The following is a 57032-nucleotide window of genomic DNA, read 5'->3' as shown; positions in this document are numbered from 1 at the left end:
GGGTGCCAGCGGCTCATCGGCGATCTCCTTGACGGCGCGGCGAGCGCCTTGGCGTATTGCGTGGTGCGTGCAGGATTTCCCGGCGCCACTCGCCCGGGGCCAGCCCGTTCAAGCGCCAGGGACCGATGGCCACGCGCACCAGGCGCAGGGTAGGGTGGCCGACGTGGGCTGTCATGCGTCGCACCTGGCGGTTGCGGCCTTCGCTGATGGTCAGCTCGAGCCAGGTCGTCGACGGGTGTCGCTTGGGGTCCACCGGCGGAGTTCGCTCCGCCAGCGCGCTTTCAACCAGGCGACGTACTCTGGCCGGTCGGGTGCTCCCATCGTTGAGTTCGACGCCTTGGCGCAGGGCGGCCAGGGCCGCCTCGTCAGGCGTGCCTTCCACCTGCACGCGATACGTCTTGGGCTGCTTGTGACGCGGGTCGCTGATGCGCTGGATCAGCGCGCCGTCGTCGGTCAGCAGCAGCAGCCCTTCTGAATCGTAGTCCAGCCGTCCGGCCGCGTAGATGCCCGGCACGTCGATGACGTCCGCCAGGGTGGCGCGCGGCGTTTGGCCCGCTCCGCGACGGTCGGTGAACTGCGACAGCATGCGGTAGGGCTTGTGCAACAGGTAGATGGCACTCATCAGACGAAGGTCTTGCTACCATAGATTGTCGACAAATATGGAGGCAAGCCTACTCCGAGTGTCGGGGCGAATGCTATACTCCGCGCTCCACTGAACAGACCAGACAGGGGAGTTCTCAATGGGGTTCCAGAAAATTGTCGTCCCTGAAGGCGGCGAGAAGATCACCGTCAACGCCGACAACACCCTGAACGTGCCGAACAAGCCGATCATCCCGTTCATCGAGGGTGATGGTATCGGTGTCGATGTGACGCCGGCGATGAAGATCGCCATCGATGCCGCCGTGCAGAAAGCCTACAACGGCGAGCGCAAGATTCACTGGATGGAAGTCTACGCCGGTGAGAAGGCCACTCAGGTCTACGACCCCGATACCTGGCTGCCGGAAGAGACTCTCGAAGCCGTCAAGGATTACGTGGTTTCCATCAAGGGACCGCTGACCACCCCTGTGGGCGGCGGCATTCGTTCCCTGAACGTGGCCCTGCGTCAGAAACTCGACCTCTACACCTGCCTGCGCCCGGTGCGCTGGTTCGAGGGCGTGCCGAGCCCGGTCAAGAAGCCTGCCGACGTCGACATGGTGATCTTCCGCGAGAACTCCGAGGACATCTATGCCGGCATCGAATGGAAGGCCGGGACCGCGGAAGCCGACAAGGTGATCAAGTTCCTCCGCGAGGAGATGGGTGTGACCAACATCCGCTTCCCCGAGAACTGTGGTATCGGTGTCAAACCGGTTTCCGTAGAAGGCACCAAGCGCCTGGTGCGTCAGGCCCTGCAGTACGCCGTGGACAACGATCGCGAGTCGGTGACCCTGGTGCACAAGGGCAACATCATGAAGTTCACCGAAGGCTCCTTCAAGGACTGGGGCTACGAGCTGGCCAAGGAGGAGTTCGGTGCCGAGCTGCTCGACGGCGGCCCGTGGATGCAGTTCAAGAATCCCAAGTCCGGCAAGAACATCGTGGTCAAGGACGTCATCGCCGATGCCATGCTGCAGCAGATCCTGCTGCGTCCGGCCGAGTACGATGTCATCGCCACGCTGAATCTCAACGGTGACTACCTCTCCGACGCCCTGGCGGCGGAAGTGGGCGGCATCGGCATCGCGCCGGGCGCCAACCTGGCCGACGCCGTGGCCATGTTCGAAGCGACCCACGGCACCGCGCCGAAGTATGCCGGCCAGGACAAGGTCAACCCCGGCTCGCTGATTCTCTCCGCCGAGATGATGCTGCGTCACATGGGTTGGGTCGAAGCGGCCGATCTGGTCCTCAAGGGCATGGAGAAGGCGATTTCCAAGGGCGAGGTCACCTACGACTTCCATCGCCTGATGGACGATGCCAAGCTTCTGAAGTGCTCCGAGTTCGGTCAGGCCGTCGCGGACAACATGTAAGCGGCCCGCCGAACCCATCGGGGCCCCCGTTCGCCAGGCGGACGGGGGCCTTTTGCGTATCAACCGGAACCCTGCCGATCTTTCGTCGTCTATATCTGCGACGCCTGAAGGCCGGCTTGTCGAGATGGTGTGTGGCTTTTATGTTCAAGACAGAAGACCCGAGCGCGTGGGAGTCGGTCGGTGTCGTGGCAGGTATGACGCGGCCGCCGAATCCCGAAGAGGAGGATGACGGCGATCTCTCCGTCCAGTCGGCCGACCCCGAGGTGGCACGACCGCCGTTGTACAAGGTGGTGCTGCACAATGACGACTACACCCCCATGGAGTTCGTGGTGGAAGTACTGCAGAGTTTCTTCCACATGGACAGCGAGACCGCCGTGCAGGTCATGCTCACGGTGCATACCCAGGGGAAGGCCACCTGCGGCATCTTCACCCGTGACATTGCGGAAACCAAAAGCCATCAAGTCAATCAATATGCAAGAGAATGTCAGCACCCGCTGCTCAGCGATATCGAGGCGGCGGACTGACTCCCGGTCTGCTCGAGACGGGGTAGGAATGGCAGTCGTTGAGTGAAGAGACTTGCAACGGCGGCGTTTGTGCCCGATGTTGAAGATGCCGGACCACGAAAGATCCGATGCAAGCCCTAAGCGGCGAGAAGGGGACTGCCATGCTGAGCAAAGAACTTGAACTGACCCTGAACACGGCGTTTACCGTGGCCCGCTCCAAGCGCCACGAGTTCATGACCGTGGAGCACCTGCTGCTGGCGCTGCTCGACAATGCCTCAGCGGCAGACGTGCTGCGAGCCTGTGGGGCCAACCTCGACAAGTTGCGGTCCGACCTGCAGGATTTCATCAATTCCACCACGCCTCTGATCCCCGAGGACCAGAGCGATCGCGAGACCCAGCCGACGCTGGGCTTCCAACGCGTACTGCAGCGTGCCGTTTTCCACGTGCAGTCCTCCGGCAAGAGCGAAGTGACCGGGGCCAACGTGCTGGTCGCTATTTTCTCCGAGCAGGAGAGCCAGGCGGTCTACTTCCTCAAGCAGCAGAACGTGGCCCGGGTCGATGCGGTGAACTACATCGCCCATGGTATCTCGAAGGTGGCCGGCCACGGCCAGAACCCCTCTTCTTCGCCCAACGAGGCCGAGGAAGCCGAGGAGGGCGGCGGCGAGACCAGCGCCAACCCGTTGACCGGCTACGCTACAAACCTCAACGAGCAGGCGCGAATGGGCAAGATAGATCCGCTCATCGGGCGCGAGCACGAGCTCGAGCGGGTAATCCAGATATTGGCCCGCCGGCGCAAGAACAACCCGCTGCTGGTGGGCGAGGCCGGCGTGGGCAAGACCGCTATCGCCGAGGGGCTGGCCAAGCGCATCGTCGAGGAGGATGTTCCCGAGGTGATCGGGGACGCGGTGGTCTATGCCCTCGACATGGGCGCATTGCTGGCCGGTACCAAGTATCGCGGCGACTTCGAGAAGCGTCTCAAGAGCCTGCTGGCGGAGCTCAAGAAGCAGCCCAACTCGATTCTGTTCATCGATGAAATCCATACCGTGATTGGTGCCGGGGCGGCTTCCGGTGGCGTGATGGACGCGTCCAACCTGCTCAAGCCGCTGCTCTCCTCGGGAGAACTGCGCTGCATCGGTTCCACCACCTTCCAGGAATTCCGCGGCATCTTCGAGAAGGATCGGGCGCTGGCGCGCCGCTTCCAGAAGGTCGACGTCCTGGCGCCGTCCGTGGACGACACCATTCGCATTCTCAAGGGGCTGCGCTCGCGCTTCGAGGAGCATCATCGCCTCAAGTACACCGACGCGGCACTCGAGAGTGCGGCACGGCTGGCGGATCGCTACATCAACGACCGCCACCTGCCCGACAAGGCCATCGACGTGATCGACGAGGCCGGTGCCCACCAGCGGCTGCTGCCGCCGGAGGTGCGGGTCGATACCATCGACGTCGACCAGGTCGAGGCGGTCGTCGCCTCCATCGCGCGGATACCGCCGAAGAGCGTTTCCAGCTCCGACCGCAAGCTGCTGGAGAACCTCGACCGCGACCTGAAGATGCTGGTGTTCGGCCAGGACGAGGCGATCGACAGCCTCTCCGCTGCCATCAAGCTCTCGCGGGCCGGTCTCAAGTCGCCCGACAAGCCGGTGGGTAGCTTCCTCTTCTCCGGCCCCACCGGGGTGGGCAAGACCGAGGTGGCACGCCAGCTGGCGCGTATCATGGGCATCGAGCTGGTGCGCTTCGACATGTCCGAATACATGGAGCGCCATACCGTATCGCGGCTGATCGGTGCGCCCCCGGGCTACGTCGGCTACGACCAGGGCGGCTTGCTTACCGAGGCGATCACCAAGCAGCCGCACTGCGTGCTGCTGCTCGACGAGATCGAGAAGGCGCATCCCGAGGTGTTCAATCTGCTGCTGCAGGTCATGGACCATGGCCGCCTGACCGACAATAACGGCCGCGAGGCGGATTTCCGCCACGTGATCCTCGTCATGACCTCGAATGCCGGGGCGGAGCAGCAGGCACGACGTTCCATCGGCTTCCAGACCCAGGACCACTCGAGCGATGCCATGGAAGTGATCCGCAAGACCTTCTCGCCGGAGTTCCGCAACCGCCTGGACGGCATCATCCAGTTCCACTCCCTGCCCACCTCGGTGGTGCGCAGCGTGGTCGACAAGTTCCTGGTGGAGTTGCAGGCGCAGCTCGACGAGAAGCGGGTCCAACTGGATGTGGACATGGCCGCGCGCGACTGGCTGGCCGAGAAGGGCTACGACCCCAGCATGGGCGCAAGGCCCATGGCGAGGCTGATCCAGGACAAGCTCAAGAAGCCGCTGGCGGAGCAGATCCTGTTCGGAGAGCTATCCGAGCATGGCGGGGTGGTTCACGTCACGGTGGAGGATGGCGAGCTGCATCTGTCCACGGAGTCGGAAATGGCCGACGCACCCTGATCATTCAGGATTGCCTCGACCCCCGCACAGCGCCCTGTCTTCGGACGGGGCGTTGTTCTTTCGGGGCGATTGGCGTCGCCGCGAACCCTACCGCACGTCAGCGTGAGCGGTAGACGATGCGACCCTTGGTCAGGTCATAGGGAGTCAGCTCGACCTTGACCTTGTCGCCGGTGAGAATGCGGATGTAGTTCTTGCGCATCTTGCCCGAAATGTGGGCTGTGACGACGTGGCCGTTTTCCAGCTCGACGCGAAAGGTGGTGTTGGGAAGGGTATCGACGACGACGCCTTCCATTTCGATATGGTCTTCACGTGCCATATAGGCGGTTCCTCGCTGATGACGTTGGTCGTTTGAATCCTGCCCGTCAGGGCCGGCGCTGCCGCCGACATGGCAGGCAGTGCTGCGGGCACGACGATTATCGCGCCCGTCACAAGGATAGCGCGATATTGTGCCGTAAGCCGGGCGTCAAGGCAAAGCAGGGCGACTCAAGCCGGTGGCGCTATGGCAGCAGGCGCCGCCAATGCCTGCCCTCGAGCATTTCCAAGGGGCGATAGGCCTCCTTGTAAGACATCTTGCGGCAGTTTCGGATCCAGTAGCCCAGATAGACGTGTGGCAGCCCCTCGCGCTTGGCCTGGTCGACCAGGCTCAGCACCGCGTGGGTGCCCAGTGATCGACGCTCCCAATCAGGGTCGGGATCGAAGAAGGTGTAAATGGCAGAGAGTCCGTGCTCCAGGCGATCGAAGGCCGAAACGGCCAGCAGGCGCTCCCCGAGGCGAAATTCAAGCAGTCGCGAATAGGGTTCGTCCAGGGTCAGGAAGGTGCGGTACTGTTCGCGGCTTGGTGGGTACATGTCGCCATCGCAGTGGCGCACCCGGATGTAGCGTTCGTAGAGGGCGTAGTGCTCGGGGTCGAACAGGGCCTGGCGCTCGACCAGGCGCAGGTCCGCATTGCGCTTGACCACGCGACGCTGGCTGCGACCAGGCTCGAACTCCTCGACCGGTATGCGCACCGATACGCAGGCACTGCAGCCCTCGCAGTGCGGCCGGTAGAGGTGGCGGCCACTACGACGAAACCCCAGCAGGGCTAGCGAATCGTAAATCCCCTGGCCATGGGACTCCTGGGGATCGAGGAACAGCGTCGTCGCCTCGTGTCCCTCCAGGTAGCTGCAGGCATGCGGAACCGTCAGGAAAAAGCGAAGATCCCGTATCGGTTGACGAGGCGTATTGCTGCTCACGTGGGTCGCCTCCTAGCTGAGAGCGGTCAGGGTCTCGACGCGTGTTGGGTCATCGGGCAGCGCCCAGCCGGGTAGCGGATATTGGCCGTCCCCTTGCCCCGGCGTCGCCAGGCATGATTCAAGATAGTTGATGAACTCGCTGCGGGCGATGTCTCGCGCGCCCAGACGGGCCAGGTGCCGGGTGTGCATCTGGCAGTCGATCAGGCGACCACCGCCGCTGCGCATGGCCCGTACCAGGTGGACCAAGGCGATCTTGGAAGCGTCGCTTGCTCGCGAGAACATCGACTCACCGAAGAACACCGGACCCATGGCCACGCCGTAGAGGCCGCCGACCAGCAATCCCGCTTGCCATACCTCCACCGAGCGGGCGTAGCCGAGTCGATGCAGTGCAACGTAGGCGGTTAGCATCTCTTCGGTGATCCAGGTGCCTGGCTGGCCCTGGCGGGGGGCGGCACAAGCCTTGACCACGGCCTCGAACTCGCGATTGCAGGTAATCGCGAAACCGCCGTTGCGCAGCCGCTTGGCCAGGCTGCGGGTGATGCGCAACTCGTCGGGGAAAAGCACCATGCGCGGGTTGGGGCACCACCACAGGATAGGCTGATCTTCGCTGTACCACGGGAAGATACCACGCCGATAGGCGGCCAGCAGCCACTCCGGCGTCAGTGCGCCGCCGGCTGCCAGCAGGCCATCCGGATCGCGCAGGGCGTGCGACACGGAAGGAAAGCGCACAGGTTGCGCGGGAAGCCAGGGCAGCATGCAGGAGTGCTCCTCGTCAGCGTGGGTAGCACTAGTCTGACGCCGGAGCCGATTCGGCTCAAGCAACTGACGTGACCACTGTGCCGGGGCTGACAGTCCCGGTATGATGGCGGCTGAGTTCATTCTGCTTCATGCAAGTCAAGGAAAGGCACCGTAGCGCTACGGTGCGAGGGGGTTGGCGAGTTGAGTGCAAAGGAAAAGGGCGTGCCGCGGCACGCAACGGAAGAGAGCCCCCAGCAGTCGACCACGCGCTTGTCGATCCACCTGCATGGCGTGGCCCGGGAAGGTGCGATCATCATTCTGCTGGCCGCTTGCGTGTTCCTGCTGCTGGCCCTGTTCAGCTATCAGCCGTCGGATCCCGGCTGGTCCCAGCGCGGGCCGGAAACCCAGGTGAGCAACTGGATGGGGCCCTTCGGCGCCTGGCTGGCCGACGTGCTCTATTCGCTGTTCGGCGCCAGCGCCTTGTGGTGGCCGGGTATGCTGGGTTTTGCCGGCTGGTGGTTGATCCGGTCGCGCCGGGTGCAGATCGAATGGGACGCAACGGCCATTGCCGTGCGCCTGGGTGGCCTGGTACTGCTGCTGCTGGGAACCACCACGCTGGGCGCGTTGCATTTCTATAGCCCGGACAGCGTGCTGCCCTATGCCTCGGGAGGCATCCTGGGGGAGGGGCTGGTCGGCGCCCTGGTTCCTCTGGTCGATGCTGGCGGTACCGGCCTGCTGGCCGTGGCTGCCATGTTGTGCGGCTTTCCTCTTTTCACCGGGATTTCCTGGCTGACGGTCATGGACGAACTCGGCCATCGCTCCTTATGCCTGTGGCGCTGGGCCGCCACTCCGTTTGGGTTGGTGCGCAATCGCCACGAACCCGACTGGGAGGAGGAGGACGACAGCCTGGCGGACGAGGAGCCCGAGCCGACCGTACAACCCGAGACGCCGCGGCGTCGTTGGCGCTTCTGGCGGCGTCGCCACGGCGAGGCCGCTGCCGGCACGACAGCGCAGCGCGAGCCGGGGCTGGAGCCCTCTTTCGGCGACGATGGCGATACCGACATTCCCTGGGACGTACCCGAGCGCACGCCTTCCGCCAAGCGTCCCGAGGCCGCCTATAGTGCGCAGCGAAGCGAGCCGTCGCCACGAGCCGGCGTCACCTCGCCGCAGCCCGGGCTGGTCGGCACGCGAGCCGACGAACCGTTGGCCGCCGCTGCACTCAAGGCCAGTCGGCAAGATGATGCCGTACCGGCTTCCTCCATGCCGCTGCGGGCGACCGACGATCAGGAGAAGCCGGCGCCTTCCACCGAATCCACTTCGGGGTTCCAGCCCGACGAGCCTGCGACGCCGGAGCCGGAAGAGAAGGCGCATGCTGCAGCCGAATCGGCCGATTCGTTTGCACCAGGGCGCCGCGAGCCGGGGCTTGGCGACTTCACGCCGGATGAACCGGACGATACGCATGAGCCGCGGCTCAATTGGCATGATGTCGGTCGCAACATGTACGACGAAGAAGGTGAACAAGAGGTTCTGGAAGAAGGCCGCGAGTACCATGGTGACATCGCCGCCCCGGAGCCGGAGACGTCGCCCGAACCGCGAGAAGAACTCCCCTCGAGCGGCTACGCCGATCAGGCCGAGGGGCTGCGTAGCTGGCGTGAATCGGCCACCCAGGGCGATGGCCGCGACGAGGTGGCAGCCGGTGCGAATGCAGGGCGGATAGCCACTGCCGAACAGGCCCGTGAGGCGGCCGCGGAGCCGGAAGGCCCCACGCTGTGGACGGTAGAGCACCTGCAAAGCCAGCGACCCGTGCTGGATGACATGCCGGAGCCGGATGGGGAATTGCCTAGCCTGCGTCTGCTCACGCCGCCCGAACCGCACCAGCAGAACTACACCGAGCAGCAGTTGGCCGACATGGCTGAACTGCTCGAGACGCGGCTGCGCGAATACGGTGTCAAGGCCGAAGTGGTGCACACCTGGCCGGGCCCGGTAATCACCCGCTTCGAGATCAAGCCTGCCGCCGGCGTGAAAGTTTCCAAGATCAGCAATCTGGCCAAGGACCTGGCGCGCTCGCTGATGGTCAAGAGCGTGCGCGTGGTGGAAGTGATACCCGGCCGGCCCACCGTGGGCATTGAAATCCCCAATCCGCACCGGGCAATGATCCGCCTGCGCGAAGTGATCGACTCCGACCGCTACCAGCAGGAAGCCTCGGCGTTGACCCTGGCGCTTGGCCAGGACATCGGCGGCGGTCCGGTGGTGGCCAACCTGGGCAAGATGCCCCACCTGCTGGTGGCCGGCACCACCGGCTCGGGCAAGTCGGTGGGCGTCAATGCCATGCTCATCTCGATGCTGCTCAAGGCCACCCCCGAAGAGCTGCGCCTGATCATGGTCGACCCCAAGATGCTGGAGCTCTCGGTCTACGATGGCATCCCGCATCTGCTGGCGCCGGTAGTGACCGACATGAAGGAGGCTGCCAACGCCCTGCGCTGGTGCGTGGCCGAGATGGAACGCCGCTACAAGCTGATGGCCGCCATGGGCGTGCGCAACATCGCCGGGTTCAACGGCAAGCTCGACGAGGCCGAGCGCGCCGGGGCCCAGGTGGCCGACCCGCTATGGGAGCCGCAGCCGTGGGAGATGCACGAGTCGCCCCCGGTGCTCGAGAAGCTGCCCTACGTCGTGGTGGTGATCGACGAGTTCGCCGACATGTTCATGATCGTGGGCAAGAAGGTGGAGGAACTCATCGCTCGCCTGGCACAGAAAGCAAGGGCTGCGGGCATTCACCTGATTCTTGCCACCCAGCGGCCTTCGGTGGACGTGGTCACCGGCCTGATCAAGGCCAATATTCCCACCCGCATGGCCTTCCAGGTATCGTCCAAGGTCGATTCTCGCACCATTCTCGACCAGGGCGGCGCCGAGAACCTGCTGGGCCACGGCGACATGCTCTACCTGCCGGCCGGCGCCGGGTTGCCGTCTCGGGTACACGGCGCTTTCGTCGATGACGACGAAGTCCACCGGGTGGTGGAAGACTGGAAGCGTCGCGGCGAGCCGGAATATATCGACGAGATCCTCTCCGGGGGCGTCTCCGCCGAGGCCCTGGCCGGGCTCGAGGCCGATGGTGGCGAAGGGGGCGGCGATGCCGAGCAGGATGCGCTCTACGACGAAGCGGTGCAGTTCGTCACCGAGAGCCGCCGAGCCTCCATCTCGGCGGTGCAGCGTCGCTTCAAGATCGGCTACAACCGGGCCGCCCGCCTGGTGGAAGCCATGGAAGCGGCCGGTGTGGTCTCTTCCATGGGTTCCAATGGCGGTCGCGAAGTGTTGGCCCCACCGCCGGTAGGTAACTGATGGTCGTCGCCCCGGGGCGACAAGGATGCATCAATCATGAAAGCGTCGACGGGCATGCAACCCGTCGGCTCGAAGCGAGTCGGAGAGACAGGATCCATTCAGGACCTGCCGAGGGAGATATACGATGAGCATGAAGAAGACCCTAGCTGCACTGGCCCTGACCCTCGTCATGCCGGCAGTCGGCTTGGCCAGCGAAGGTGCCGATCGCCTGACCCGCATGCTGGAGCCGCTGGAAACCTTCGAAGCCCGCTTCGAGCAGCTGATCCTCGATGGCAGCGGTGAGCGCCTGCAGCAGGCCAACGGGCAGATGTGGCTGTCGCGCCCCGGCAAGTTCCGCTGGGAGGTCGATGCCCCCTACCAGCAGGAAGTGATTTCCGATGGCGATGAGGTCTACCTCTATGACCCCGACCTGGAGCAGGTCACCGTACAGGCGCTCGACCATCGCGTGACCCATACGCCGGCGCTACTGCTCTCCGGCAGCGCCCGCGAGTTGACCGAAAGCTATGAGGTGTCACGTCAGCAGCAGGGAGGCAGCGAGACCTTCCGCCTGGTGCCGAAGTCGCCCGACACCCTGTTCGAAGAGCTGCACATGACCTTCAACGACGAACGCCTGGCCGCCCTTCAGATGGTCGACAGCACCGGCCAGGAAACCGTTATTGAATTCAGCGATGTACGCACTAACCGGGATATCGACGATAGTCGCTTCACGTTTCAGGTTCCCGACGGGGCCGACGTGATCCGCGACACGCACTGATACTCGGCGCCGAGCCGATACCGCCAGCGCCGCCCTCGAGGCGGCGCTGGCGTCTCTATTCGCCTTCCACGCCGCTGTCGGCCTGGGCGTCCAGGTCGGCGCGCCAGGCCATCAGCTGCGCATAGCGCTTCTCCTGGCCATGCTCGCTGGGCTGGTAGAACGCCTCGCGGGGCAGGTCGTCGGGCCAGCAGTCGTGAACACTGCCTGCGGGGTAGCCCTGCGGTTCGTTGTGGGCATAGCGATAACCGTGGCCATGGCCGAGGGACTCCATCAGCTTGGTCGGTGCGTTGCGCAGGTAGGCAGGAACCTCCAGGCGCGGCTGGGCGGCGGCGTAGCTCTTGGCTCGCTTCCACGCCTGGTCGATGGCGTTGCTCTTGGGCGCAATGGAGAGGTGGATGGCCGCATGGGCGATGGCACGCTGTCCTTCATAGTCGCCCAGCCGCAGGTAGGCGTCCCAGGCCGCCATGACCAGCGGCAGGGCGCGCGGATCGGCATTGCCGACATCTTCCGAAGCGATCGCCGCCAGCCGCCGGACTACGTCGAGCGGGTCGCCACCGCCCTGGATGAAGCGGGCCATGTAGAGCAAGGCCGCATCCTGGCGCGATGAGCGCACCGACTTGTGAATCGCCGAGAGCAGGTCGTAGTAGTAGTCCCCCTGCTTGTCGAAGGCGCTGGCCTGGTGGCCGAGAGCGGCATCGAGCGCTTCACGCGGCAGTCTTTCGCCATCCCCTTCAGGCACGGTGAAGTCACAGGCGGTTTCCAGCATGCCCAAGGCGCGCCGCGCATCGCCGGCCGCGGCACGCGCCAGCATGCCCAGTACCTCATCGTCCACGACGATGAAACGATCGCCCAGCCCGCGTTCGGGGTCGCTCAGGGCTCGCCGCATCACGTCGATGAGTTCCTCGTCGTCGAGCGACGTGAGCACATACACGCGAGCACGGGAGAGTAGCGCCGAATTAACCTCGAAGGAGGGGTTCTCGGTGGTGGCGCCGATCAAAGTCAGCAGTCCCGATTCCACGTGCGGCAGCAGGGCGTCCTGCTGGCTCTTGTTGAGCCGATGGATTTCGTCGAGGAAAAGCAGGGTGGCACGCCCCTGGCCCTGCACGGCTCGGGCCCGATCCACGGCGGCGCGGATCTCCTTCACGCCCGCCATGACTGCCGAGAGCCGCTCCAGATGCGCGCCGGAGTGCTCGGCGAGGATCTCGGCCAGGGTGGTCTTGCCGGTGCCGGGCGGCCCCCACAGGATCATCGAACGCACACTGCCGGTTTCCGCCATGCGCCGCAGCGGCTTGCCCGGCCCGACCAGGGCCTGCTGGCCCACATAGTCATCGAAGTGGCGTGGGCGCATGCGATAAGCCAGCGGTGCGGAAGCGTCGGGCGCCTGGCCGAAAAGATCCATGAATATACTCCTTGCTTCTTGCAATACGACCTTGGGCGATGTGCGGGGTCGGGCCGCAGGGTCTAGGGTGGATACAGCATCCCTGTCTCTTCGTGCCGTTACCCGATTGCGACATGGCCGTGTCCTGATAGCGACAGGACTGAACCCGCTCCCGTCCCACGACTCCAACCACTATACCGCTCATCGTTAGAGGAGGCCTCGACATGCCCATGCTGACCCAACTGCGTCAGGATCATGCCAACATGGCGCGCATGTTGCACGTCCTTCAGCTCAAGCAGAAAGCACTGGCTGCCGGCGAACGACCCAACTTTCAGCTGGTTCGCGAAGTGGTCGATTACATTCTCGACTACATGGAGGGATTTACCGTTCCGCTGGAGCGTGTCTGCACGGAGCGCCTCAAGGCCTTGGCGCCCGGGTGCAGTGAGCTGACCGAGCGGTTGGCGAGCGACTACCAGGCCCTGCGTCAGCGCCTGATGCGCCTGTCCAACGATATCGACATGATCCTGATGGATGCCGTGGTGCCAATGGATCGCTTCGCCGAGGATCTCAAGGCCTACCTCGCTGCCCACCGTGCGTATTTGCGTGATGAGCGCGAGCTGCTCTTCCCGCTGATTCGCGAGCATTTCGACGATGCGGATTTCGAGCTTCTGGCCCAGGCGCTTCCCGAAGGGGCTGCGGCCAAGCTGGAGCGGCTTCAGGAGGCTTATCCGGAGCTCTACGCCGAGCTACGCGAAACTCCCGAGCCGGCGGCCTGAGCCGGCGGCGAAACGGGGGCTTCAGCTCGCTCGGCATGCTGCTAGAATGGTCACCTCTTAGTAGCAGCCGAGCGACCTACATGAACATCGTTTCGCCATGCCCGGCCCGATACTGATCTTCGATTCCGGCGTGGGCGGCCTGTCGGTCGTGGCATCGCTGCGGCGCCACCTGCCTGCGGCCGCGCTGGTATATGCCTGCGACAACGCCATGCTGCCCTACGGCACGCGTCCCGACGGCTGGCTGGTGGGGCGGATCGTTGCGGTCTGCGAGGCTGCCGTGGCAGCGAGCGGCTGCAGCGTGCTGGTGGTGGCCTGCAATACGGCCAGCACCCTGGCGCTCGATGCCCTGCGCGCCCGCCTGTCGATCCCGGTGGTGGGCACCGTGCCGGCGATCAAGCCTGCGGCCGCCATGAGCGCAAGCCGCCATATCGGCCTGTTGGCCACCAGCGCCACCGTCTCCCGGCCTTATATCGACCGCCTGATCGAGGCGTTTGCTGCCGATTGCCGCGTCACGCGGGTTGCTGCCGATCCCCTGGTCAGGGAGACCGAGCGCCTGCTAGCTGGCGGCGAGCCGGATCCGGCGATCATCGAAGCCGTGACGGCACCGCTGTGGGCGGCGGCCGACCTCGATACCGTCGTGCTCGGCTGCACCCATTTCCCGCTTCTCGGTGAGCGCATCGCGGCAGCCTGCCCACGGCCGGTGCAGCTGGTCGACTCCAGCGAGGCCATCGCCCGGCGCACGGCGCAGGTGGCGAGCGAGCCAGCGCCAGCAAGCGGGCGCGACCGGAGCCTGGCCACGGCGCCCGATGCCGGGCTTGGCCGGGCCATGGCGACCTTCGGTTTCAATGAGCCGCAGCTGCTCATCGTCGACTGACTTTCTTTTCTTCCTGCACGACTGGAGATGCCGTGTCCATTCCCGTTGTCGAACCCGCGCGCTACGACCAACAGCTCGAAGCCAAGCGTGAGCGTATCGCGCGCCAGTTCGAACGCTTTGCCCCGCCTGCACTGGAGGTCTTTCCTTCGCCGCCGAGCCACTATCGACAGCGCTGCGAGTTTCGTTTGTGGCATGAAGGGGATGACCTTTTCTATGCGATGTTCGAGGTCGATCCGGACGACCCGAAGAAGAAGCGCGTGATCCGTCTCGACGATTATCCCGTGGCCAGCCGGCGCATCAACGAGCTTATGCCGCAGCTGCGCGAGGCGCTGCTGGGAAGCGACATACTGCGCAGGCGTCTGTTCCAGGTCGAATTCTTGACCACGCTCTCGGGGGAGGCGCTGGTCACGCTGATCTATCACCGTCCGCTGGACGAGGCGTGGGAGGAGCAGGCACGGCAGCTTCAGCGGCGCCTCGACATTTCGGTCATCGGGCGCTCGCGCAAGCAGCGGCTGGTGCTCGAGCGCGATCATGTCTGGGAGCGCTTGGAAGTGGAGGGGCGCGCCTTCCTCTACCAGCAGGTGGAGAACAGCTTTACCCAGCCCAATGCGGAGATCAACCGCGCTATGCTGGCCTGGGGGCGGGATGTGACCCGTGGCAGCCAGGACGGTGACCTTGTCGAGCTTTACTGCGGCAATGGCAACTTTACGGTGGCGCTGGCCGAGAATTTTTGGCGTGTACTGGCCACCGAAATCTCGCGCACTTCGGTAGCCAGTGCCCAGCAGAACCTGGCGGCCAATGGCATTGAAAACGCCATGGTGGTGCGCATGTCGGCGGAAGAGTTCGCCGCCGCGCTCAGGGGCGAGAAGGGAGGCAGGCGCGTGGCCGAAATGGCGCTGGAAGAGTATGGCTTTTCCACCGTGCTGGTCGACCCGCCCCGTGCCGGCCTCGATGAGCGCAGTTGCCTCCAACTGAGCGAATATTCGCGAGTCGTCTATATTTCATGCAACCCAAATTCGTTGGAGCGCAACCTGGAGATGCTGAGCCGCACCCATCGAATGGCCCGTTTCGCGCTGTTCGACCAGTTCCCCTGGACCCATCACTGTGAGTGCGGGGTATTGCTGGAGAAAAAGTAGCAAAACGTATTTGTCAAGTAGCGAAACGTTCAATCTCGATGCACAAGCGACATGCTCCATGAGAAGGCTGGCAAGTCGATAGGGCACGGCTCAGGGCTGCAGTAAGCTTCCCGACACGTGGCCGCGAGTCACGCCGATTCTTTTCAGGGCCGAGCACGGCCCGAGGCAGCCGAGGTGAGGGATGCAATACGAGACGATCGAAGTTGGCCGGCAAGAAATTCTCAAGCAGCTGCGTGAACGCCTGGACAGCCGACTCGAGAAGGCGCGGGCCGACGAGGTAGAAGCCTTCGCTCGCCATTTCTATGCCACGGTTCCCCTGGAGGATCTGGCCGACCGCCGGCTGGACGACCTCTACGGGGCCACCCTGTCGGTTTGGCACTTCATCCAGAACTTCGATCACGCCGCGCCCAAGGTTCGTGTTTTCAACCCCGATTTCGAGGAACATGGCTGGCAGTCCTCGCATACCTTCGTGGCCGTCCTGCACGAGGACATGCCGTTTCTCGTCGACTCGGTACGCATCGAGCTGAACCGACGTGGTCTGACGGTGCATGCCATTCACAATGCGGTGCTGGCGGTGGAGCGCAACCGCGCGCACGATCTGCTGCGCGTCTGTTCGCCGCGCGACGAGAATGCCCCGGAGCAGCGCGAGTCGTTGATCGCCATTGAAGTCGACCGACACTCCAACCTGGATGTCCTGGCCGATATCGAGCAATCACTGCACGAGGTGCTGCGCGACGTGCGTATCGCCGTGGGCGACTACGTGGCGATGAGCGAGCGCGCCCACGAGGCTATTGCCGAACTCAAGACCGGCCGCCCCGAGCAGATCGAACCCGGCGATCACGAGGAGGCGATCGCCTTCCTCGAGTGGCTGGTGCGCGACAATTTCACCTTCCTCGGCTACGACGCCTATACCATCGAATCCGATGAAGAGGGTGACCGGCTGGTCAAGACGGAGGGGAGTGAACTCGGCGTGTTCCGTCTCGACCTGCCGCGCTACCAGGAACGTATCCGCACCGAGCTCGGTATCGAAAACAACCGCTTCGTGCTGGTCCCGCAGCTGCTCTCCTTCGCCAAGAGTTCGCACCATGCCCGGGTGCACCGCCCCACCTATCCGGACTACATCTCGGTCGATCGCTACGACGACCAGGGGCGGGTCATCGGCGAGCACCGCTTCCTCGGGCTATTCACTGCCAGCGTCTACAACGAGTCGCCGCGCAACATTCCACTGCTGCGGCGCAAGCTCAAGGCGGTGATGGAGATCGCCGGCTTCAACCCCAAGGGACATAACGGCAAGCAGCTACTCCAGATTCTGGAAGTCTACCCGCGCGACGACCTGTTCCAGATCGACACGCAGGAGCTGGCGCGTACCGCACTGGGCATTCTCGACATTCGCGAACGGCGGCGGGTGCGTCTGTTCATCCGTACCGACCGTTCCGGGCGCTTTCACTCCTGTCTGGTTTTCGTCCCGCGCGACGTGTTCTCCACCGATCTGCGCATGCGTATCCAGAATCTGCTGTGCGAGGAGCTCGACGCCACTTTCGGCGACTTCAACACCTACCTTTCCGAGTCGATCCTGGCACGCATCCAGTTCATCCTGCGCTTCCGTGGCGACACACCCCGTGACGTCAACCTCAAGCACCTGGAAGCCAAGGTGGCCCAGCTGGCTCGCAGCTGGCGTGACGAGCTGCACGAGGCGCTGGTGGAGGGCTACGGTGAGGAGCAGGCCAACCGGCTGATGGATCGCTTCCGCGACGCCTTCCCCGCCAGCTACCGGGACGACTTCGGCTCGCGCACCGCCGTGTTCGACCTGCAGCACCTGGCCGAGCTCGACGCGGGCTCACCGCTGGCGTTGACCCTCTACCGACTGGTGGAGGAAGAGGGCAGCGGGGTCAACCTCAAGCTGTTCCAGCGCGACCGCCCGATACCGCTTTCCGATGTGCTGCCGGTGATGGAGAACCTGGGGTTGCGCGTGATCGGCGAGCGGCCCTACGAGATTGAGACGCCGGATGTGCGCTACTGGCTGCACGACTTCGATCTCGAGCATCACACCACCACCGAAGTCAGCCTGCAGAAGATGCGCGAACCCTTCATCGAGGCGTTCAAGCGCATCTGGAATGGCCAGGCCGAGAATGACGGCTTCAATCGCCTGGTCATCGCCGCCAACCTGGACTGGCGTGAAGTGGCCATGCTGCGCGTCTATGCACGCTACCTGAAGCAGATTCGCTTCGGCATGTCACAGGACTACATTGCCTACGCGCTCACCAACTATCCGGAAATCACCCGGGAGCTGGTGACCCTGTTCCGGCTGCGCTTCGATCCTGCGCATCGTCCCGACGAGGATGAGATCGATGCCTGCGTGGAGCGCATCCACCGCCACCTCGACGGCGTGGCCAGCCTCAACGACGATCAGTTGCTGCGCCGTTTCATGGAGATGATCCAGGCCACGCTGCGCACCAACTACTACCAGCGCAGCGCCGACGGCGGTTTCAAGGACTACATCGCCTACAAGCTCGAGCCCAGGCAGATCACCGGGATGCCGAAACCGCGACCGGCCTACGAGATCTTCGTCTGCTCGCCGCGGGTCGAGGGGGTGCACCTGCGCGGCGGCAAGGTCGCCCGGGGTGGGCTTCGCTGGTCGGACCGGCACGAGGATTTCCGCACCGAGGTGCTTGGCCTGGTCAAGGCACAGCAGGTCAAGAACGCCGTCATCGTGCCGGTGGGGGCCAAGGGCGGCTTCGTCTGCAAGCGTATGCCCGAGGGCGGCGATCGCGATGCCATCCAGCAGGAGGGCATCGCCTGCTACAAGACCTTCATCCGGGCACTGCTCGATGTCACCGACAACCTGGTCAGCGGCGAGGTGGTACCGCCCAAGGATGTGGTACGCCATGACGATGACGACGTCTATCTGGTCGTGGCGGCCGACAAGGGCACCGCAACCTTCTCCGATATCGCCAACGAGATCTCTCTCGAGTACGGCCACTGGCTGGGGGATGCCTTTGCCTCCGGCGGCGCCAACGGCTACGACCACAAGAAGATGGGCATTACCGCTCGCGGCGCCTGGGAGTCGGTGAAGCGACATTTCCGCAATCTCGGCCTGAACACCCAGCAGGAGGAGTTCACCGTGCTGGGGATCGGCGACATGGCCGGTGACGTGTTCGGCAACGGCATGCTGTTGTCCGACAAGATCCGCCTGGTGGGCGCCTTCAACCACCTGCACATCTTCGTCGACCCCCATCCCGATGCGGCGGCAACCTTCGCCGAGCGCGAACGCATGTTCCACCTGGCGCGTTCGAGCTGGGAAGATTTCGACGCCTCGCTGATTTCCGAGGGTGGCGGGGTGTTCAAGCGCAGTGCCAAGTCGATTCCGATATCGCCGCAGATGCAGGAAGTCTTCGGCATCGAGGAGGATCGGCTGTCGCCCAACGACCTCATCCGCGCCATGCTCAAGTCGCACTACGACCTGCTGTGGAACGGCGGTATCGGCACCTACGTCAAGGCCAGCGACGAAACCGATGCCCAGGTGGGCGACAAGGCCAATGACGCACTGCGCATCAACGGCCGTGAACTCAACTGCCGCGTGGTCGGCGAGGGCGGCAACCTCGGCCTGACCCAGCGTGGCCGCATGGAAGCCGCCGCCAAGGGCGTGCTGGTCAATACCGATTTCATCGACAACGCTGGCGGAGTGAACTGCTCCGATCACGAGGTCAACATCAAGATCCTCATCGACGAAGTGGTCAAGCGCGGCGACATGACCGAGAAGCAGCGCAACCAGCTGCTGGCGGACATGACCGAGGAGGTGGCCGATCTGGTCATACTCGATAATTATCGCCAGACCCAGGCCCTCGATCTGTCGCTGCGCCTGTCGCGCTTCGGCATCGCCCCGTTCCGGCGCTTCATTGCCGAGCTGGAGGCTGCAGGCCAGCTCGATCGCGAGCTCGAGTTCCTGCCCGACGACGAAGAGCTGCAGGAGCGGGCCAACGCCGAACAGGGCATGACCCATCCGGAGCTCTCCGTTCTGATCTCCTATGCCAAGAGCGTACTCAAGGGAGACGTGCTGGCTTCCGACGTCCCCGACGATCCCTATATCCAGCAATATGTCGAGCGTATATTCCCTCGGGTCCTGGTCGAGCGTTTCCACGACGAGATGTACGAGCATCGCCTGAAGCGCGAAATCGTCACCACCCAGGTGGCCAACGATCTGGTCGATCACATGGGTATCGTGTTCGTGCAGCGGCTGGTGGATTCTACCGGGGCCGCCCCCGCCGACATCGCCCGCGCCTACATCGTCGCCCGCGACAGCTTCCAGCTTTCCTCGCTATGGGAGCGCATCGAGGCGTTGGACAACCAGGTGTCGAGCGAGGTGCAGTATTCGTTGATGCTCGATCTCATGCGCTTGATCCGGCGTACCACGCGCTGGTTCCTGCGCCAGCGCCTGGGGCTTTCCACCCGCGATGCCATCGAGTATTTTGCGCCCCGCGTCGCCCAGCTGCAGGAGGGCATCGGCGAGCTGCTGCGCGGCGAGGAGCGTGATCGCTGGGAGCGCAAGCGTGACGAGCTTCTCGGTGCCGGGGTGCCCGAAGAATTGGCGGCCACGGTGGCGGCCTCGGGCAGCCTTTACGGGGCGCTCGGTATCATTCAGGCGGCGCGCCAGTCCGACGAGAAGCCACAGCGCGTTGCCGAGGTCTTCTTCGAGATCGGCAACCGGCTCGAGCTGCCGTGGATGATTCAACAGGTTAGCGACTTGCACGTGCGCGACAGCTGGCAGGCCCAGGCTCGCGAGACCTTCCGCGACGACATCGATCGCCAGCAACTGGCGCTGACCGTCAGCGTGCTCAAGACCGAGGATGGTCGCGAAGCCGATGAGCGGGTCGACAACTGGCTGGCCAGGCACGCCTCGTTGCATGAGCGCTGGTGTCGTCTGCTCGGCGAGGTTCACAGCGGCGGTACCCAGGCGAGCTTCCCGCTCTTCGCGGTGGCGGTGCGCGAACTGGTCGATCTTGCCGAGAGCAACGGCGAAGCCTGATCGACGTAGCCGTCGCGTGTACGAACCCCGCTCCCAGCGGGGTTCGTCGTTTCCGATGGCGCTGTTATAATCCGCCCGCCTCGTTTCCGCCTATTGCCAGGAGCCGCCATGTATGCGCTTGCCCGTTCGATCCTGTTTCGCTTCGATGCCGAAACCGCCCACGGCCATGCGCTCTCGGCTCTTGACCTGGCGCACCGCCTCAAGCTGGCGAAACGGATGGGGGGCGTACGGGTCGACGATCCGGTGGAGCTGATGGGATTGCGTTTCCCCAACCGGGTGGGGCTGGCGGCGGGGCTGGACAAGAACGCCGATCACCTCGATGCGCTGGGAGCGCTCGGCTTCGGCTTCGTCGAAGTCGGGACCGTCACGCCCCGGGCGCAAGAAGGCAATCCGAAGCCGCGCCTGTTTCGACTGCCGGAACGCGGGGCGATCATCAATCGCATGGGCTTCAACAACGCCGGGGTCGATCATCTGGTGGCTCGCGTGCGCGCCGCCCGCTTCGATGGCGTGATCGGCATCAATATCGGCAAGAACCTCACCACGCCAGTAGAGCGCGCCGTGGACGATTACGTGGCCTGCCTGGAGAAAGTCCACGCCCATGCCGATTACGTGGCGGTCAACATCTCCTCGCCCAACACGCCGGGGTTACGCAATTTGCAGTTCGGCGAGCATCTCGACGCCTTGCTCGGGACGCTGCGAGAGGCAGGCAGCCGCCTGGATCAGCGCGCCGGTCGCCGGGTGCCGCTGGCGGTCAAGATCGCGCCGGACATGAGTGCCGAGGAGGTGGGGTTGGTGGCCGGGAGCATCGTCGGTAGCGGGATAGACGCGGTCATCGCCACCAATACCACGGTATCGCGGGAGGCCGTGGCCGGGCTGCCTCACGGTGACGAACCGGGCGGGCTCTCGGGGCGGCCGGTGTTCGAAGCCTCCAACCGGGTGATACGCGAGCTGCGCCGCCATCTACCGGCGCTGCCGATCATCGGCGTCGGTGGCATCGACAGCGGCGAGACGGCAGTGACCAAATATGAGGCCGGTGCCGATCTGGTGCAGCTCTACTCCGGTTTCATCTATCGTGGCCCGGCGCTGGTCGGTGAATGCGCGCGTGCGATCAAGGCCGTCGCGGGCAAGGGCGGAAAGTAAGAAAGCCCGTGAACAGGCACGGGCTTAGCTCGGCTTCGCCACTTCGTGATTGGCGAAGGGGACGATAGGTTGGGTGGGAAAGGGGTTACAACACCATCGGGTTCTTGTGAATCCCGGAGACGCCGGTCATTCCGGCCCATTGGTCTCCGCGGCCTTCACGCCAACCGCTCATCCAGTATTCTCGTATATTGACATCCTGACTGGGACAGTCGTCGCGGGAGCGCCCGGAAATGCCGGCCTTGTAGCCATGGAGATAGGCGCGTTGGTAGCGATCACGTTTCTGTCTTTTCATCGGATGACCTCATGTCAAGGTACCAATTTGGAGCGTGCGACATGCACGCACCGGCGTTCCACCGATCGCTTAGCCGTGATGCAGTCCCTTAACGACGGCAGAGCGAGGTCATGCGGGGCCAGTCGAGACCCGCCATGTGAACGCATGCGTCTTTCCAGTAGCTACCATGACTAGTCTTAGCTCATCATGGGGTCCATTGTCGACCTATGTTTCGTCATAAGAACGAGACGAATTTGTAACAAAAGGAATATGCCCGGCCGAAGGGGGCGGGAACGCCACATGTCATCACAAAGCGAAATACCGGCCTACCTGGCCACCTGCCCCAAGGGGCTGGAAGAGCTGCTGGCCGAGGAGCTGCGCACGCTGGGGGCCGCCGTCGACAGGACGACGGTGGCCGGCGTTCATTTCCGCGGTGAGCCGGAAGCGGCCTACCGGGCCTGCCTGTGGTCTCGACTGGCCAACCGCATCGTGCTGTGCCTGTTGAGAGAGGAGGGCATCGAGCGCCCCGAAGCGCTGCATCGTGCCGTGGCCAGTGTCGATTGGACCCGGCATCTCCGCCCCGGCGCCACCCTGGCGGTGGACTTTCATGGTCGCAGCGAGCAGATTCGCCATACCCGCTTCGGCGCCCAGACGGTCAAGGACGGCGTGGTCGACGCCCTGCAGGCTCAGGGGCAGCCGCGTCCTGCCGTCGACCTGCAGCGCCCCGATCTCAGGCTCTACGCCCATCTGCACCGTGGCCGGTTGACCCTGGGCGTGGACCTTTCCGGCGACAGCCTGCATCGGCGCGGCTACCGCCGCGACGTCGGCCATGCCCCGCTCAAGGAGAATCTCGCGGCGGCGCTGCTGATCCGGGCCGGCTGGCCCCAGCGGCTGCGCCAGGGCGAGGCACTGGTCGACCCCCTGTGCGGTGCCGGCACGCTGTTGATCGAAGCGGCGCTGATGGCCGCCGACATGGCACCCAACCTGAACCGGGTGCGTTTCGGCTTCCACGGATGGGCGCAACATGACGAGGCGCTGTGGGCCGAGCTGAAGCGCGAGGCCGAAGCACGCGCCAGCATCGGGCGCAAGCGTTGTCGCAACCGCCTTTACGGCTTCGATCAAAGTCCGCCGGCCCTCGCCGCGGCGAAATCCAACGCCATGCGCGCCGGCATTCCTGCCCTGGTTGAATTCACCGGTGCTTCGCTCGCCCAGCTGCAACGACCGGCCGACCTGGACGAAGGGGCGCTTGGCCTGATCGTCACCAACCCGCCCTATGGCGAGCGGCTGGGTGAGCTGCCCGAGCTGGTCACGCTCTACCGCGAGCTGGGTGAGGGCGTAAAACGCGCCTTCCCCGGGTGGCGCCTGGCGGTGTTCACCGCCAACCCGGACCTGGGCCACCGCCTCGGGTTGCGTGCCGACAAGCAGTATTCGCTGAAGAATGGTCCGCTGGAGGCCCGGTTGCTGGTGATGGACGTGCCCGCCGATCCCCAGCACGGCGAGCCGGCCATTAACGGTACCCCGCCGCGCAACGAGGGTGCGCAGATGTTTGCCAACCGCCTGGAGAAGAACCGCAAGCGGTTGAAGAAATGGCTCAAACAGAGCGGCGAAACCTGCTACCGGCTTTACGACGCCGACATGCCCGAATACGCGCTGGCGGTGGACGTCTACGACGGACGGGTGCATGTGCAGGAGTACGCGCCGCCGCGCTCGGTGAATGCCGCCATGGCGCAGAAGCGCCTGTTCGATGCCCTGCAGGTGATACCCGAGGTGCTCGGCGTCGAGCCCGGCCAGGTGGTGATCAAGCGCCGCGAGAAGCAGAGCGGCAAGTCGCAGTACCGCAAGCAGGCCAGCACCGGCGAACGCTTCCAGGTGCGCGAAGGGCGCGCGCGGCTGTGGGTCAACCTGCGCGACTACCTCGACACCGGGCTCTTCCTGGACCATCGCCCGGTGCGGCGTATGCTGGGCGAGATGGCGGTGGGCAAGCGCTTCCTCAACCTGTTCTGCTATACCGCTGCCGCCACCGTGCAGGCGGCGCTGGGGACCGAGGAGGCAGGGGGCGCCGTCGACAGCGTCAGCGTCGACCTTTCCAATACCTACCTGGAGTGGGCGCGGGACAACTTCGGCCTGAACGGGCTCGACCCGGCCCGCCATCGTGTGGTGCGCGACGACTGCCTGCACTGGCTGGAGACCGCCAGGGCCGAGTTCGACCTGATCTTCCTCGACCCGCCCACCTTCTCCAACTCCAAGAAGATGGAGGGCACCCTGGACGTGCAGCGCGACCATGTTCGTCTGGTCACGCTTGCCATGGCGCGGCTGGCATCGGGCGGCACGCTAGTGTTTTCCAACAACCAGCGTCGCTTCCAGCTCGACCCGGGGCTGGTCGAGCGTTTCGAGACGCAGGACATCTCGGCGCGCACCTTCGATCCCGATTTCGAACGCCGGCCCGACCTGCACCATGTGTTCCTGATTCGCCATCGGGAGGGGGCATGACGCAGCTGACGCTCTACACCACCCTGGGTTGTCACCTGTGCGAGCAGCTCGAGGCGCTGCTGGCCGTGCTGCATGCGGGGGAGTATCGCCTGGAGAAGGTCGAGATAAGCGAGGACGAGGCGCTGATGGCGCGCTATGGGGTGCGCATCCCGGTCCTCGTCGATGCGCGTGGGAATGAACTCGACATGGGGTTCGAGCCGGCCAGGCTGGCGGCGTGGCTGGAGGCGCGTGATCGGCTCGACCGAAATTCCTGGCAGCGAATAGAGGCGGGATTGGACGGATCGCAGGGAGACACCCGCAATGGCGAAAACGAGAGCGAGATACGCCCGTCGGGTCGCCGCTACCTGAGCTGAAGGCGTCGAGGTCAGGCGTTATCCAGCAGCGAGAGCTGGCGCACCGCCGCCTGGCCTTCGGCGCTCTCGGCCTCCACTTCGAATACCTTGCGCAACCCGCGGGATGACAGGATGGTGGCTTCGTCGGAGAGCCACATCATGGCCTGGTCATGGTCCTCGGCGAGCATGTGCTTCAGCCCGCCGAACTGGGTGCCGATCTGCCCCCAGGCGCGGCTGAAGATCCAGTCGCCGAACATGTCCTGATGAATGTGCACCAGCACATAGTCGTGTTCACTTTCCCAGCGGACGATCACGAAAGCTCCACAAGCGTTGGGGCACTGCCGGAAGGCAGCGCATGAGGGACCTGCGATATTGTAGAGTCAAACGCTGGCGGCACAAGTCGTGACCGCCGCTTCGTCATGTATCGTCAAGGAGAGGGAGCGTGAGAATTCTCGTCGACGCCAACGTACCCGGCGCCGAGGCCTGCTTCGGCCCGCTGGGCGACGTGGTGAGAATGCCGGGACGCGAGATCGACGCGGCGGCCCTGCGCGATATCGATGTACTGGTGATCCGCTCGATCACCCGGCTCGATGCGGCGACACTCGACGCAGCCATGGCCCTGGGGGCTCGGCTGCGCTTCGTCGGTACCTGCACCATCGGTACCGACCATGTCGACCAGGCGGCGCTCGCACGCCATGGCATCGCCTTCGCCAGCGCGCCGGGTTGCAACGCCGAGGCGGTGGTCGACTACGTGCTGGGTAGTCTGCTCACCCTGGCCGAGCGGCAGGGTTGGCGGCTCAGCGAGCGCCGCGTGGGTGTCGTTGGCGTGGGCAACGTGGGAGGGCGGCTGCGCCGGCGCCTGGACGCCATGGGTATCGCGTGCCTGGCCTGCGACCCGCCCCGCGCCGAGCGGGAGGGTAGCGAGGGCTATTCCACCCTGGAGACGCTGATCGATACGTGCGACGTGCTGTGCCTGCATACGCCGCTGGTGCGCGAAGGCCCGCATACGACACATCACCTGCTCGACGCCCAGCGCATCGCCGAACTGGCGCCCGGCACGCTGTTGCTCAATGCCGGGCGCGGCGACTGCATCGATGGCCAGGCGCTCCGTCAGCGCCTGGCTGGCCAGGGCGACATCACCGCCGTGCTCGACGTCTGGGAGGGCGAGCCCGGCATCGACCCGGCACTGCGCGACCTGGCCGAGATCGCCACGCCGCACATCGCCGGCCATAGCCTCGACGGCAAGCTGCGCGGCACGTACCAGATCTACGCGGCGCTATGCCGCTGCCTGGGGCTGCCGGCTCGGCTCGGCCTGGACGCGCTGTTGCCGAGACCGCCACTGGCCCGCTTGACACTCGAGGGCGGGCTCGGTGAGGAGGAGGCGCTGCGGCTCTGCCTGCGTGCGGTCTACGACGTGCGCCGCGATCACGACAGCCTGCAGCGCGAGAGCCGCCGGCTCGGCATGGCCAAGGGCTTCGATGCCTGCCGCGCCCAGTATCCGCTGCGCCGGGAATTCTCGACCCTGACGGTCGAGCTGGGGAGTGATGCGAGCGGGTTGGCACCGCTGCTCGGAGGGGCGGGCTTTGGCGTGGCATGACCGCCGGCGCCTGCAGGGAACGCAAAGGCCCGTCCAACTTCGGGATGCAGTTGAAGGACGGGCCCTTTGCTCGAGCAGAGCCGCCAAGTGCGGCCGCTCACGTCGCCTTAGCGGTAGGCCGCCTCTTTCAGGGCCCGAATCCGATCGTCCAGCGGCGGGTGGCTGGCGAACAGGCGCTCCATGATCTTGCGCGTCTGCCCGGCATTGATGCCGAAGGCGGTCAGGGTTTCCGGCATCTGGTTGGGCATTTCGCTCTCGGCCTTGAGTCGGGCGAGGGCATTGATCATCGCACCGGTACCGGCAAGCTGTGCCCCCGCCGCATCGGCGCGATACTCGCGGAAGCGCGAGAACCAGGCGACGATGGCCGACGCGATCAGACCGAACACGATCTCGGCGACGATCACCACGGCGAAGTAGCCCATGAAGCCGAGCCCCGCCCCTTCGTTGCGCGAACGCAGGAAGTTGTCCACCAGGTGCGCCACCACGCGGGCGAAAAACATCACGAAGGTATTCACCACACCCTGGATCAGCGCCAGGGTGACCATGTCGCCGTTGGCCACGTGGCCGATCTCGTGTGCCAGCACCGCGCGCACCTCTTCCGGGCGCATGCGGTTGAGCAGGCCGGCGGAGACCGCCACCAGGGCGTCGTTCTTGTTCCAGCCGGTGGCGAAGGCGTTGGACTGCTGTGCCGGGAAGATGCCGACCTCGGGCATCTCGATCCCGGCCTGCTGCGAAAGCTCGGCCACGGTGTCGAGCAGCCACTTTTCGGTGGCGTTGCTCGGCTGCGTGATCACTACGGTGCCGGTGCCGCGCTTGGCCATCCACTTCGACAGGAATAGCGAGATCATCGAGCCGGCCATGCCGATGACGAAGCAGAAGATCAGCAGGGCGTTGAAGTTCATGCCCTGCTCGGTCAGGTAGCCCTCGACCCCGAGCAGGCGCAGCGTGATGCTGGCGACGACAATCACCGCCAGGTTGGTGCCCAGGAAGAGCAGAATTCTCATCATCGTCAGGTATCTCCGATCGTAAAGGGGCGGGCCGCCGCTGCGGCCCTGAAATCTGCTGAATTAGATACGGCTCGTTAATGCGGGTTTCAAGTCCGGACTCGAAAATCGAAGCCTGGCGTCCGCTACTGGCGATAGCGCGACAGGAAGCGGGCAAAGCGATCCAGGGCGTCGCCAAGCTGGTCGGCCCAGGGCAGGGTGACGATGCGCACGTGGTCGGGCTCCGGCCAGTTGAAGGCGGTGCCCTGCACCAGCAGGATCTTCTCCTGTAGCAGCAGGTCGAGTACCAGCTTCTGGTCGTCCTGGATGGGATAGACCTTGGGGTCGAGCCGCGGGAAGGCGTAGAGCGCGCCCTTGGCCTTGGTGCAGCTCACGCCGGGAATGGCGTTGAGTTTTTCGTAGGTGATATCGCGTTGCGCCAGCAACCGGCCGCCGGGCAGGATCAGGTCGTTGATCGACTGGTAACCGCCGAGTGCGGTCTGGATGGCGTGCTGCGCCGGCACGTTGGCGCACAGGCGCATCGAGGCGAGCATGTTGATGCCCTGAAGGTAGTCACGCGAGCGCTGCATCGCCACGCTGCCGGAGAGGATCATCCAGCCCGAGCGGAAGCCGGCGCAGCGATAGCTTTTGGAGAGCCCGTTCATGGTCACCACCAACTGGTCCTCGTCGGCCAGCGCCCCGGTGGAGATGTGCTCGGCGTCGTCGTAGAGGATCTTGTCGTAGATCTCGTCGGAAAACACGACCAGGTCGTGCTCGCGGGCGATGGCCAGCAGTTCGCGCACCACTTCGGGAGGGTAGACCGCCCCGGTGGGGTTGTTGGGGTTGATGATCACGATGGCGCGGGTATGTCCCGTCACCTTGGCGCGCACATCGGCCATGTCCGGCGCCCAGTCGGCCTGTTCGTCGCAGCGGTAGTGCACGGCATGACCGCCGGCGAGGTTGGCGGCAGCGGTCCAAAGCGGGTAGTCGGGTGCTGGGATCAGCACCTCGTCGCCGTCGTTGAGCAGTGCCTGCAGTGCCATCACGATCAGCTCCGAGACGCCGTTGCCGATATAGATGTCCTCGATGCCGACGTTGGGAATCTGCTTGCGCTGACACTCCTGCATGATCGCCTTGCGCGCCGAGTAGAGCCCCTTGGAATCGCAGTAACCCTGGGCGGTGGGCAGGTTGCGCATCACGTCCTGAAGGATCTCCTCGGGGGCCTCGAAGCCGAAGGGCGCGGGGTTGCCGATGTTGAGCTTGAGGATGCGCTGGCCTTCGTCTTCCAGCCGCTTGGCGTGCTCGAGCACGGGGCCGCGGATGTCGTAGCAGACGTTGTCGAGCTTGTGCGATTTCCTGAACAGGGTGGGCGTGTCCATTGAGGTTCCGAATTCCAGTGGTGTCCGGTGGTTCCGGTCAGGCGTGCTGCCGGAACTCAGTGATTATGCGGAAGTGTTGGCGCCGCCGCTATCGCTGTTCGCGGTGTCGGCGGCGCTTTCTTCCTGCTCCGCAGGAGCGAGGATGTCGGCGGGCGTCTCCAGCGTCAGGCGGCCCAGCTTGCCGTCGCGCAGCTCATGCAGCAGCACCTCGGCACCACGGTGCAGGTCGACCTCGCCGCCGGGGCGCAGGCCACCGCGACGGCTGGCGATCTCGGTCAGGATCGCGTGGCCGTCGAAGCCGGCCATGGCCAGCAGGTCGATACGCTGGGGGCCGTCGGCCTCGACTTGATCCGCCAGGGGGTTGGCGGCGTAGGGCGGCAGTTCGCTCAGCTTGTAGCGGGACTTGAGCGCCTCGGGATAGCGCCGTGCCAGTTCGGCGGCGGTGACGACGCCCACGTCGACGTAGTCGATGGCCGTATCGCGGATGGCACCGGTGGCGGCCAGGCGGTAGGCGCTGGCCTGGTCCTCGATCTTCGGCCACAGCACCCCGGGGGTGTCGATCAGCGCCACCCGTCCGGCAATGCGCACCTTCTGCTGGCGCTTGGTCACTGCCGGCTCGTTGCCGGTCTTGGCGATGGCCTTGCCGGCCAGGCCGTTGATCAGGGTCGACTTGCCCACGTTGGGAATGCCCATGACCATCACCCGCACGTCGCGGTCCGCACGTACCTGGCCGGCCAGCTCATGGCACAGTTTGGGGATGCGCTTGAGTTCGCGGGCGTTGGTGGTGGTCACGGCAAGCGCCCGGGTATCGGGCAGCGAGTCGAAATAGGCGACCCATTCCCGGGTGCGTTCCGGATCGGCCAGGTCGGCCCGCGAGAGGATCTTGAGCACCGGCTTGTGGCGGGTCAGGCCGGCGAGCATGGGGTTGGCGCTGGAGTAGGGCAGGCGGGCGTCGAGCACCTCGATCGCCACATCGATTTCAGGCAGCGCCTCCTGGATCTGGCGGCGCGCCTTGTTCATGTGTCCCGGATACCAGCCGAGCATGTGCCACTCCTGCAAACCTGACGAGGCCGCCATCATAGCAGAAGGGCGGCCCCGGCAGGGCAGGGGCTGCGCTATTCTCCCGGGTGGAAGGTAAGGGCCACCGAGTTGATGCAGTAGCGCAGCCCGGTGGTCTGTGGCGGGCCGTCGGGAAAGACGTGCCCCAGATGCGCATTGCAGTGAGCGCAGACGACTTCGGTGCGGCGCATCCCATGGGAGTCGTCGAAGCGCTCCTCCACGGCGGCCTGGCCGAGAGGACGGTCGAAACTGGGCCAGCCACAGTGAGCTTCGAACTTGTGTTCGTTCTCGAATAGCGGGGCATTGCAGCACACGCAGTGGTAGATGCCGTGCTCGTCGGTGACCCGGTAATCGCCGCTGAAGGGCGGTTCGGTACCCTGCTGCCGAGTCACACGGTACTGCTCGGGGCTAAGCTGGGCTCGCCACTCGGCATCGCTCTTCTCGATCTTCTTGCGCATGGCCTCTCTCCTGCAGGTGCGTCGTCTTCATCGGACATCCATAGCTTGGCTGCTTTCCATGCCTTCGGCCAACCCAGGCTGACAGTTGACAGCTTCGGGGGGCTTGAGTAACATTCGCGCCACCTCGTTGAGGCAGAGAGCGAGACGGCTGCGTCCCATTCGTCTAGTGGTCCAGGACACCGCCCTTTCACGGCGGGAACAGGGGTTCGAACCCCCTATGGGACGCCACTCGTTTCACGGCTCGATTCAACAGGTACCGGAGTACGGAACTGAAGTGCGGGAATAGCTCAGTGGTAGAGCATCGCCTTGCCAAGGCGAGGGTCGGGAGTTCGAATCTCCTTTCCCGCTCCAAATCCTGCTTCGGCAGGTAAGCGGTTCAGCTCCAGCTGCGTCCCATTCGTCTAGTGGTCCAGGACACCGCCCTTTCACGGCGGGAACAGGGGTTCGAACCCCCTATGGGACGCCATCTTCCGGTTGTTTTACCGTTAGCATAGACTGTCGTGCATGCGGGAATAGCTCAGTGGTAGAGCATCGCCTTGCCAAGGCGAGGGTCGGGAGTTCGAATCTCCTTTCCCGCTCCAGCACACTGTCTGGCTGCTGCGTCCCATTCGTCTAGTGGCCTAGGACACCGCCCTTTCACGGCGGGAACAGGGGTTCGAACCCCCTATGGGACGCCATCTTTCGGTTATACTGCATGGGCAGTCACGACCGATACCGATCAAGCGGGAATAGCTCAGTGGTAGAGCATCGCCTTGCCAAGGCGAGGGTCGGGAGTTCGAATCTCCTTTCCCGCTCCAGTTTTTTCTATATCCGTATGTGCCAAGGCTCGGGCCAGGAGCCGGAGCGCCGGACCGTCGAATCTCCTTTCCCGCTCAATTCGTTGGTCTATTTATTCCCCTTTCGTTTACCTTGCCCATGGGCGAGGCATGCCGCGTTTTCCCGGGGCCGGACTTGAAAAATCCCTTCGCGCCCTAATGTCCTGAACTCGTTTTCATCCAACGCAAGGATGTCTCATGGCTGAACCGGCGCTGTCGATCCGTGGCCTCACCAAGGTCTATGGCAACGGATTCCACGCCCTGAAGGGCATCGACCTCGACGTCGAGCAGGGCGACTTCTTCGCCCTGCTGGGCCCGAACGGGGCCGGCAAGTCCACCACCCTGGGCGTGGTGTGCTCGCTGGTGCAGAAGACAGCCGGCCAGGTCTCGATCTTCGGTATCGATATCGACCGCGACTTCGCCCGTGCCAAGTACCACCTGGGCGTGGTGCCCCAGGAGTTCAATTTCAACCAGTTCGAGAAGGTACTCGACATCGGGCTGGCCCAGGCGGGCTACTACGGCATGCCGCGTCGCGAGGCGCTACCGCGTGCCGAGCGATTGTTGAAGGATCTCGGCCTGTGGGACAAGCGCAACGGCAGTGCGCGGATGCTCTCCGGCGGCATGAAGCGCCGGCTGATGATCGCCCGCGCGCTGATGCACCGGCCCAAGCTGTTGATTCTCGACGAGCCTACCGCCGGGGTCGACATCGAGCTTCGCCGCAGCATGTGGGAGTACATGCGCCGTATCAATCGCGAGGAGGGCACCACCATCATCCTCACCACGCACTATCTGGAAGAGGCAGAGAGCCTCTGTCGCAACGTGGCGATCATCAACCACGGCGAGATTGTGCGTAACACCAGCGTACGCGGCCTGCTCGCCGAGCTTGACACCGAGACTTTCCTGCTCGACCTGGCGCATCCGGTGGAGCGGGCCCCGCACATCGCGGACTTCGAGGTACACAAGGTGGAAAACGCCCAGCTCTCCGTGGTGGTGCACCGCGGCCAGCGCCTCAACGACGTGTTCACCGCGCTGGGTGAGCAGGGCATCGAGGTGGTCTCGATGCGCAACCGCGCCAACCGGCTGGAGGAGATGTTCGTGTCGATGGTAGAACGGGGCAACGACGAGAGCCGCCAGGCCGAACAGGCGGAGGTGGGCAAATGAATGCCACCCAAGTCGCTGTTGCGCTTTGGACCCTGGTATTCAAGGAGATCAAGCGCTTCACGCGAATCTGGCCGCAAACTTTGCTGCCGCCCTCGATCACCATGGCCATGTACTTCATCATCTTCGGTAGCCTGATCGGCTCGCGCATCGGCGAGATGGACGGCTTCACCTACATGGACTTCATCGTCCCCGGGCTGATCATGATGGCGGTGATCACCAACAGCTATTCCAACGTGGCCTCGAGCTTCTTCTCCAACAAGTTCCAGCGGAGCGTGGAGGAGATGATGGTGTCGCCGATGCCCAACTGGGTGATACTTGCCGGCTTCGTGCTGGGGGGCATGGCGCGCGGCCTGGGCGTGGGCCTGATCGTCACGATCGTGTCGCTGTTCTTCACCCGCCTCAGCGTGGCGCACCCGCTGCTGACCATTGGGGTGGTGGTGCTCACCGCGGCGCTGTTCTCCATCGGCGGCTTCATCAATGCGCTGCTGGCCAACAAGTTCGACGACGTCTCCATCGTGCCGACCTTCGTGCTGACGCCGCTGACCTACCTGGGTGGCGTATTCTATTCGATCTCATTGCTGCCGACGTTCTGGCAGAATGCCTCGCTGCTCAACCCGATCCTCTACATGGTCAATCTGTTCCGCCACGGTTTCCTTGGCGTCTCCGATATCCCGGTGGGCTGGGCACTGGCTGCCATCGTCGCTTTCATTGTCGTGCTCTTCGCCGTCGCGTTGTGGATGCTGGAGCAGGGCAAAGGTATCCGATCATGAATCATCGTCCCGACACCCTCGAGCATGCCCCGCTGGGGCGCGAGTCCGCCTATCCCGAGCACTACGATGCCGGCCTGCTCTATCCCATACCGCGTGCCGCCAATCGTGCACCGCTGGGCATTGAGGAGGGCAGGCTACCCTTTGTCGGCGAGGACGAGTGGCACGCCTTCGAAGTCAGCTGGCTCAATGCCCGCGGCAAGCCCCGGGTGGCCGTGGCGCGCTTTCGCCTGCCGGCCGAGTCGCCCAACCTGATCGAGTCGAAGTCGTGGAAGCTTTACCTCAACAGCTTCAACCAGACGCGGTTCGACAGCCGCGAGCAGGTGATCGATATCCTGGAACGCGATTTGGCGAAGGCGGCCGGCGCGCCGGTGTCGGTGAAACTGTTCGGCGTTGATGACGAAGCGCTCGCCGCGTGCCGGCTGCCCGGAGAGTGCCTCGACGAGCTCGATGTCGAGATCGACGACTATACGCCCAGCGCCGACCATCTTCGGGTGAGCGAGGACATCGTCGAGGAGACGCTCTACTCGCACCTGCTCAAGTCCAACTGCCCGGTGACCGGCCAGCCCGACTGGGGCAGCGTACTGATCCGCTACTGCGGTCCCAGGCTCGACCGCGAGGGTTTGCTGCGATACCTGATCGGCTATCGCCAGCATCAGGATTTCCACGAGCACTGCGTCGAGCACATCTTCATGGACCTGATGGCCAAGGCACGCCCCGAGCGGTTGCTGGTGCTGGCGCGTTACGTGCGCCGCGGCGGGCTCGACATCAGCCCCTGGCGTGCCACGCCGGGCGAGCGGCCGCCAGAGCCCCTTCGCCTGTCCCGTCAATAGGCCTGGCACGACAGGGAAGCGCTTCGTGGTACAGTCGGTTCGATGAAATTTTCGACAGACAAGGGAAACCGTATGGACGCACTCACCCTGTTGCACGAGCGCAGTTCAATGGGCAAGTTGACCGGACCGGCGCCGAGCCCCGAACAGATGGAGGCGATCTATCGCGCCGCGCTGCGGGCACCGGACCATAAGGAACTGCGCCCCTGGCGCTTCATCGAGTTCTCCGGCGAAGGGCTCGAGCGGCTGGGCGAGCTCTTCGCCGAGGCCGAGTATCGCAAAGATCCCGGCATCGAGGATGCCGCCCTGGACGCCGTGCGCAAGAAGCCGCTGCGGGCGCCGATGATAGTGGCGGTGGTGGCCAAGGTTACGCCCGACGTGGAAAAGGTGCCAAAGATCGAACAAGTGCTCTCCGCCGGCTGCGCCGCCCACGGCGTCTTGTTAGCCGCCCATGCCCTGGGGCTCGGCGCCATGTGGCGCAGCGGCAAGTACGCCTTCGACCCCACCGTGCGCAAGGGGCTGGGCCTGGAGGAAAAGGACGAACTGATCGCCTTCATCTACATCGGGCAACTCGGAGGGCGCCACAAGCCGGTAGCCGAGCACCGCATCAGCGATTTCGTCGAACGCTGGACCTGACATGCGCGACATCGGCGTACCCCACCCACGGTTGCCGCTGCCCGAGCCGGGAGAGCGAGACGACCTCCGGACCTTCGTTGCCTGGCTAAGTGATGCCATCCCCATGGTCGAGCACCTGGGCATCCGCGAGATGCGCAGGGAAGGGGAGCGGCTGGTGTGGGAGCTTTCACTCGCGCCCAACCTCAACGACAAGGGCACCGGCTTCGGCGGTGCGCTGACCGCCCAGACCACTCTGCTGGGCTGGTGTTGGACCACCCTGTGGCTGCGCGAACGGGGGCATGCCCGCGACGTCGTGGTGGCCGAGGCCAGCCAGCGTTTCCTGGCGCCGGTTACCGGCGACTATCGCTTGGTGTGTGCTCCCGAAAGCGAGCAGGGACCCGAGACGCTGGCCGAGCGCCTGGCGAGTCGAGGGCGCGGTCGTATCGGCCTGGCGCAGCAGCTCTGGTGCGACGACACCCTGTGCCTTGAAGCCCGCGGCGACTACGCTGTCCTGCCCGCCGGCTGACACCACCGGAAGCTGAAAACCGGCTTGCAAACGCGCACTTAAGCCGTTAGACTTTGCGCCGTTCTCACGCACAAGGGCACTGCCCCAGGTGGAAGAACCACAATGTGGAGGGGTGTCCGAGTGGTCGAAGGAGCACGCCTGGAAAGTGTGTAAGTCGAAAGGCTTCGAGGGTTCGAATCCCTCCCCCTCCGCCACTAGTTCAAGTAAACCAGCTACTTACGGCTGGTTTTTTCGTTTACACCCCCCACCTGCTGACCTGCCTCAAAGCGCTAGGCTCTTTGGCATGATCTTGAAGAGGTCGCCCATCAGGCCGTAATCCGCCACCTGGTAAATTGGCGCTTCCTCGTCCTTATTGATCCCCACGATTACCTTGGAGTCCTTCATGCCGACCAAGTGCTGGATGGCTCCGATGATGCTCACGGCGATGTAGAGTAAGGGCGTCACAATTTTGCCGGTCTGCCCCACCGGAATGTCGCTGGGCACGAAGCCGGCATCCACCGCCGCACGCGAGGCGCAGTTGGCCGCGCCCAGCTTGTCGTCGATACCGTCGAGCAGCTTGAAGTTCTCGCCGCTGCCCATGCCGCGACCGCCCGAGATGGCCACCTTGGCGGCGGCGAGTTCGGGGCGGTCGCTCTGGGCCAGCTCCCGCTTGACGAAGGCGGCTGGCTGTTCTCCACCACACTGTCGACATACTCAATGGCGGCAGTACGTTCTTGCCGGTGATGGAGGCGGCGGTCAGGAGATGGGATAGTCACCGGCGAGTTCGGTCAACAGTGCGCCCATGGGCTCGGCCAGCTGGTGGGCGTCGACAGCTTGACAGGCCAAAGGATTTTTTATATGGTTGATCGATCATTTAAATAAGTGGCAAAATTATGGCAACTGTAGGCCGTCCCATTAACTATGCCGCACGCGAAGCAAAAATAGAACGCATCATCAATGGCGCCATTCAGTGTTTCGTGAAAAAAGGCTTTCATGGGGCAGGGATGGCTGAGATTTCGCGAACGGCTAAAGTCAGCCAAGCCAGTCTTTATCAGTATTTCTCATCAAAGAGCGATTTAATCTTAGAAATTGCCAAAAGGTATTTTTCTAGAGATATGGAGGCTTTGAAAAGAATAGGAACTGCTGACGATTTTCAAGCAGCTTTGGAGCAAGAAGCCTATCTTACAGGTGACAGAATCGGAACGATTATGTACCTAGAAATCCTCGCGGAATCCTCTAGAAATCCCGAGATAAAGAAAATCGTACTTGATTCTAGTAAAGAGCTTTATGATGTTTCGTGCTCAATGTTTAAAAGGTTACAAGACGCCGGTGTAATTGGTCGACACTTAACACCTGAGCAGATAACACATTTTATTTTCGCGTATGTTGACGGAATATCCTGCCATATTGCAACGGCTGGCGCCGAGTATTCGCCTGATATGTTGAGACTGTTTATACACACGATTTTAAGACCTTTGTCTTAGTATTTTTATTTATAGGATATTGGAAAGTGACATCACCTATTTATATAAACGATCGATTGCATATATATTTGGTGCGCGCTTCTAGCGTTTTCTCGATAAGTATTCTTATTTTTATATTATTGTTGTTACAGGGCTGTAGTGAAGAACCGGTTCAAACTGCTAGTGAAAACGTCAGAGTGGTATCCATTAACCGAGTAGCCGAAAGCGCTTATGCTAAGAGTATTCATTTTCCAGGGGTGACACAGCCAGACAGGCGAGGCCAGTTATCCTTCGGTGTCGAAGGACGAGTGGTCACCGTGTTCGCGGATATTGGAGCGCGGCTCAACACTGGGGACTTGATGGCGGTGCTGGATGAGGAACCCTATAGGATAGCCCTTGAGAGCGCTCGCTCTGAAGCAGAGCAAGCGCGGGTTACATTTGAAGAATCGAAAACAAATTACGAGCGACTTGCGCGTTTGCGCGAAAATAATTCTGTATCTGAACAGAATTTTGATGCCGCCAGATCGGCATACGAAAGCGCTCAAGCGACGCTCCGTGAGGCCCAGGCACAAATTAAGCTGGCAGAGCGAAACCTTTCTAAAACCGCTATAACGGCGCCCTATGATGGTGTCATTTCAAGTCGTAGTATCGAACCCTTCGAAGAAGTCACTCCTAATCAAGTCGCTTTTACGTTTGACGGCATGGAAAAACTCATCGTTGAGTCGTCAATTCCCGGTGATCTAGCAGCGTATATATCAAATGGAAGAGAACTAGAGACAACTGTTAGCTACCGGGGTGCTTCTTTTAATGCCTCCGTAGAGCATTTGGGGGAGCGAGCAAACGACGGGTTAAATTTCCCCGTTAAACTTCGTCTTGAAGATATCCGAGAAAGACAACCTTCGCCAGGATTAGTGGTTAGTGTCAACTATCGAATACCCGACGAAGAAGGCGTGATCTTTGTTCCTCACGGTTCAGTTGTAGCTGAGCCTACAGATGGTCAGCCTTTTATTTACCGATACAACGAAGAAACCGGAAGAGTTAGTAAAACAGGCATAAGTATTGTTAGCGCTGAACAACTTGGCTACCGGATTAAAAGTGGTCTTCAGGAGGGGGATTCATATATTGCTGCGGGTTCTGCCTTTATCAGTGATGGTCAGAAAGTTCGGCCAGCTGAGGAAAAACGATAATGTCTATTACTGCTTTTTCGATAAAAAATAGCCGACTCGTTTTATTTGTATTCATAATATTGACGATCACAGGGCTGGCGTTATATCCGGATTATCCTTCCCGTGAGGAACCCACCTTACCTATCAACCAAACCATCATAACGGCTTACCACCCAGCCTTGGATGTTTATGAGACAGAGGCCCTTGTTGCGCGCCCCATTGAGCGAGCGTTGCGAGAATTAGAAGAGACAAAAAATATTACGACCTCAATAAGGGCAGGCGAAGTCTATCTTTCTCTTGAAATAAAGGACGGTACTCCGAGCTACTCGCATACCTGGCTTCGGGTCAGAGCGAAAATGCAAGATGTGCTCAACGAGCTTCCGGAGGGTATTTCGGGCCCATTCGTCAATGATAACTATGATGCCGTTGCGGTAATGACTGTGGCTTTAAGTGCCACGGATTATTCTTTCAGAGAATTGAGAGATAAAGCAAATGAACTTCGTAATTATCTTTATAGCATCCCAGGGATGGATAAAGTTACGTTGCATGGTGTTGCTGATGAGCAGATATCAATAGAACTCAAACCATTTGTGGCATCGCAGTATTCACTGAACCCTAACGACATCTATTTGCAGCTGAGTAAAAGCAACTCCCTCGGGCAGGTAGCACATGTCAATTTTGACACTCAGGAAAGTCGGGTCTTCGTTCAGAACGGCTATGACGAACTGAGCGAAATTAGGGAAATGCTAATATCGCTACCAAACGGATCCATGCTCCCTTTAAGTGAGGTTGCCGATGTTACCAGAATCCCGGCCAGGCCTCTGAATAGCGCAGCCTATCTCGATGGTGACCGTGCAATTGTTGTCGCAGGTTATATGGCACCCGGGATCAATATGGTGGATTTTAATGAGCAACTGCGCCGTAAGCTGACCGAATGGGAGAGTGAGCTACCGGTTGGTTTTCAAATGAAAACCATCACTGATCAGGGTAAAGTTGTCGATCAAGTGATATCAAAAATGATCTCAACGCTACTACAAACCATTCTTGTCGTGACAATTGTCACTGTACTTGCGTTGGGTCTTCGCGCTGGATCTTTGGTGGCGCTGGCTGTTCCTATAACCGGTATTATCACGTTAGTTTTTCTACGAGTTTTTGGGATAGAGCTTAACGAAGTAAGCATAGCGTCTTTCATCATTGCTTTAGGTATACTCGTTGACAATCCCATGGTCATTGTTGAGGACATCTCGAAAAGGGTAGCGCAAGGCGAAGAGAGAGAGTCGGCTGCTTTATATGCGGGAAAAACGCTGGGGACGCCCATTCTAATTGCTAGCCTAACCGTAATATTGGCTTTTGCCCCCCCGGTGTTCACTGACAACATTACTGCTATTTATATGCAGACACTGACCATTGTTATTGGGGTGATGCTGCTCGTTTCGTGGTTTGTTGCTACGATGTTAACGCCGATCATGGCTAAGTGGTTTATCAATCTATCGTCCACGACCCGAGGAATATCTGGAGGCCAGCCTTCATCTGTAATGAAGGTTATGTCTTCCTTTTGGGACAAGGTTATTTCGCGTCCCAAGTTGTTTCTCAGTGCTTCGGTTTTAAGCCTTGTCGTGGCGTTATTCGTCTCAAGCACCATCCCAGAGGCTTTTTTTCCGCCGTCTGAACGCAACCAGCTGCAAATATCTGTTGAACTTCCAGCGAATACGCCAGCAGAAGAAACAGCTGTAGTGGCCGAAGAAATGACTCAGTGGTTGAGTGATGACAGTCAGTTTCCGGAAATTACTGGAGCAACAGCCTATGTGAGTGATGGAGGGCCTCGCTTTATCCTGGGTCTAAATCCTCCTGAACCGGCTCCCCATTCGGCATATCTTGTTGTAAACGTTACCAAAGGCACGGTTGTCAGCGAGTTTGTCGATAAGCTAAGAGCGGAAATGCCCTCTGAGTATCCGTTTGCGGAACTTGAAATCAATCCGTTTTTTATGGGCTCTACTCCACCAGGAGAAGCCACTATTCGTCTGGTTGGTAGCAATCAATCGAATATTCTAAAAGCTTCCGAAACTATTCAAGGGGCTCTCAACGAGGTAGAGCACACCATTAAAGTAAAGCAAGATTGGGAGCGTTCCGTTACTAACTTCCTGGTAAAGGTTGATCGTCCCGCTGCCCTATCCGCAGGGGTGACTCGTGAAGACATCTTGTTAGCTCTCCGCGAACATAGTTTGGGAGAAAATGCTTCTGTGCTTCGAGAAGGAGAGCACCAGCTTCCTATTGTTGTAACGACGAATCTTGCAGGGGACATGTCATTGGCGCAATTGGAAAACATTCAAATTTTTCCCCAGTCCTCGACTCGACCTGTCTATCTGTCTGACATTGCGACTATTGAGACTAAATTTGATCCCTCCATTATTAAGAAACGCAACTTAACGCCGACGGTAACGGTGACTGCGTTGAATCCTTCAATGACATCAAAAGAATTAGTTAACTCAATTTCAGGCACGCTTGAGGAAGTAAAGGCGAAATTCGGCGTTAGGGTAGAGTTTGGTGGTGAGATTGAAGAAAGTGAAGTCACAGAAGAAGCTATATTTGCCTTCTTGCCATTGTGTGTCTTGGCTATGGTTATACTGTTTATTTATAAGTATAACTCTTTTAGAAAAGTGGCAATAATCGTCTTAAGTGTACCTTTTTGTGCAATCGGTTTGCTGCTTGCGCTGGTTATCTTTCGTCTTCCTTTCGATTTTATGGCGAATCTAGCCATTTTCGCCCTAATAGGGATTATTGTCTCGAACGCGATGTTAATTATTGAGCAAGTCGATATTGAGAAAGAATCTGGGAAATCTGAGCTCGATTCGCTGAAGTTAGCTTTGATGGAACGATTCCGTCCAATCATGTTAACCCAAATAACAACAATACTTGGACTCCTTCCGTTACTCATAGCGAACGATCCTTTGTGGAGGTCGTTCAATGTGGTTATTATGGGTGGACTTATCTCAGGTACTATTGCTTCTTTCATAGTCGTTCCAAGTTTGTATGTGATTTTTTTCCATAAAAAATCCCCTCAACACAAAGGAGCCATTTCAGTTGAATGAACTCATGCTCTACATAAGTGTATTCGTAGGGGCTGCTATACCAGTCCTGGAAGTTTGGATAGCTGTGCCTTTAGGGGTTATAGCAGGGTTGCCCTGGTTTCCGGCAGCTGTCGCTGGTTTTATCGGCAACTTTTTATCCTTGCTTCCAGTTATATACGCCAGTGAGAAAGTAACTGCTTTTGTCCGCCGTTGGGTAAAAAAACTAAAACGGATGATTTAGCCAAATTTAAACCTGGAAGGAATGAACGAAAACACCGAATTCTTGAAAAATTCGGTGTTCCTGGCTTAGCTTTTCTTGGTCCTTTTCTGATAGGGGTACATGCTGCAGCTGCATTTGCTATGGCAATGGGAGCTGCTAAACGAAGCGTTTTATTTTGGTTTGCCTTGTCATTAATCTTTTGCTCATTGTTGTTCGGTTTTTTAGCGGGAATAGGAGTTGCCGAAATTTCAGATGGTAAACAGCTACCTTTTTCGCATTAGCGGTGCGAGAGAATTTTCTGTTTGAAATAGTGGCACACCTCACACCTCACACCTCACACCTCACACCTCACACCTCACACCTCACCCCGAGCACACTTTGCGCTAGCTGCATGGGTTGGGGATAGCACGTCTAACTTGATTAATTGGCGGGTTCATAGCAATTCGTTGACTAGCGACATTCGAAAAGCCCCAGCCATGACCGGGGCAAGCGAGACCGTCTACGAAGGCAGCAACACGAAGTGCAACTGTCCTTATCTTCAATCGCCTTCCGGGTTGCCAGCGTTCACCGCAACCACCTTCATCCGACGCCGGAGTATCGGCCCGACCATATAGGGCAGGATCAGCCCCAGGCCGGCGAACACCCACAAGCCGATGGCGAGGCCGCTGTTCCACAAGATGGTCCAGTCGCCGTCGGAGATGTCCATGGCGTGGCGAAGGTTCTTCTCCATCTCCGGCCCCAGCAGCAGGCCGAGGATGATCGGTACCAGTGGGATCTCCAGCTTGCGGAAGATGTACCCCGCTACACCGAAGACCACCATGAAGTAGAGATCGAAGGTGGTGTTGCTGATCGAGTAGATCCCCACGAAGGCGATCATCGTCACGATCGGCAGCAGGTACATCGGCGGTACTGAGAGCAGCTTGACGAAGATCCCCACCATCGGGATATTGAGCACCAGCAGCAGGAAGTTGCCGATCAGCAGCGCGGCAATCACGCCCCACACGATGTCGGCGTTCTGGGTGAACATCAGCGGCCCGGGGGTGATGTTCATCGAGATCAACAATGCCAGCAGTACCGCGGTGGTGCCGCTCCCGGGCACGCCGAGCGTCAGCATGGGCACCAGGGCGCCGCTCGAGGCGCCGTTGTTGCCCGCCTCCGGTCCGGCCACGCCGCGCGGATCACCTTGGCCGAAGTAGCCCTTCTTGCCCACCACCTTCTTCTCCAAGGTGTAGCCGATGAAGCTGCCCAGCGAAGCCCCGGCACCGGGCAGCACGCCGGCGATGAAGCCCAGGATGCCCCCGCGGATGCTCGACGGCAGGATGCCGCGGATATCGGCCCACTTCAGCGAGAGCTTGTTCACCGCCATCTTCTCCTTGCCGCCCCCTGCCTTCTCCTCAATGAAGAACAGCAGCTCGGAGATGGCGAACAGACCGACGATAGCGATGATGAAGTCCATGCCTTCGTAGAGCTCCAGCACGCCGAAGGTGTAGCGCTGCACCCCGGTAGTATCGATGCCCACGGTGGCGATCATCAGGCCGATGCAGGCCGCCACTACGGTCTTCATAGGGTTCTTGCCGGTAATGCCGCCCAGGGTGGCGAAGGCCAGCAGAAAGAGGGCGAAGTACTCGGCCGGGCCAAAGGTCAGGGCGAACTTTGCCAGCACCGGGGCCAGCAGGATCAGGCCCACCGTGGCGATCAGGCTGCCCATGAAGGAGGCAATGGCGGAGATCGCCAGTGCCTCGGAGGCCTTGCCCTGCTGAGCCATGGGGTAGCCATCGAGGCAGGTCATCATCGCCGGCTCGTCACCGGGGATGTTGAGCAGTATCGACGAGATCCGCCCACCGTACATGGCGCCGGCATAGACCGCGGTCAGCATGATCAACGCCGTCTCGGGTGGCAGGCCCAGGGTGAAGGCCAGCGGGATCAGGATGGCCACGCCGTTCGCCGGCCCCAGTCCCGGCAGGGCGCCGATGAGAGTACCCAGGAAGGCACCCATAAGGCCGAATATCAGGTTCTGCGGGGCGAGTGCTACCCCGAAACCATCGATCAGGAAGCCAAGGGTCTCCATCAGGTCACCTCCAAGAACGAGAGCACACCCAGGGGGAGGGCGAGGTCGAGGGCAAAGTTGAACAGCAGAAACACCACCACGCCGGCGGCCGCTCCGATAATGAAGGCGCGAATCGGCACGCTGCCCATGCGCCAGCACAGGGTGCCCACCGCCAGGGTGGTGCTGAGGATGAAGCCCAGCGGCTCAAGCAGCATGGCATAGAGCACAAGCACCACGACTGCGACGATCAGCTCGACGCCGGTGCGGCTCCAGGGCCAAGCATTGTCGGGGTCAGGTCGCAACACCATGTAGAGGCTGGAGAGCCCCAGCACCACCGCTAACAGCAGCGGGAAGGTTTCGGGGCCCACCGCCTCGCTGCCGCCGAAGGACTCGGGAAGCTGAGCGGCACCCCAGCCGTACGCGACGGCCACGAAGATCATCAGGATGCCGAAGATGCGATCGTTGATGGTCATTCCTGCAACATCCCCAGTTCGATGGACAACTCACGAATATCCTCGACTTGCTCGGCCATGAAGTCTTTGAACTCCTGCCCGGTATAGTGGAAGGGCATCAGGCCGTTGTTCTCCATCACCTGTTGCCATTCGTCGCTTTCGTACATTGTCTCGATGGCATCGACCCAGTACTGATAGGCATCCTCGGAGATACCCGCCGGCATGTAGAAGCCACGCCAGTTGGGGCCGATGGCGTCGATGCCTTGCTCTTTGGCGGTAGGAATGCCATTGAAATCGCCCGGCAGACGCTCGGGGGCCAGAACAGCCAGAATCCGCAAATCACCAGACTCCCAGAATCCGCGTGCCTCCGAAATGTCGCCGGTGAAGGCATCGAGATGTCCGCCGACCACCTGGGTCAGTGCCTCGCCACCGTTGTTGTAGGAGAGGTAGGGAATCTCCCTGAGGGTGTCGACACCGGCAGCCTTGGCGGCGATCAAGGCCTTGAGGTGATCCCAGCCACCTTTGGCACTGGCCCCGGCGAACTTTACGCTGCGGCTGTCTTCCTTGATGGCATCCATCAGGTCAGTAAGATCCTGATAAGATGAGTCCGTAGGCACGGCGATGACACCATAGTCGGAGCCGAGGGTGCCGATCCAGCGCACCATCTCCATATCCATACCCGGAAATTGCTCTTGTGCCAGCCGTGTGGGGACGGCGGTCGAGGCTGCAATGAGCACGTTCTCCTTCCCCTCGCGTTTGCTGACCACGTGGGCATACGCCACGCCACCTCCAGCACCCGCCATGTTGATTGTTTGCACATTACCGGGAACGAGGCCAAGCTCGGAAAGCACCTTGCCACCAGTACGACAAGTGAAGTCCCAGCCGCCCCCCGGATCGGAGGGCGCGATGCACTCCACTTTTCTGCTCGGCTCGAAGGCGACAGCAGAGAACGAGACGATGCTCAAGGCGGAAAGGGTGGTCAAGGCAATAAGGTGGTATTTCATGAATGGGCTCCAAGTTGGTCGAGGCTGGTTACCTTGTTGTTTGTATTCTTTCAAGGTGTACTGGAGAGGCTATGCATCCTGACGGAAGAAAAGAATTACTGGTCGGGAAAGAAGAGGTTTCTGTTTCGGATAGTCTCATTATCCAATTGATATTTATTTGGTTTTTATTTTCTTGCGGTGATTTATATAGACCTTGGTGTAACACTGGTTGGGCGTTACAAGGTGCTTTGCCGGGCATGAAAAAATGAAGGCCCCATGGCGGAGCCTTCGGAAGTGGCTGTCATGGTGTGCTCACCTGACCTTGCCAATGACCTCCCTGAGTGAGTCAATCTGTCCGCTGAAAAAAGTGTCGAACTCGTCGCCGGTCAGATGGAAGGGCATCAAGCCGTGCGTGTCCATTACCTGCTGCCAGTAATCGCTCGCGTAGACTTCGCTGATGGCTTGTGTCCAGAACGCCTTGTCCTCTTCACTGATGCCGGGCGGAGCATAGAAGCCGCGCCAGTTGGGTGCTACGACATCGATGCCTTGCTCCCTGGCGGTGGGCAGATCATCGAATGGTGCTGGCAGCCGCTCCTCGGAGAGAATCGCCAGTACACGCAAGTCTTCACTCTCAAGATACCCGGTGATACCGGAAATATCCCCGACGAATACATCCAGATGCCCCCCCAGAACCGGTGTGACGGCGCTCGCACTATTGTTGTAGTCGAGGTAGGTCACGTCATTAAGGTTGTCGATGCCGGCGGTGTGCAGAAGACGCAGCACATTGACTTGATCCCAGCCGAGGACACCACTGCCCGTGGCGAACTTGACTGACTTGATGTCCTCCTTCAGCGCAGAGACCACGTCGTCTAGGTTCTCAATCGGTGAGTCCGGCTTGACGGCGAGCACGGCGTAATCGGCACCCAGTGCCCCCAGCCAGGTGACGTCATCTGCACTCATGCCTGGATAGAGGTCCTGGGCGAGCCGGGTAGCGTTCGACGAGGAAGCGGCGACGATCAGGCCGTCATTGCCCTGCCGCTTGCTAACCACATGGGCGAACGCCACACCACCGGCACCACCGGCCATATTCTTGGTTTGCATGCCGTTGTCGATGATTCCGGTTTCGCGCAAGGCGGACGCAAACTGGCGACAGGTGAAATCCCAGCCGCCGCCGGGATCGGCCGGCGCAATGCACTCCAGTCGGTCATTGGGCGCCTCGGCACTGAGGGGACTGGCCAGGGCCATGAAAGGCCAGAGCAGAGCGGCGATGGGAAGCAGCCGGGAAGATGTGGAGAATTCTGACATAGGTATGTACCTCTTGTTGTCGTCGGATGGGTATCGGTGGCGATACCCGAAGGTGGCCCGGGGGCCCGGTTAAAGATTGACCCTTGAATGCCAGGCTGGACTTGCGGCCATTTCCGGTGCCTTGGTGGCAGTCGTTTCAATCGTCTCGGAAGGCGAGACACACTGGACTGGGAGTCGAGAGTTGGTGAACGGGGGGCGGCTCTCGGCTCGACAGCATATCGCTATCGAAAGTCACTACGCTGTCGTCGTCCTCGTTGGCAACGTGAAGCCGCCCTGGTCCGCCATCGAAGCCCAAGAAACGCGGCGTTCTGCCACCCGAGGAGAGGTTCCTGAGATGGCTCAGGTGGCCGTTGCGGGGATCGATCTCGAAGAGCGCGAGACTGTCCTCGCCACGGTTGGAGGCCAGTACATGCCGTCCCGCCGGATGCACCACGATGCCTGCGGCACGGTTGTTGCCTGTGTGGCTGGCGGAAAGACTGGGTAGGATCTGCAGCGGGTGCATCTCGCCGCTGGCGTAATCGATGCGATAGGTCGTGACAGTGGAATCAAGCTCGTTGACCACGTAGGCCAGGGGGCGCTCGGGGTGGAAGTCGATATGCCGTGGACCGGCCCCCTCGCGAGTCGCAATCTTGAGCATTTGCTGCGCCAGCAACTGGCCACGGTCGGCGTCGAAGGGGATCACGAACAGGCAGTCCAGTCCCTTATCAGGAACCACGACATGCTGGCCATCTGGTGTGAAGGGGTTGGCATGGGGCTTGGAGAAGGGCTGCTCCATGCGGTGCGGGCCAGGCTTGCCACTCAGTTCCACGAAATCGACCACTCCGCGAAGCTCGCCGTTCGGCGCCAGTCCGATCAGAGCCACGGAACTGGAGATGTGGTTGGAGACCACGATGAAGCGCTCGCTGGGATCGATCGCCAGGTGCACCGGATTAGCACCGCCGGTACTCACCTGGTTGAGGAAGCTGAGCTCCCCGCTAACGGGATGTATGGCGAAGGCGCTGATCTCGCTGCGATCGCCATGTATGCAGTAGAGCCTATCACCATCGCGGTTGATCACGAGGTAAGAAGGGTTGGTCAAGCCGTCTAACGACTGGATCTGTTCCCAGTGCCGGGCAGAGTCATCGACGCGATAGACGCTGATACCCTTGCCGCGTGCCTGGCGTCGTTGGGTGGTTCGACAACCGATGTAAGCCAGCATGAATTGAGTCCTGTATCACGCTCGAGGCCGCGCCTCGAGCTGGAATGGCGAAATGGAGTCAGCGACCGTGCCGCTCGGCCTCCAGTGTCTTGCGCACCACGAAGGGCAGGATGCCGCCGTGCATCAGGTAACGCAGTTCCTGGGAGGAGTCGATCCGCAGGTTCAGTTTGATCCGGGTGTCATCGCTCGCGTGGCGACGAAGGCGCAGGATCGCCGGGTTCGAGCCGATCGCCAGGGACCTGCCCACCTCGATGTCGATCGCTTCGTCCCCGCTCAGGGCCAGTTGCTCGGCAGTCACACCCTCGGGGAGCAGCAGCGGCAGTACCCCCATGCCGATCAGGTTGCTGCGATGGATGCGCTCGAAGCTGCCGGCGATCACCGCTCGCACGCCCATCAGGGCCTGGGCCTTGGCGGCCCAGTCGCGGCTCGATCCGGCGCCGTAGTTGATGCCGGCAAAGACCACCAGCGGGATGTCGTGTTCGATATAGCCTTGCACGGCCTCGAATAGCGGGCGCGGCTCACCCCCGTCGAGGGGGCGGGCCCAGACGCCGTCGCCGCTCGGCATGCCGGGCAGGCGGTTGTCGACGCGGCGGTTGGTGAAGGCGCCGCGCAGCATCACCTCATGGTTGCTGCGACGGGTTGAGTACTGATTGAGGTTGGCTGGGTCCTCGCCCATCTCGATCAGGTAGCGCCCCGCCTGGCTGTCCGCAGGAATCGCCCCCGCGGGGGAGATGTGGTCGGTGGTGACGTTGTCGCCCAGTTGCATGATGACCCGGGCGTCGCGGATCGACAGCGTCTCGCGCGGCGCCTCGTCGATGCCCTCCAGGTAGCGCGGCCGCCGCAGGTAGGTGGAGTCGGGCCGCCAGGGGAAGCGCAGGCTGCTCTGGGCATTGAGTTTCTGCCACTGCTCAGTGCCTTCCCAGAGGGTGGCGTTGTGGGCCGCGTACCCCTCGGGGGTGACCACCTTGCGGATCATCGCCTCGACCTCGTCGTCGTGGGGCATCAGGTCGGCGAGATAGACCGGCTGACCAGCCGCATCCTCGGCGAGGGGCTCACGGGTGATGTCCCGGTCCACATCGCCAGCGATGGCGTAGGCCACCACCAGGGCGGGCGACATCAGGTAGCCCGACGAGAGACGCGGATTGACGCGCCCCTGGAAGTTGCGGTTGCCGGAGAGGACCGCGACCCCATCGAGGCCAGCATCGACGCGGGCCTCGACCGCGGGGATCAAGCTCCCGGAGTTGCCGATGCAGGTCATGCAGCCGATGCCCGCCAGCGAGAAGCCCAGGGCATCGAAGTCGTCCTGCAGGCCGGCCCGTTGCAGGTAGTCGGCCACCACACGCGAGCCCGGCGAGAGCGAGGTCTTGACCCAGGGCTTGCGCGTCAGGCCGCGTTGCCGGGCACGACGGGCCAGCAGCCCGGCCTGGATTACCTCGGACGGGTTAGCGGTATTGGTGCAACTAGTGATTGCGGCGATGACGACCGCACCGTGATCCAGGGTGCGGGCCCAGTCGGGAAGGTCGCCTACGCCGGCATGGCTGGAGGCAAGCACCTCGGTGGCGCCTTTGTCGGGGCGGGCGAGCCGACGATAGGAGGCCGGAAGCTCGCTTAGCGGGTGGCGTTGGTGCGGCTGGTGGGGGCCGGCCACGCTGGGCTCGATGCGCGAGAGGTTGATCTCCAGGCAGCGGTCGAAACGTGGCTCGGGCGTGTGGTCGTGGCGCCATAGCCCCTGGGTCTCGAGGTAGGCTGCGACCCGCTGACGCAGGGCGGCAGGTCGCCCGCTGAGGCCGAGGTAGGCCATGGTGATGTCATCGAAGGGGAAGAACACCACCGTCGCGCCATACTCCGGCGCCATGTTGGCCACCGTGGCCCTCGCCGCCAGGTCGAGGCCCGCCAGCCCCGGGCCGCAGAACTCGACGAACTTGCCCACCACCCCCTCCGCCCGCAGTAGCTCGGCGATGTGCAGGGCCAGGTCCATGGCGGTGACCGAGGGACCCAGACGCCCGGTGAGGCGGATGCCAACCACCTCGGGCAGGGTCAGGGTGACCGGCTCGCCGAGCACCGCGGCCTGGCCCTCCAGCCCTCCCACGCCCCAGGCCAGCACCCCCAGAGCATTGATCATCGGCGTATGGCTGTCGGTGGCCACCATGTTGTCAGGATGCAACCAGGCCAGGCCGCCGTCATCGTCCTCGCTGACCCATACCACCTCGGCCAGGGACTCCATGTTGACCTGGTGGATGATCCCGGTACCCGGCGGTACCACCTTGAAGTTGTCCAGGCTGCGCTCAGCCCATTTCAGGAAGCGATACCGCTCTTCGTTACGGTGAAAGTCGATGTCCAGGTTGCGGGCAAAGGTATCCGGACGATCGAAGTGCTCGACGATCACCGAGTGATCGATTGCCAGCACCGCTGGAATCGCCGGATTGATGCGACTGGCCTCGCCGCCCATCTCGGCGACGGCGTCGCGCATCCCGGCGAAGTCGGCCAGGGCGGGCAGGCAGGTGGTGTCGTGGAACATCAGACGGTTGGGGTAGTAGCCGACTTCGCCCTGGGTCGCTTGGCCGATCAGGAAGTCGAGGAAGTCCGGAAGGGCATTCGGGGAACGGCGGGCCACATTTTCCAGCAGGAGGCGCAATGAATAGGGCAGCCGTTCGAGCCGGTCTTCATCCACCAAGTCGACCAGGGCAATGTAGCGATAATTCTGCCCCTTGACCGTCAACTGGCGTGGGGGAGGCGTATCGTAGGGGTGATCACTCATGCGAGTCTCCTCGGGCGCCGGGCTGGGGCGCGATGGAAGACACGCTAACGCACCGCTCACAAGAGAAAAATTGAAGCTTCGCCAAGCCAGCGTTCGTGGGGGGATAACGCAGCGTGAGACCGGCTGATTAGGCGGCTTATGCCGGTAAGGAGAGCCGTAGGTGCTCGACGAAAGCCTTGGCTGTCGGCGGCAACATGCGGGTATCACGAATGCCGATCTGCAACTGTCGCTCTGCCCAGGGTTCATCGAGCGTGATACCAATGACCGGGATCGACCTTGCGTAGATGTTGATGACGTGGCGGGGAAGGATCGCGACGCCCAGTCGGGAGGACACCAGCTGGCACATGCAGTCGAAGCTGCTGACCCGGATCTTTATCTTCGGGGTGATGTCGAGCTTGTGTGCTTCTCGGGTGATCAAGGCATAGAGGGCGCTTTCGCCATGGGAGGCGATAAGATCATATTGTATGAACTCGGAGAAATGCACGCTCTCCCTATCCGCCATCGGATGGCTGACCGATGCCGCAACTGCCAGCTCGTCACTGCGATAGGGAAAGGTCTCGAGATCCGGTGCCGGGGTATGACTGGCGAAAACGCCGAGATCGGCGTGGCCCTCGGATACTTCACGGACGATGGCGGCTCCGACTCGCTCCTCGATATCCAGCTTGATACCCGGGTATTTGGCAGTGAAAGACTCGATATCCGCAGGCAGGAATTGGGCCAGCGCCGAGGTGGTGGCATGGAGCTTGATGTTGCCCTTGATGCCGCCGGTGTAGTCGTTTAGTTCCTCGTCCATCTGATGCAGGGTCTCGAAGACCCGGCGGGTGTAGGTGAGCATCGACTGACCCGCCGGGGTCAGCTCCACTCCGCGGGAGAAGCGTGTAAACAGGGGTGCCCCGACACGGCTTTCCAGCTCGGCGATGCGCTTGCTGATCGCCGACACCGCCAGGTGGGCTCGCCCGGAAGCCCGTGTCAGGCTCTTTTCCTCGGCGACGCAGAGAAATATCTTCAGGGTGGTCAGGTCGTAGCGCATTGGTGTCTATCCGGGAGTGGGCCAGCGTTGCGAACGCTGAATCTACTATAACCCGACAAGGTTCACGAACGGAGAAGGCAGTGATCCGACGGTCGGTCCCTAAGCAACGATCGCCCATGAGAATGACGTCCACAATGCACAACCGGTCCGATCTCGATGAGTACTGGGCTGAGACGGAACGTTTCACCTTGTAGACCTTTTCGCTTTCGCTTAGTGGCAACAAAGAAACAGTCAATCCATTTGCCGCCGGCCGATCCGCAGGGCGATGAAGGGGGCGATCAGCATCAGGGCGACCAGCCGGAAGAGGTGGTGGAAGGTCACATAGAGCGGGTCCATGTCCAGGGCCACGGCCAGCACCGCCATCTCCGCCATGCCTCCGGGGGCCAGGGCGAGCAGGGCGATGTCGCGCGGCACCCCCAGCCATCGATGTATCAGCTCGGCGAAGACGGCTAGCACCGACAGAGTGAGCAAGGTGGCCACCAGGGCATACCGCCCGTAGGCGAGCAGTTCCCGGACGGAAGTGCCGCTGAAGCGGGTACCGATGGAGCTGCCCAACACCAGCAGCACCGCCCCCATGGCCCACGCCGGCAGCTGCAGGCTGCCGATCCCGCCGACAGAAAGCGCGGCACCGAGGGTCAGCGGCAGGAGCAGAGCGGGGGCGGGTAGGCGCAGGCGATGCCCTAGGGGGACTACGGCCAATAGCAGCAGCAGCCAGGCATCTTGCCAGCCCGGGGTGCCGGCGTCCTCTGCCCGCATGCTGACGCCGCCCTCCAGCACCCAAAATAGCGGCGGCAGTACCAGCAGCACCAGTACCACGCGCAGCGACTGGCCCATGGCGATGCCACGCACGTCGTTGCCGAGCTTCTCCCCCAGCACCACCATGGCCGCCATGCCGCCAGGTAGCGCCGAGAAGAAGGCGGTGGTGGTTTCCAGCCCGCAGCGCCGGTACCAGAGGGTGACAACATAGGTGGCCACCACCACACCGACGGAGAGCAGCAGCAGAGAGAGCGACAGGCTCGGTAGCCGCTCGACCAGCTCGGTGGTGACCTGGCCCCCCAGCACCAGCCCCATTATCCCCAGACACAGCTCGCGAAGTTGACCAGGCATCTTGAGGCGTGCACCGGCCATCGAGGCGACCAGGTTGGCGACCAGCGGGCCAAGCATCCAGGGCAGGGGCAGCGCCAGTAGCTTGAAAAGGAGGCCTCCCAGCACGCCAAGCAGCAGAGCGTGCCCCACCGCCATCATGCCGCCGCGCCGCTGGACGAGCCGCCTCATGGCGCGACCCGCGCATCCTGTCCGCTCGTCGCCAGCGCCTCGGCCACGAAGCCGTTCTCTTTGCGCTCACGCAGAAAGCCCTCCACAACATCGGCCACCCCCTGCCTCGCGCGCGGCAGGGCCATGGCCTGCTCGATCTGGGTGAAGGCGTCCGCTAGCACGCGATAGCCGAGGTGTTCCCGGGCGTAACGCTCGAGGGGCTGGCGCACCCCGGCCGCCGCGTCCAGGTCCTGGTCGACGAACCACTCCACCGCCGCCGCGGAGGTCGGGGCGCGTACTAGGCTGGCCCGTTGCAAGGCGCGGCTAAGGAAAAGGTCGTAGGCGGCGCCTTGTCCCACGGCGATGCGGACGCCGTCGCGATCCAGGTCTTTGACACCGGCGTATGGCGCCTCCTCAGGGACTAGATAGGTGCCCTCGATGAGGACATAGGGATCGGTAAAGCAGATCGTCTCGGCCCGCTTGGGATCCCGGGCCAGGAAGGCCAGGTCCCAGGCCCCCTCCTCCAGTGCGGCCACCACCTTGCCGGCAGCGTCGAAGGGCACCAGGCGCAACGGTATCTCTAGCCAGTCGGCCAGTTCACGGGCCAAGGCCACGGATACCCCGCCCAGCTCGCCGTCGTCAGATCGCTGTGCCAGGACAGGGTTGCCCAGGTTGATGGCGGCCCGGAGCGTTCCTGATGGCGCCAGCAAGCGCGCTGTCTGGTTACTCGGTTGCGTCATGATCTACCTCCGTGTGATGGGATGGGGCGAAATACGACTCAAACGGTCCCGAACCGTGTTCAGCGACGGTGCCTCCCTGCCTCCAGGGTCTTGCGCACTACGAAGGGCAGGATGCCGCCGTGCATCAGGTAGTGGAGCTCCTGGGAGGAGTCGATCCGCAGGTTGAGTTCGACCCGGGTGTCCTCTCCCGTGGGACGGTGGATGCAGAGGGTGGCCGGGTTCTCGCCGATCGCCACCGGCTCTGGGACGGCGATATCGAACCGCTCATCGCCCCGCAGCGACAGCGCCTCGGGGCCGACATCCTCCGGCAACTGCAGCGGCAGCACGCCCATGCCGATCAGGTTGCTGCGATGGATGCGCTCGAAGCTGCCGGCGATCACCGCTCGCACGCCCATCAGGGCCTGGGCCTTGGCGGCCCAGTCGCGGCTCGATCCGGCGCCGTAGTTGATGCCGGCAAAGACCACCAGCGGGATGTCGTGTTCGATATAGCCTTGCACGGCCTCGAATAGCGGGCGCGGCTCACCCCCGTCGAGGGGGCGGGCCCAGACGCCGTCGCCGCTCGGCATGCCGGGCAGGCGGTTGTCGACGCGGCGGTTGGTGAAGGCGCCGCGCAGCATCACCTCATGGTTGCTGCGACGGGTTGAGTACTGATTGAGGTTGGCTGGGTCCTCGCCCATCTCGATCAGGTAGCGCCCCGCCTGGCTGTCCGCAGGAATCGCCCCCGCGGGGGAGATGTGGTCGGTGGTGACGTTGTCGCCCAGTTGCATGATGACCCGGGCGTCGCGGATCGACAGCGTCTCGCGCGGCGCCTCGTCGATGCCCTCCAGGTAGCGCGGCCGCCGCAGGTAGGTGGAGTCGGGCCGCCAGGGGAAGCGCAGGCTGCTCTGGGCATTGAGTTTCTGCCACTGCTCAGTGCCTTCCCAGAGGGTGGCGTTGTGGGCCGCGTACCCCTCGGGGGTGACCACCTTGCGGATCATCGCCTCGACCTCGTCGTCGTGGGGCATCAGGTCGGCGAGATAGACCGGCTGACCAGCCGCATCCTCGGCGAGGGGCTCACGGGTGATGTCCCGGTCCACATCGCCAGCGATGGCGTAGGCCACCACCAGGGCGGGCGACATCAGGTAGCCCGACGAGAGACGCGGATTGACGCGCCCCTGGAAGTTGCGGTTGCCGGAGAGGACCGCGACCCCATCGAGGCCAGCATCGACGCGGGCCTCGACCGCGGGGATCAAGCTCCCGGAGTTGCCGATGCAGGTCATGCAGCCGATGCCCGCCAGCGAGAAGCCCAGGGCATCGAAGTCGTCCTGCAGGCCGGCCCGTTGCAGGTAGTCGGCCACCACACGCGAGCCCGGCGAGAGCGAGGTCTTGACCCAGGGCTTGCGCGTCAGGCCGCGTTGCCGGGCACGACGGGCCAGCAGCCCGGCCTGGATTACCTCGGACGGGTTAGCGGTATTGGTGCAACTAGTGATTGCGGCGATGACGACCGCACCGTGATCCAGGGTGCGGGCCCAGTCGGGAAGGTCGCCTACGCCGGCATGGCTGGAGGCAAGCACCTCGGTGGCGCCTTTGTCGGGGCGGGCGAGCCGACGATAGGAGGCCGGAAGCTCGCTTAGCGGGTGGCGTTGGTGCGGCTGGTGGGGGCCGGCCACGCTGGGCTCGATGCGCGAGAGGTTGATCTCCAGGCAGCGGTCGAAACGTGGCTCGGGCGTGTGGTCGTGGCGCCATAGCCCCTGGGTCTCGAGGTAGGCTGCGACCCGCTGACGCAGGGCGGCAGGTCGCCCGCTGAGGCCGAGGTAGGCCATGGTGATGTCATCGAAGGGGAAGAACACCACCGTCGCGCCATACTCCGGCGCCATGTTGGCCACCGTGGCCCTCGCCGCCAGGTCGAGGCCCGCCAGCCCCGGGCCGCAGAACTCGACGAACTTGCCCACCACCCCCTCCGCCCGCAGTAGCTCGGCGATGTGCAGGGCCAGGTCCATGGCGGTGACCGAGGGACCCAGACGCCCGGTGAGGCGGATGCCAACCACCTCGGGCAGGGTCAGGGTGACCGGCTCGCCGAGCACCGCGGCCTGGCCCTCCAGCCCTCCCACGCCCCAGGCCAGCACCCCCAGAGCATTGATCATCGGCGTATGGCTGTCGGTGGCCACCATGTTGTCAGGATGCAACCAGGCCAGGCCGCCGTCATCGTCCTCGCTGACCCATACCACCTCGGCCAAGGACTCCATGTTGACCTGATGGATGATGCCAGTGCCGGGCGGAACCACGCTGAAGTTGTTCAGGCTGCGCTCCGCCCACCTGAGGAAACGATAGCGTTCGCCGTTGCGATGGAAGTCGATATCCAGGTTGCGGGCAAAGGCATCCGGCGTGTCGAAATGTTCGACGATCACCGAATGGTCGATGGCCAGCACGGCAGGGATGGCGGGATTGATGCGTCGCGGTTCGCCGCCCATCTCGGCCACGGCGTCGCGCATCCCGGCGAAGTCGGCCAGGGCGGGCAGGCAGGTGGTGTCATGGAACATCAGGCGATTGGGAAAGTAGTTGACCTCACCCGCCGCCTCGCGACCAGCGAGGAAGTTCAGGAAGTCCGTCAGGCCCTGGGGGGAACGCCGCGCGATATTCTCCAGCAGTATGCGCAAAGAAAAGGGCATCCTTACGAGCCGTGCCTCGTCGACCAGATCAGCAAGGGCGATGTAACGGTACTCGCTGTCATCGACCGTCAGGGTTCTGGGAGGTGTCTCCTCGGAGTGGGGTATGCTGGGGGGCGTCATTAAATGATCCTGTTGGAAAGGGCAAGACAGGGGCGGATTATCCCAGGATGCTTCTCACGATTTCGGACTTGTCCTTCCTCGCCTTGACCAGATGATTTTCAAGGAAGTCAGCCGCTTGGAGATACTGCCCCTGCTCGAGGAGCGAGATGATATGCAGGTGGTCCTCGCACTCACGCTGCGGTTCACGCCGTGTGGGGTGAACGCTGTATTCGAGCAGACGTCTCAGTCGATTGGCCTTCTGAATGCCTTCGAGCAGGAAAGGGTTCCCGGAGAAGCTCACTATGGCTTCATGGAACTCAACGCCTGCATTGAATATCTGGATCGGTGAGTAACCCTCTTTGGCGTGAAGCAACGCCTGCTGTCTTTCCCTGAGCTTGAGAAGGACCTGGCCATCGGCTCGATAGCCAGGCTCACGCAAGGCGGCGGGCTCGATCAGGGCACGATACCGATAGCACTGCTCGTAGGAGATCGCGGAGGTGAGGAACTCACCGAATTCCCAGCCATAGCCAAGAAGGCGCCGTATCCATCCCTCTTTCTCCATCTGGATGAGCGCCTGCTGGACGTTGGGACGGCTCTCATCGTACTTCCTGACGATATCGGCTTCGGTGAACTGGGCGGGCAGTTCGTCGTGGAGGTGATCACGAGCCAGCAGGTAGCACAGGGGATGAAGCTCGACCCCGATCGAGGCGGCTGAGTGCTCCTGAATCTGCTGGCGTGCGATGTTGGCGTCGCGAAGGAAAAAGCCGCGATTCGGTCGGCGCTCGAGGATGCCCTTCTCCTCGAGGGTCTTGAAGGCGGATCGAGTCAGGGTGCGAGAGACCTTGAGTCTTTCGGAGTAATGGACCTCCCGAAGATGAGAGCCAATTTCCAATCGCTCCTCGACGATAGAGGCGCAGATCTTTCTTGCCAGCACATCGGAGGAGCGACTCCTTCGGGTATCGGCGTTGATGTCGAGTTGTGCGTTATTCATGCGGTAGCTCTCGAATAAGGAGCGATTTTATTTCTAAATTTTATCTTTTTGTTGATAGAAAAACAAACGCTAAGAAGGCCATGGATTATCAAGAGAAGGTGGCACGAGAGGCGGGCCAGCGGCCCACCTTTTATCAAGACATCTTAATCTGCTTTTTGCCGAGGCGACGAAAGAGTTTGACGAGGTAGGGAGATAGTACGACCACGGCAACGGCGCAAGTCAGTATTAGGGATATGGGCCGTTCAATAAAGACCATTAGGCTGCCATCCGAGGCAATCAATGTTTGCAAAAGGGTATTCTCCGCCATGCCTCCCAATACCAGGGCGAGTACCGTGGCGGCAGGTGAATAACCGTACAGTTTCATGGCGAAACCCAGGAGACCACCGATGACCAGCACCCAAGTCTCGATGATGCTGGAGTGCAGCGCATATGTACCCACGACGCACAGGACCACGATGATGGGAATCACTAGGCGGTAGGGGATATCCAGGAACTTGACGAACAGGGGGATTGCGGCAATGCAGAGAATGATCAGGATCATGTTGCCGAGATACATACTAGCAATCAGGCCCCAGACAAACTCAGGGTCGTTGACGATCATCATCGGCCCGGGGCGAAGCCCCCACATCATGAAGGCACCAAGCAGGACGGCGGTGGAGCCTGATCCGGGAATGCCCAGTGAGAGCAACGGCACCATCGAACCTGCCGAGGCTGCGTTGTTGGCACATTCCGGGGCGACCAGGCCGCGCATCTCGCCATGACCGAACTTCTCGGGATCCTTGGCGATTTTCTTCTCGACCGAGTAACCCATGATGGAGCCGAGTGTGCCCCCGGATCCTGGCAGGAGACCGGCGAGGAAACCAATCAGCGAACCACGAACGAAGGTAAACCTAGACTCAGAATAGTCCTTACGAGTCGGCCAAAAATGTTCGCTACGGAAGGAGAGGCGAAGCTTCTTCATTTCGGTCCTGTGCTGGCCGGAATAGATACAATACAGGAGTTCTCCGATACCGAAGATGCCGA

Annotated in this window: 47 protein-coding genes, 7 tRNA genes and 1 pseudogene (2 of these 55 running past the window's edge); 30 read left to right on the top strand and 25 right to left on the bottom strand. The window is 62.1% G+C overall.

The window, feature by feature from the left end:
* Positions 1 to 17: the start of an NUDIX domain-containing protein gene (locus ACOJCM_RS03210; protein ID WP_445210614.1), read on the bottom strand. 436 nt of this gene lie to the left of the window's left edge; the window shows 17 of its 453 coding nt (coding positions 1-17); its start codon is at positions 15 to 17; its stop codon lies off the left edge, out of view.
* Positions 14 to 622 carry a pseudouridine synthase gene (locus ACOJCM_RS03205; protein WP_445210613.1) on the bottom strand — a complete coding sequence of 203 codons (609 nt, stop codon included), beginning with the start codon at positions 620 to 622 and terminating at the stop codon, positions 14 to 16. Before ACOJCM_RS03205 ends, ACOJCM_RS03210 begins: the two co-directional genes overlap by 4 nt.
* A gap of 118 nt (positions 623 to 740) precedes the next feature.
* Between ACOJCM_RS03205 and icd the strand changes: the two genes are divergently transcribed.
* The 3 genes from icd to clpA all read left to right on the top strand — a co-directional run bounded on the left by icd (position 741) and on the right by clpA (position 4938).
* On the top strand, positions 741 to 1997 hold the full coding sequence (gene icd / locus ACOJCM_RS03200) for an NADP-dependent isocitrate dehydrogenase (protein WP_445210612.1): 1257 nt from the start codon (positions 741 to 743) through the stop codon (positions 1995 to 1997).
* Positions 1998 to 2137: 140 nt separating this feature from the next.
* Positions 2138 to 2521, top strand: coding sequence for an ATP-dependent Clp protease adapter ClpS (clpS, locus tag ACOJCM_RS03195; RefSeq protein WP_445210611.1), 384 nt, complete (start codon positions 2138 to 2140; stop codon positions 2519 to 2521).
* 140 nt (positions 2522 to 2661) lie between these two features.
* On the top strand, positions 2662 to 4938 hold the full coding sequence (gene clpA, locus ACOJCM_RS03190; protein WP_445210610.1) for an ATP-dependent Clp protease ATP-binding subunit ClpA: 2277 nt from the start codon (positions 2662 to 2664) through the stop codon (positions 4936 to 4938).
* 97 nt (positions 4939 to 5035) lie between these two features.
* Here the strand turns inward: clpA and infA are convergent, their stop codons facing one another.
* The 3 genes from infA to aat form a co-directional block, all read right to left on the bottom strand.
* Positions 5036 to 5254, bottom strand: a complete 219-nt coding sequence (infA, locus tag ACOJCM_RS03185) for a translation initiation factor IF-1 (RefSeq protein ID WP_010627817.1) — start codon at positions 5252 to 5254, stop codon at positions 5036 to 5038.
* A 181-nt stretch (positions 5255 to 5435) separates the two neighbouring features.
* Complete coding sequence (locus ACOJCM_RS03180; RefSeq protein ID WP_445210609.1) at positions 5436 to 6170, bottom strand: arginyltransferase; 735 nt, start codon at positions 6168 to 6170, stop codon at positions 5436 to 5438.
* A gap of 12 nt (positions 6171 to 6182) precedes the next feature.
* Entirely contained in the window at positions 6183 to 6926 is a 744-nt protein-coding gene (gene aat / locus ACOJCM_RS03175; RefSeq protein WP_445210608.1) for a leucyl/phenylalanyl-tRNA--protein transferase, read from the bottom strand.
* Between the two features lie 264 nt (positions 6927 to 7190).
* On the opposite strand from aat, the gene ACOJCM_RS03170 reads away from it, so the two are divergent.
* Together ACOJCM_RS03170 and lolA are read left to right on the top strand one after the other, a co-directional pair.
* Positions 7191 to 10244 (top strand): DNA translocase FtsK 4TM domain-containing protein, encoded by a 3054-nt coding sequence (locus tag ACOJCM_RS03170; protein WP_445210632.1) that lies wholly within the window; start codon positions 7191 to 7193, stop codon positions 10242 to 10244.
* A 124-nt stretch (positions 10245 to 10368) separates the two neighbouring features.
* Positions 10369 to 10998, top strand: a complete 630-nt coding sequence (gene lolA / locus ACOJCM_RS03165; RefSeq protein ID WP_445210607.1) for an outer membrane lipoprotein chaperone LolA — start codon at positions 10369 to 10371, stop codon at positions 10996 to 10998.
* A gap of 55 nt (positions 10999 to 11053) precedes the next feature.
* Here lolA and ACOJCM_RS03160 read toward each other — a convergent pair whose 3' ends face one another.
* Positions 11054 to 12397, bottom strand: coding sequence for a replication-associated recombination protein A (locus ACOJCM_RS03160; RefSeq protein WP_445210606.1), 1344 nt, complete (start codon positions 12395 to 12397; stop codon positions 11054 to 11056).
* A 209-nt stretch (positions 12398 to 12606) separates the two neighbouring features.
* On the opposite strand from ACOJCM_RS03160, the gene ACOJCM_RS03155 reads away from it, so the two are divergent.
* From ACOJCM_RS03155 to ACOJCM_RS03135, 5 genes are all read left to right on the top strand, one after another.
* Entirely contained in the window at positions 12607 to 13152 is a 546-nt protein-coding gene (locus ACOJCM_RS03155; RefSeq protein ID WP_445210631.1) for a hemerythrin domain-containing protein, read from the top strand.
* 97 nt (positions 13153 to 13249) lie between these two features.
* Positions 13250 to 14026, top strand: a complete 777-nt coding sequence (gene murI, locus ACOJCM_RS03150) for a glutamate racemase (RefSeq protein WP_445210605.1) — start codon at positions 13250 to 13252, stop codon at positions 14024 to 14026.
* A gap of 32 nt (positions 14027 to 14058) precedes the next feature.
* Positions 14059 to 15162, top strand: coding sequence for a tRNA (uridine(54)-C5)-methyltransferase TrmA (trmA, locus tag ACOJCM_RS03145; protein ID WP_445210604.1), 1104 nt, complete (start codon positions 14059 to 14061; stop codon positions 15160 to 15162).
* Between the two features lie 181 nt (positions 15163 to 15343).
* Entirely contained in the window at positions 15344 to 20185 is a 4842-nt protein-coding gene (locus ACOJCM_RS03140) for an NAD-glutamate dehydrogenase (RefSeq protein ID WP_445210603.1), read from the top strand.
* A 108-nt stretch (positions 20186 to 20293) separates the two neighbouring features.
* Positions 20294 to 21325, top strand: coding sequence for a quinone-dependent dihydroorotate dehydrogenase (locus tag ACOJCM_RS03135; RefSeq protein WP_445210602.1), 1032 nt, complete (start codon positions 20294 to 20296; stop codon positions 21323 to 21325).
* A gap of 85 nt (positions 21326 to 21410) precedes the next feature.
* On the opposite strand, the gene rmf is transcribed toward ACOJCM_RS03135, so the two are convergent.
* Positions 21411 to 21617 carry a ribosome modulation factor gene (gene rmf / locus ACOJCM_RS03130; protein ID WP_010627829.1) on the bottom strand — a complete coding sequence of 69 codons (207 nt, stop codon included), beginning with the start codon at positions 21615 to 21617 and terminating at the stop codon, positions 21411 to 21413.
* A gap of 279 nt (positions 21618 to 21896) precedes the next feature.
* Here rmf and rlmKL point away from each other — a divergent pair, with 279 nt between their 5' ends.
* Positions 21897 to 24086, top strand: coding sequence for a bifunctional 23S rRNA (guanine(2069)-N(7))-methyltransferase RlmK/23S rRNA (guanine(2445)-N(2))-methyltransferase RlmL (rlmKL, locus tag ACOJCM_RS03125; RefSeq protein WP_445210601.1), 2190 nt, complete (start codon positions 21897 to 21899; stop codon positions 24084 to 24086).
* Positions 24083 to 24439 (top strand): glutaredoxin family protein, encoded by a 357-nt coding sequence (locus tag ACOJCM_RS03120; protein WP_445210600.1) that lies wholly within the window; start codon positions 24083 to 24085, stop codon positions 24437 to 24439. The genes rlmKL and ACOJCM_RS03120 overlap by 4 nt, the downstream gene beginning before the upstream one ends.
* A gap of 11 nt (positions 24440 to 24450) precedes the next feature.
* Here the strand turns inward: ACOJCM_RS03120 and ACOJCM_RS03115 are convergent, their stop codons facing one another.
* Positions 24451 to 24732 (bottom strand): hypothetical protein, encoded by a 282-nt coding sequence (locus ACOJCM_RS03115; RefSeq protein WP_445210599.1) that lies wholly within the window; start codon positions 24730 to 24732, stop codon positions 24451 to 24453.
* Positions 24733 to 24860: 128 nt separating this feature from the next.
* Here ACOJCM_RS03115 and pdxB point away from each other — a divergent pair, with 128 nt between their 5' ends.
* Positions 24861 to 26015 carry a 4-phosphoerythronate dehydrogenase PdxB gene (gene pdxB / locus ACOJCM_RS03110; RefSeq protein WP_445210598.1) on the top strand — a complete coding sequence of 385 codons (1155 nt, stop codon included), beginning with the start codon at positions 24861 to 24863 and terminating at the stop codon, positions 26013 to 26015.
* 107 nt (positions 26016 to 26122) lie between these two features.
* Here the strand turns inward: pdxB and htpX are convergent, their stop codons facing one another.
* The 4 genes from htpX to msrB all read right to left on the bottom strand — a co-directional run bounded on the left by htpX (position 26123) and on the right by msrB (position 29894).
* Positions 26123 to 27022: a protease HtpX gene (gene htpX / locus ACOJCM_RS03105; RefSeq protein ID WP_445210597.1), complete on the bottom strand. Its 900-nt coding sequence runs from the start codon at positions 27020 to 27022 to the stop codon at positions 26123 to 26125.
* A 122-nt stretch (positions 27023 to 27144) separates the two neighbouring features.
* Positions 27145 to 28377 carry a pyridoxal phosphate-dependent aminotransferase gene (locus tag ACOJCM_RS03100; RefSeq protein ID WP_445210596.1) on the bottom strand — a complete coding sequence of 411 codons (1233 nt, stop codon included), beginning with the start codon at positions 28375 to 28377 and terminating at the stop codon, positions 27145 to 27147.
* Positions 28378 to 28440: 63 nt separating this feature from the next.
* Positions 28441 to 29421 (bottom strand): ribosome biogenesis GTPase YlqF, encoded by a 981-nt coding sequence (gene ylqF, locus ACOJCM_RS03095; RefSeq protein ID WP_445210595.1) that lies wholly within the window; start codon positions 29419 to 29421, stop codon positions 28441 to 28443.
* 71 nt (positions 29422 to 29492) lie between these two features.
* Positions 29493 to 29894, bottom strand: a complete 402-nt coding sequence (gene msrB, locus ACOJCM_RS03090; RefSeq protein WP_445210594.1) for a peptide-methionine (R)-S-oxide reductase MsrB — start codon at positions 29892 to 29894, stop codon at positions 29493 to 29495.
* Between the two features lie 152 nt (positions 29895 to 30046).
* On the opposite strand from msrB, the gene ACOJCM_RS03085 reads away from it, so the two are divergent.
* From ACOJCM_RS03085 to ACOJCM_RS03030, 12 genes are all read left to right on the top strand, one after another.
* Positions 30047 to 30122: transfer RNA gene (locus tag ACOJCM_RS03085), tRNA-Glu, on the top strand.
* A gap of 48 nt (positions 30123 to 30170) precedes the next feature.
* Positions 30171 to 30245, top strand: a tRNA-Gly gene (locus ACOJCM_RS03080).
* A gap of 39 nt (positions 30246 to 30284) precedes the next feature.
* Positions 30285 to 30360: transfer RNA gene (locus ACOJCM_RS03075), tRNA-Glu, on the top strand.
* 40 nt (positions 30361 to 30400) lie between these two features.
* Positions 30401 to 30475, top strand: a tRNA-Gly gene (locus ACOJCM_RS03070).
* Positions 30476 to 30495: 20 nt separating this feature from the next.
* Positions 30496 to 30571 (top strand) — tRNA-Glu (locus tag ACOJCM_RS03065).
* Positions 30572 to 30616: 45 nt separating this feature from the next.
* Positions 30617 to 30691, top strand: a tRNA-Gly gene (locus tag ACOJCM_RS03060).
* 216 nt (positions 30692 to 30907) lie between these two features.
* Positions 30908 to 31870 (top strand): ABC transporter ATP-binding protein, encoded by a 963-nt coding sequence (locus ACOJCM_RS03055; protein WP_445210593.1) that lies wholly within the window; start codon positions 30908 to 30910, stop codon positions 31868 to 31870.
* Positions 31867 to 32640 (top strand): ABC transporter permease, encoded by a 774-nt coding sequence (locus ACOJCM_RS03050; RefSeq protein ID WP_445210592.1) that lies wholly within the window; start codon positions 31867 to 31869, stop codon positions 32638 to 32640. Before ACOJCM_RS03055 ends, ACOJCM_RS03050 begins: the two co-directional genes overlap by 4 nt.
* A complete protein-coding gene (gene queF / locus ACOJCM_RS03045; RefSeq protein WP_445210591.1) occupies positions 32637 to 33470 on the top strand; it encodes an NADPH-dependent 7-cyano-7-deazaguanine reductase QueF in 834 nt (277 codons plus the stop codon). Before ACOJCM_RS03050 ends, queF begins: the two co-directional genes overlap by 4 nt.
* Positions 33471 to 33542: 72 nt before the next feature.
* Positions 33543 to 34103 carry a nitroreductase family protein gene (locus ACOJCM_RS03040; protein WP_445210590.1) on the top strand — a complete coding sequence of 187 codons (561 nt, stop codon included), beginning with the start codon at positions 33543 to 33545 and terminating at the stop codon, positions 34101 to 34103.
* Position 34104: 1 nt separating this feature from the next.
* Positions 34105 to 34608 (top strand): YiiD C-terminal domain-containing protein, encoded by a 504-nt coding sequence (locus tag ACOJCM_RS03035; RefSeq protein ID WP_445210589.1) that lies wholly within the window; start codon positions 34105 to 34107, stop codon positions 34606 to 34608.
* A 106-nt stretch (positions 34609 to 34714) separates the two neighbouring features.
* A tRNA-Ser gene (locus tag ACOJCM_RS03030) sits at positions 34715 to 34802 on the top strand.
* Positions 34803 to 34869: 67 nt separating this feature from the next.
* On the opposite strand, the pseudogene ACOJCM_RS03025 reads toward ACOJCM_RS03030, so the two are convergent.
* Positions 34870 to 35433, bottom strand: a pseudogene (locus tag ACOJCM_RS03025) (FAD-binding protein); the annotation flags it as partial.
* A 47-nt stretch (positions 35434 to 35480) separates the two neighbouring features.
* On the opposite strand from ACOJCM_RS03025, the gene ACOJCM_RS03020 reads away from it, so the two are divergent.
* From ACOJCM_RS03020 to ACOJCM_RS03005, 4 genes are read left to right on the top strand one after another with little or no spacing between them, the layout of a single operon-like run.
* Positions 35481 to 36071 carry a TetR/AcrR family transcriptional regulator gene (locus ACOJCM_RS03020; protein WP_445210588.1) on the top strand — a complete coding sequence of 197 codons (591 nt, stop codon included), beginning with the start codon at positions 35481 to 35483 and terminating at the stop codon, positions 36069 to 36071.
* Between the two features lie 26 nt (positions 36072 to 36097).
* Positions 36098 to 37237 (top strand): efflux RND transporter periplasmic adaptor subunit, encoded by a 1140-nt coding sequence (locus ACOJCM_RS03015; protein WP_445210587.1) that lies wholly within the window; start codon positions 36098 to 36100, stop codon positions 37235 to 37237.
* Positions 37237 to 40305 carry an efflux RND transporter permease subunit gene (locus ACOJCM_RS03010; RefSeq protein ID WP_445210586.1) on the top strand — a complete coding sequence of 1023 codons (3069 nt, stop codon included), beginning with the start codon at positions 37237 to 37239 and terminating at the stop codon, positions 40303 to 40305. Before ACOJCM_RS03015 ends, ACOJCM_RS03010 begins: the two co-directional genes overlap by 1 nt.
* Complete coding sequence (locus tag ACOJCM_RS03005; RefSeq protein WP_445210585.1) at positions 40298 to 40525, top strand: hypothetical protein; 228 nt, start codon at positions 40298 to 40300, stop codon at positions 40523 to 40525. The genes ACOJCM_RS03010 and ACOJCM_RS03005 overlap by 8 nt, the downstream gene beginning before the upstream one ends.
* Before the next feature lie 517 nt (positions 40526 to 41042).
* On the opposite strand, the gene ACOJCM_RS03000 is transcribed toward ACOJCM_RS03005, so the two are convergent.
* The 3 genes from ACOJCM_RS03000 to ACOJCM_RS02990 are packed head-to-tail and all read right to left on the bottom strand — an operon-like array spanning position 41043 to position 44007.
* Entirely contained in the window at positions 41043 to 42572 is a 1530-nt protein-coding gene (locus ACOJCM_RS03000; protein WP_445210584.1) for a tripartite tricarboxylate transporter permease, read from the bottom strand.
* Entirely contained in the window at positions 42572 to 43024 is a 453-nt protein-coding gene (locus ACOJCM_RS02995; RefSeq protein WP_445210583.1) for a tripartite tricarboxylate transporter TctB family protein, read from the bottom strand. The genes ACOJCM_RS03000 and ACOJCM_RS02995 overlap by 1 nt, the downstream gene beginning before the upstream one ends.
* On the bottom strand, positions 43021 to 44007 hold the full coding sequence (locus ACOJCM_RS02990; RefSeq protein WP_445210582.1) for a Bug family tripartite tricarboxylate transporter substrate binding protein: 987 nt from the start codon (positions 44005 to 44007) through the stop codon (positions 43021 to 43023). The genes ACOJCM_RS02995 and ACOJCM_RS02990 overlap by 4 nt, the downstream gene beginning before the upstream one ends.
* Positions 44008 to 44078: 71 nt before the next feature.
* Between ACOJCM_RS02990 and ACOJCM_RS02985 the strand changes: the two genes are divergently transcribed.
* Positions 44079 to 44255, top strand: a complete 177-nt coding sequence (locus tag ACOJCM_RS02985; RefSeq protein WP_445210581.1) for a hypothetical protein — start codon at positions 44079 to 44081, stop codon at positions 44253 to 44255.
* A 43-nt stretch (positions 44256 to 44298) separates the two neighbouring features.
* Here the strand turns inward: ACOJCM_RS02985 and ACOJCM_RS02980 are convergent, their stop codons facing one another.
* The 9 genes from ACOJCM_RS02980 to ACOJCM_RS02940 form a co-directional block, all read right to left on the bottom strand.
* A complete protein-coding gene (locus ACOJCM_RS02980) occupies positions 44299 to 45291 on the bottom strand; it encodes a Bug family tripartite tricarboxylate transporter substrate binding protein (protein WP_445210580.1) in 993 nt (330 codons plus the stop codon).
* Between the two features lie 136 nt (positions 45292 to 45427).
* Positions 45428 to 46489 carry a lactonase family protein gene (locus ACOJCM_RS02975; protein WP_445210579.1) on the bottom strand — a complete coding sequence of 354 codons (1062 nt, stop codon included), beginning with the start codon at positions 46487 to 46489 and terminating at the stop codon, positions 45428 to 45430.
* Between the two features lie 58 nt (positions 46490 to 46547).
* Positions 46548 to 49247 (bottom strand): aconitate hydratase AcnA, encoded by a 2700-nt coding sequence (gene acnA, locus ACOJCM_RS02970; RefSeq protein WP_445210578.1) that lies wholly within the window; start codon positions 49245 to 49247, stop codon positions 46548 to 46550.
* A 136-nt stretch (positions 49248 to 49383) separates the two neighbouring features.
* Positions 49384 to 50277 carry a LysR family transcriptional regulator gene (locus ACOJCM_RS02965; protein WP_445210577.1) on the bottom strand — a complete coding sequence of 298 codons (894 nt, stop codon included), beginning with the start codon at positions 50275 to 50277 and terminating at the stop codon, positions 49384 to 49386.
* 231 nt (positions 50278 to 50508) lie between these two features.
* On the bottom strand, positions 50509 to 51552 hold the full coding sequence (locus ACOJCM_RS02960) for an AbrB family transcriptional regulator (RefSeq protein ID WP_445210576.1): 1044 nt from the start codon (positions 51550 to 51552) through the stop codon (positions 50509 to 50511).
* Positions 51549 to 52271 carry a transporter substrate-binding domain-containing protein gene (locus ACOJCM_RS02955; protein WP_445210575.1) on the bottom strand — a complete coding sequence of 241 codons (723 nt, stop codon included), beginning with the start codon at positions 52269 to 52271 and terminating at the stop codon, positions 51549 to 51551. Before ACOJCM_RS02955 ends, ACOJCM_RS02960 begins: the two co-directional genes overlap by 4 nt.
* 59 nt (positions 52272 to 52330) lie before the next feature.
* Positions 52331 to 55039, bottom strand: a complete 2709-nt coding sequence (gene acnA, locus ACOJCM_RS02950) for an aconitate hydratase AcnA (protein ID WP_445210574.1) — start codon at positions 55037 to 55039, stop codon at positions 52331 to 52333.
* A gap of 37 nt (positions 55040 to 55076) precedes the next feature.
* On the bottom strand, positions 55077 to 56009 hold the full coding sequence (locus tag ACOJCM_RS02945; RefSeq protein WP_445210573.1) for an FCD domain-containing protein: 933 nt from the start codon (positions 56007 to 56009) through the stop codon (positions 55077 to 55079).
* Positions 56010 to 56142: 133 nt separating this feature from the next.
* A protein-coding gene (locus ACOJCM_RS02940; protein WP_445210572.1) for a tripartite tricarboxylate transporter permease crosses the window boundary here: on the bottom strand, positions 56143 to 57032 show its 3' portion. Its footprint extends 637 nt past the window's final position; 890 of the gene's 1527 nt are visible here — the last part of the coding sequence; the start codon falls outside the window, past its right edge; it ends in the stop codon at positions 56143 to 56145.

The sequence above is a fragment of the Billgrantia hypersalina genome (assembly GCF_052584175.1).
This window is presented reverse-complemented; position numbering and strand designations above follow the sequence as displayed.

What these genes read in the sequence shown, in the direction of transcription:
- ACOJCM_RS03205 (WP_445210613.1), bottom strand. Translation starts at nt 622, where the DNA reads ATGAGTGCCATCTACCTGTTGCACAAGCCCTACCGCATGCTGTCGCAG.
- icd (WP_445210612.1), top strand. Translation starts at nt 741, where the DNA reads ATGGGGTTCCAGAAAATTGTCGTCCCTGAAGGCGGCGAGAAGATCACC.
- clpS (WP_445210611.1), top strand. Translation starts at nt 2,138, where the DNA reads ATGTTCAAGACAGAAGACCCGAGCGCGTGGGAGTCGGTCGGTGTCGTG.
- clpA (WP_445210610.1), top strand. Translation starts at nt 2,662, where the DNA reads ATGCTGAGCAAAGAACTTGAACTGACCCTGAACACGGCGTTTACCGTG.
- infA (WP_010627817.1), bottom strand. Translation starts at nt 5,254, where the DNA reads ATGGCACGTGAAGACCATATCGAAATGGAAGGCGTCGTCGTCGATACC.
- aat (WP_445210608.1), bottom strand. Translation starts at nt 6,926, where the DNA reads ATGCTGCCCTGGCTTCCCGCGCAACCTGTGCGCTTTCCTTCCGTGTCG.
- lolA (WP_445210607.1), top strand. Translation starts at nt 10,369, where the DNA reads ATGAGCATGAAGAAGACCCTAGCTGCACTGGCCCTGACCCTCGTCATG.
- ACOJCM_RS03160 (WP_445210606.1), bottom strand. Translation starts at nt 12,397, where the DNA reads ATGGATCTTTTCGGCCAGGCGCCCGACGCTTCCGCACCGCTGGCTTAT.
- ACOJCM_RS03155 (WP_445210631.1), top strand. Translation starts at nt 12,607, where the DNA reads ATGCTGACCCAACTGCGTCAGGATCATGCCAACATGGCGCGCATGTTG.
- murI (WP_445210605.1), top strand. Translation starts at nt 13,250, where the DNA reads ATGCCCGGCCCGATACTGATCTTCGATTCCGGCGTGGGCGGCCTGTCG.
- ACOJCM_RS03140 (WP_445210603.1), top strand. Translation starts at nt 15,344, where the DNA reads ATGCAATACGAGACGATCGAAGTTGGCCGGCAAGAAATTCTCAAGCAG.
- ACOJCM_RS03135 (WP_445210602.1), top strand. Translation starts at nt 20,294, where the DNA reads ATGTATGCGCTTGCCCGTTCGATCCTGTTTCGCTTCGATGCCGAAACC.
- rmf (WP_010627829.1), bottom strand. Translation starts at nt 21,617, where the DNA reads ATGAAAAGACAGAAACGTGATCGCTACCAACGCGCCTATCTCCATGGC.
- rlmKL (WP_445210601.1), top strand. Translation starts at nt 21,897, where the DNA reads ATGTCATCACAAAGCGAAATACCGGCCTACCTGGCCACCTGCCCCAAG.
- ACOJCM_RS03120 (WP_445210600.1), top strand. Translation starts at nt 24,083, where the DNA reads ATGACGCAGCTGACGCTCTACACCACCCTGGGTTGTCACCTGTGCGAG.
- htpX (WP_445210597.1), bottom strand. Translation starts at nt 27,022, where the DNA reads ATGATGAGAATTCTGCTCTTCCTGGGCACCAACCTGGCGGTGATTGTC.
- ACOJCM_RS03100 (WP_445210596.1), bottom strand. Translation starts at nt 28,377, where the DNA reads ATGGACACGCCCACCCTGTTCAGGAAATCGCACAAGCTCGACAACGTC.
- ylqF (WP_445210595.1), bottom strand. Translation starts at nt 29,421, where the DNA reads ATGCTCGGCTGGTATCCGGGACACATGAACAAGGCGCGCCGCCAGATC.
- msrB (WP_445210594.1), bottom strand. Translation starts at nt 29,894, where the DNA reads ATGCGCAAGAAGATCGAGAAGAGCGATGCCGAGTGGCGAGCCCAGCTT.
- ACOJCM_RS03055 (WP_445210593.1), top strand. Translation starts at nt 30,908, where the DNA reads ATGGCTGAACCGGCGCTGTCGATCCGTGGCCTCACCAAGGTCTATGGC.
- ACOJCM_RS03050 (WP_445210592.1), top strand. Translation starts at nt 31,867, where the DNA reads ATGAATGCCACCCAAGTCGCTGTTGCGCTTTGGACCCTGGTATTCAAG.
- queF (WP_445210591.1), top strand. Translation starts at nt 32,637, where the DNA reads ATGAATCATCGTCCCGACACCCTCGAGCATGCCCCGCTGGGGCGCGAG.
- ACOJCM_RS03040 (WP_445210590.1), top strand. Translation starts at nt 33,543, where the DNA reads ATGGACGCACTCACCCTGTTGCACGAGCGCAGTTCAATGGGCAAGTTG.
- ACOJCM_RS03035 (WP_445210589.1), top strand. Translation starts at nt 34,105, where the DNA reads ATGCGCGACATCGGCGTACCCCACCCACGGTTGCCGCTGCCCGAGCCG.
- ACOJCM_RS03020 (WP_445210588.1), top strand. Translation starts at nt 35,481, where the DNA reads ATGGCAACTGTAGGCCGTCCCATTAACTATGCCGCACGCGAAGCAAAA.
- ACOJCM_RS03010 (WP_445210586.1), top strand. Translation starts at nt 37,237, where the DNA reads ATGTCTATTACTGCTTTTTCGATAAAAAATAGCCGACTCGTTTTATTT.
- ACOJCM_RS03000 (WP_445210584.1), bottom strand. Translation starts at nt 42,572, where the DNA reads ATGGAGACCCTTGGCTTCCTGATCGATGGTTTCGGGGTAGCACTCGCC.
- ACOJCM_RS02995 (WP_445210583.1), bottom strand. Translation starts at nt 43,024, where the DNA reads ATGACCATCAACGATCGCATCTTCGGCATCCTGATGATCTTCGTGGCC.
- ACOJCM_RS02990 (WP_445210582.1), bottom strand. Translation starts at nt 44,007, where the DNA reads ATGAAATACCACCTTATTGCCTTGACCACCCTTTCCGCCTTGAGCATC.
- ACOJCM_RS02985 (WP_445210581.1), top strand. Translation starts at nt 44,079, where the DNA reads ATGCATCCTGACGGAAGAAAAGAATTACTGGTCGGGAAAGAAGAGGTT.
- ACOJCM_RS02980 (WP_445210580.1), bottom strand. Translation starts at nt 45,291, where the DNA reads ATGTCAGAATTCTCCACATCTTCCCGGCTGCTTCCCATCGCCGCTCTG.
- ACOJCM_RS02975 (WP_445210579.1), bottom strand. Translation starts at nt 46,489, where the DNA reads ATGCTGGCTTACATCGGTTGTCGAACCACCCAACGACGCCAGGCACGC.
- acnA (WP_445210578.1), bottom strand. Translation starts at nt 49,247, where the DNA reads ATGAGTGATCACCCCTACGATACGCCTCCCCCACGCCAGTTGACGGTC.
- ACOJCM_RS02965 (WP_445210577.1), bottom strand. Translation starts at nt 50,277, where the DNA reads ATGCGCTACGACCTGACCACCCTGAAGATATTTCTCTGCGTCGCCGAG.
- ACOJCM_RS02960 (WP_445210576.1), bottom strand. Translation starts at nt 51,552, where the DNA reads ATGAGGCGGCTCGTCCAGCGGCGCGGCGGCATGATGGCGGTGGGGCAC.
- ACOJCM_RS02955 (WP_445210575.1), bottom strand. Translation starts at nt 52,271, where the DNA reads ATGACGCAACCGAGTAACCAGACAGCGCGCTTGCTGGCGCCATCAGGA.
- acnA (WP_445210574.1), bottom strand. Translation starts at nt 55,039, where the DNA reads ATGACGCCCCCCAGCATACCCCACTCCGAGGAGACACCTCCCAGAACC.
- ACOJCM_RS02945 (WP_445210573.1), bottom strand. Translation starts at nt 56,009, where the DNA reads ATGAATAACGCACAACTCGACATCAACGCCGATACCCGAAGGAGTCGC.